The organism is Bacteroidia bacterium (assembly GCA_016218155.1).
Lineage (GTDB): Bacteria > Bacteroidota > Bacteroidia > Bacteroidales > GWA2-32-17 > GWA2-32-17.
On the sequence record JACREQ010000034.1, the window covers coordinates 57672 to 115342 of the forward strand.

Annotated in this window: 44 protein-coding genes and 1 tRNA gene (2 of these 45 cut by a window edge); 22 read left to right on the top strand and 23 right to left on the bottom strand. The window is 32.2% G+C overall.

Annotated elements, in window-relative coordinates:
* From HY951_06020 to HY951_06035, 4 genes are all read right to left on the bottom strand, one after another.
* Positions 1 to 283: the 5' end (the start) of a hypothetical protein gene (locus tag HY951_06020; GenBank protein MBI5539596.1), read on the bottom strand. The gene continues 323 nt to the left of window position 1, outside the view; the window shows 283 of its 606 coding nt (coding positions 1-283); it begins with the start codon at positions 281 to 283; its stop codon lies beyond the left edge, outside the window.
* A complete protein-coding gene (locus HY951_06025) occupies positions 280 to 1143 on the bottom strand; it encodes a ParB/RepB/Spo0J family partition protein (GenBank protein ID MBI5539597.1) in 864 nt (287 codons plus the stop codon). The genes HY951_06020 and HY951_06025 overlap by 4 nt, the downstream gene beginning before the upstream one ends.
* Before the next feature lie 2 nt (positions 1144 to 1145).
* Complete coding sequence (locus tag HY951_06030; GenBank protein MBI5539598.1) at positions 1146 to 1946, bottom strand: ParA family protein; 801 nt, start codon at positions 1944 to 1946, stop codon at positions 1146 to 1148.
* A gap of 628 nt (positions 1947 to 2574) precedes the next feature.
* The gene (locus tag HY951_06035; GenBank protein ID MBI5539599.1) at positions 2575 to 4275 is read right to left on the bottom strand and encodes a M2 family metallopeptidase; all 1701 of its coding nucleotides are present in this window, start codon (positions 4273 to 4275) and stop codon (positions 2575 to 2577) included.
* A 98-nt stretch (positions 4276 to 4373) separates the two neighbouring features.
* Between HY951_06035 and HY951_06040 the strand changes: the two genes are divergently transcribed.
* The 3 genes from HY951_06040 to HY951_06050 all read left to right on the top strand — a co-directional run bounded on the left by HY951_06040 (position 4374) and on the right by HY951_06050 (position 7371).
* Complete coding sequence (locus HY951_06040; GenBank protein MBI5539600.1) at positions 4374 to 4727, top strand: nitrous oxide-stimulated promoter family protein; 354 nt, start codon at positions 4374 to 4376, stop codon at positions 4725 to 4727.
* Between the two features lie 93 nt (positions 4728 to 4820).
* A complete protein-coding gene (locus tag HY951_06045) occupies positions 4821 to 6074 on the top strand; it encodes a cystathionine gamma-synthase family protein (GenBank protein ID MBI5539601.1) in 1254 nt (417 codons plus the stop codon).
* 67 nt (positions 6075 to 6141) lie between these two features.
* Entirely contained in the window at positions 6142 to 7371 is a 1230-nt protein-coding gene (locus HY951_06050) for an ABC transporter permease (protein ID MBI5539602.1), read from the top strand.
* A gap of 5 nt (positions 7372 to 7376) precedes the next feature.
* Here HY951_06050 and HY951_06055 read toward each other — a convergent pair whose 3' ends face one another.
* Positions 7377 to 7607, bottom strand: a complete 231-nt coding sequence (locus HY951_06055; protein MBI5539603.1) for a hypothetical protein — start codon at positions 7605 to 7607, stop codon at positions 7377 to 7379.
* 207 nt (positions 7608 to 7814) lie between these two features.
* On the opposite strand from HY951_06055, the gene HY951_06060 reads away from it, so the two are divergent.
* Together HY951_06060 and HY951_06065 are read left to right on the top strand one after the other, a co-directional pair.
* Complete coding sequence (locus tag HY951_06060; GenBank protein ID MBI5539604.1) at positions 7815 to 8942, top strand: hypothetical protein; 1128 nt, start codon at positions 7815 to 7817, stop codon at positions 8940 to 8942.
* Position 8943: 1 nt separating this feature from the next.
* Positions 8944 to 9318 (top strand): DUF1987 domain-containing protein, encoded by a 375-nt coding sequence (locus HY951_06065; GenBank protein ID MBI5539605.1) that lies wholly within the window; start codon positions 8944 to 8946, stop codon positions 9316 to 9318.
* A 260-nt stretch (positions 9319 to 9578) separates the two neighbouring features.
* Here the strand turns inward: HY951_06065 and HY951_06070 are convergent, their stop codons facing one another.
* The 8 genes from HY951_06070 to HY951_06105 all read right to left on the bottom strand — a co-directional run bounded on the left by HY951_06070 (position 9579) and on the right by HY951_06105 (position 22936).
* Positions 9579 to 10490, bottom strand: coding sequence for a T9SS type A sorting domain-containing protein (locus HY951_06070; protein ID MBI5539606.1), 912 nt, complete (start codon positions 10488 to 10490; stop codon positions 9579 to 9581).
* Between the two features lie 21 nt (positions 10491 to 10511).
* Positions 10512 to 12521, bottom strand: coding sequence for a tetratricopeptide repeat protein (locus HY951_06075; protein MBI5539607.1), 2010 nt, complete (start codon positions 12519 to 12521; stop codon positions 10512 to 10514).
* A 16-nt stretch (positions 12522 to 12537) separates the two neighbouring features.
* The gene (locus HY951_06080; GenBank protein ID MBI5539608.1) at positions 12538 to 16242 is read right to left on the bottom strand and encodes a SpoIIE family protein phosphatase; all 3705 of its coding nucleotides are present in this window, start codon (positions 16240 to 16242) and stop codon (positions 12538 to 12540) included.
* A 154-nt stretch (positions 16243 to 16396) separates the two neighbouring features.
* On the bottom strand, positions 16397 to 18520 hold the full coding sequence (locus HY951_06085; protein ID MBI5539609.1) for a T9SS type A sorting domain-containing protein: 2124 nt from the start codon (positions 18518 to 18520) through the stop codon (positions 16397 to 16399).
* Between the two features lie 262 nt (positions 18521 to 18782).
* Complete coding sequence (locus tag HY951_06090) at positions 18783 to 19364, bottom strand: hypothetical protein (GenBank protein MBI5539610.1); 582 nt, start codon at positions 19362 to 19364, stop codon at positions 18783 to 18785.
* A gap of 176 nt (positions 19365 to 19540) precedes the next feature.
* A complete protein-coding gene (locus tag HY951_06095) occupies positions 19541 to 20284 on the bottom strand; it encodes a succinate dehydrogenase/fumarate reductase iron-sulfur subunit (GenBank protein MBI5539611.1) in 744 nt (247 codons plus the stop codon).
* Positions 20285 to 20314: 30 nt separating this feature from the next.
* Positions 20315 to 22252, bottom strand: coding sequence for a fumarate reductase/succinate dehydrogenase flavoprotein subunit (locus HY951_06100; protein MBI5539612.1), 1938 nt, complete (start codon positions 22250 to 22252; stop codon positions 20315 to 20317).
* 18 nt (positions 22253 to 22270) lie between these two features.
* Positions 22271 to 22936, bottom strand: a complete 666-nt coding sequence (locus HY951_06105) for a succinate dehydrogenase cytochrome b subunit (GenBank protein MBI5539613.1) — start codon at positions 22934 to 22936, stop codon at positions 22271 to 22273.
* 153 nt (positions 22937 to 23089) lie between these two features.
* Here HY951_06105 and HY951_06110 point away from each other — a divergent pair, with 153 nt between their 5' ends.
* The 4 genes from HY951_06110 (at position 23090) to HY951_06125 (ending at position 29315) form a co-directional block, all read left to right on the top strand.
* Entirely contained in the window at positions 23090 to 24370 is a 1281-nt protein-coding gene (locus HY951_06110; GenBank protein ID MBI5539614.1) for an aminopeptidase P N-terminal domain-containing protein, read from the top strand.
* 69 nt (positions 24371 to 24439) lie between these two features.
* Positions 24440 to 26677 carry an inorganic phosphate transporter gene (locus tag HY951_06115; protein MBI5539615.1) on the top strand — a complete coding sequence of 746 codons (2238 nt, stop codon included), beginning with the start codon at positions 24440 to 24442 and terminating at the stop codon, positions 26675 to 26677.
* Positions 26678 to 26775: 98 nt separating this feature from the next.
* On the top strand, positions 26776 to 28245 hold the full coding sequence (locus HY951_06120) for a cysteine--tRNA ligase (protein ID MBI5539616.1): 1470 nt from the start codon (positions 26776 to 26778) through the stop codon (positions 28243 to 28245).
* The gene (locus HY951_06125) at positions 28227 to 29315 is read left to right on the top strand and encodes a glutaminyl-peptide cyclotransferase (protein MBI5539617.1); all 1089 of its coding nucleotides are present in this window, start codon (positions 28227 to 28229) and stop codon (positions 29313 to 29315) included. The genes HY951_06120 and HY951_06125 overlap by 19 nt, the downstream gene beginning before the upstream one ends.
* 86 nt (positions 29316 to 29401) lie before the next feature.
* Here HY951_06125 and HY951_06130 read toward each other — a convergent pair whose 3' ends face one another.
* Both HY951_06130 and HY951_06135 read right to left on the bottom strand, forming a co-directional pair.
* Positions 29402 to 30007, bottom strand: coding sequence for a hypothetical protein (locus HY951_06130; GenBank protein ID MBI5539618.1), 606 nt, complete (start codon positions 30005 to 30007; stop codon positions 29402 to 29404).
* A gap of 33 nt (positions 30008 to 30040) precedes the next feature.
* Positions 30041 to 30433, bottom strand: coding sequence for a hypothetical protein (locus HY951_06135; protein MBI5539619.1), 393 nt, complete (start codon positions 30431 to 30433; stop codon positions 30041 to 30043).
* Between the two features lie 216 nt (positions 30434 to 30649).
* Between HY951_06135 and HY951_06140 the strand changes: the two genes are divergently transcribed.
* The 8 genes from HY951_06140 to HY951_06175 all read left to right on the top strand — a co-directional run bounded on the left by HY951_06140 (position 30650) and on the right by HY951_06175 (position 46333).
* Positions 30650 to 31654, top strand: a complete 1005-nt coding sequence (locus HY951_06140) for a hypothetical protein (protein MBI5539620.1) — start codon at positions 30650 to 30652, stop codon at positions 31652 to 31654.
* 359 nt (positions 31655 to 32013) lie between these two features.
* Positions 32014 to 38943 (top strand): gliding motility-associated C-terminal domain-containing protein, encoded by a 6930-nt coding sequence (locus tag HY951_06145; protein MBI5539621.1) that lies wholly within the window; start codon positions 32014 to 32016, stop codon positions 38941 to 38943.
* Positions 38944 to 38968: 25 nt separating this feature from the next.
* Positions 38969 to 39922 (top strand): type IX secretion system membrane protein PorP/SprF, encoded by a 954-nt coding sequence (locus HY951_06150; GenBank protein MBI5539622.1) that lies wholly within the window; start codon positions 38969 to 38971, stop codon positions 39920 to 39922.
* An 11-nt stretch (positions 39923 to 39933) separates the two neighbouring features.
* Positions 39934 to 41913, top strand: a complete 1980-nt coding sequence (locus HY951_06155; protein ID MBI5539623.1) for an OmpA family protein — start codon at positions 39934 to 39936, stop codon at positions 41911 to 41913.
* Positions 41914 to 42025: 112 nt separating this feature from the next.
* The gene (locus HY951_06160) at positions 42026 to 42445 is read left to right on the top strand and encodes a hypothetical protein (protein ID MBI5539624.1); all 420 of its coding nucleotides are present in this window, start codon (positions 42026 to 42028) and stop codon (positions 42443 to 42445) included.
* Between the two features lie 128 nt (positions 42446 to 42573).
* The gene (locus HY951_06165) at positions 42574 to 42990 is read left to right on the top strand and encodes an RDD family protein (protein MBI5539625.1); all 417 of its coding nucleotides are present in this window, start codon (positions 42574 to 42576) and stop codon (positions 42988 to 42990) included.
* 102 nt (positions 42991 to 43092) lie between these two features.
* Positions 43093 to 43656, top strand: coding sequence for a hypothetical protein (locus tag HY951_06170; GenBank protein MBI5539626.1), 564 nt, complete (start codon positions 43093 to 43095; stop codon positions 43654 to 43656).
* A gap of 247 nt (positions 43657 to 43903) precedes the next feature.
* The gene (locus HY951_06175) at positions 43904 to 46333 is read left to right on the top strand and encodes a right-handed parallel beta-helix repeat-containing protein (GenBank protein ID MBI5539627.1); all 2430 of its coding nucleotides are present in this window, start codon (positions 43904 to 43906) and stop codon (positions 46331 to 46333) included.
* A gap of 257 nt (positions 46334 to 46590) precedes the next feature.
* Here the strand turns inward: HY951_06175 and HY951_06180 are convergent.
* The 3 genes from HY951_06180 to mtnA form a co-directional block, all read right to left on the bottom strand.
* Positions 46591 to 46664 (bottom strand) — tRNA-Ile (locus tag HY951_06180).
* A gap of 74 nt (positions 46665 to 46738) precedes the next feature.
* A complete protein-coding gene (locus HY951_06185; GenBank protein ID MBI5539628.1) occupies positions 46739 to 47371 on the bottom strand; it encodes a class II aldolase/adducin family protein in 633 nt (210 codons plus the stop codon).
* Positions 47372 to 47375: 4 nt separating this feature from the next.
* Entirely contained in the window at positions 47376 to 48479 is a 1104-nt protein-coding gene (gene mtnA / locus HY951_06190; GenBank protein MBI5539629.1) for an S-methyl-5-thioribose-1-phosphate isomerase, read from the bottom strand.
* Between the two features lie 153 nt (positions 48480 to 48632).
* Between mtnA and HY951_06195 the strand changes: the two genes are divergently transcribed.
* Positions 48633 to 49265 carry an HAD family phosphatase gene (locus HY951_06195; GenBank protein ID MBI5539630.1) on the top strand — a complete coding sequence of 211 codons (633 nt, stop codon included), beginning with the start codon at positions 48633 to 48635 and terminating at the stop codon, positions 49263 to 49265.
* A gap of 42 nt (positions 49266 to 49307) precedes the next feature.
* Here the strand turns inward: HY951_06195 and HY951_06200 are convergent, their stop codons facing one another.
* Positions 49308 to 50096: a hypothetical protein gene (locus tag HY951_06200; protein MBI5539631.1), complete on the bottom strand. Its 789-nt coding sequence runs from the start codon at positions 50094 to 50096 to the stop codon at positions 49308 to 49310.
* A 175-nt stretch (positions 50097 to 50271) separates the two neighbouring features.
* On the opposite strand from HY951_06200, the gene HY951_06205 reads away from it, so the two are divergent.
* The 4 genes from HY951_06205 to ruvC all read left to right on the top strand — a co-directional run bounded on the left by HY951_06205 (position 50272) and on the right by ruvC (position 54797).
* The gene (locus HY951_06205) at positions 50272 to 51342 is read left to right on the top strand and encodes a hypothetical protein (GenBank protein MBI5539632.1); all 1071 of its coding nucleotides are present in this window, start codon (positions 50272 to 50274) and stop codon (positions 51340 to 51342) included.
* 111 nt (positions 51343 to 51453) lie between these two features.
* A complete protein-coding gene (locus HY951_06210) occupies positions 51454 to 53313 on the top strand; it encodes a tetratricopeptide repeat protein (protein MBI5539633.1) in 1860 nt (619 codons plus the stop codon).
* 4 nt (positions 53314 to 53317) lie between these two features.
* Positions 53318 to 54205 carry a DMT family transporter gene (locus HY951_06215; GenBank protein ID MBI5539634.1) on the top strand — a complete coding sequence of 296 codons (888 nt, stop codon included), beginning with the start codon at positions 53318 to 53320 and terminating at the stop codon, positions 54203 to 54205.
* Between the two features lie 37 nt (positions 54206 to 54242).
* Positions 54243 to 54797: a crossover junction endodeoxyribonuclease RuvC gene (gene ruvC, locus HY951_06220; GenBank protein ID MBI5539635.1), complete on the top strand. Its 555-nt coding sequence runs from the start codon at positions 54243 to 54245 to the stop codon at positions 54795 to 54797.
* Between the two features lie 33 nt (positions 54798 to 54830).
* Here the strand turns inward: ruvC and HY951_06225 are convergent, their stop codons facing one another.
* The 4 genes from HY951_06225 to HY951_06240 form a co-directional block, all read right to left on the bottom strand.
* A complete protein-coding gene (locus HY951_06225; protein ID MBI5539636.1) occupies positions 54831 to 55223 on the bottom strand; it encodes an HIT family protein in 393 nt (130 codons plus the stop codon).
* A gap of 1 nt (position 55224) precedes the next feature.
* On the bottom strand, positions 55225 to 55698 hold the full coding sequence (greA, locus tag HY951_06230; protein MBI5539637.1) for a transcription elongation factor GreA: 474 nt from the start codon (positions 55696 to 55698) through the stop codon (positions 55225 to 55227).
* Positions 55699 to 55774: 76 nt separating this feature from the next.
* Entirely contained in the window at positions 55775 to 56884 is a 1110-nt protein-coding gene (locus tag HY951_06235; GenBank protein MBI5539638.1) for a PorV/PorQ family protein, read from the bottom strand.
* A gap of 36 nt (positions 56885 to 56920) precedes the next feature.
* Positions 56921 to 57671: the 3' portion of a T9SS C-terminal target domain-containing protein gene (locus tag HY951_06240; protein MBI5539639.1), read on the bottom strand. 3431 nt of this gene lie beyond the right edge of the window; 751 of the gene's 4182 nt are visible here — the last part of the coding sequence; its start codon lies off the right edge, out of view; its stop codon occupies positions 56921 to 56923.

Here is a 57671-nt window from a genome sequence, read left to right on the forward strand (position 1 = left end):
CTCTGTTTGCCATATACCCAAGATAACCAAGACCGGCATAAATTATCGGAATTTTCCAGTATTTTTTGTTATAGGCCTGTCCCAAACCAGGAACTGCAGTTGATAACAATGTAGCTAATCGTGGACTGTGTTTTTTTACCGATGAGTCGGAATTATTAGTTAAGGTTTGAGATTTAGACAGTTGTGGCGTTAAAATCAAAATGATAATTAAAACAAAAAACATTCCTTTAGCAGGAATGTTATTGAATGAAAAAAAAGAAAAAGAGTTATTTGTTAACTTCATTCTTTTGTAAGGTGATTTATTAATTTCTGAAATTCTTTTTCGTTCTGGAATGATAATATAATTTTTCCGTTACCATCAGCAGTTTTTCTCATGTCAACTTTACATTTAAGTTGTTTGCTGACTTTTTCGCGAAGTTGTTTAAGTTCGGCTGTTAATTTAGTGCGTGGTGTTACATTTTTTTCGTTAACTGCTGATAATTCACGAACAACATCTTCTACCTTGCGAACAGAAAAGTCGTATCTTAATATCTGATGAAAAATCATTATCTGGGTTTCGTTATCTTCAACGTTAATAAGAGCACGGGCATGTCCCATACTAATTTTGCGCTGGCGTAAACCCAACTGAATTTCGGGAGGAAGTTTAAGTAATCTTAAATAATTTGTTATTGTTGAACGTTGTTTTCCTACGCGTTCACTTAATTTTTCCTGAGTCAGCTTACATTCGTCAATTAAACGGTTATAGCTAACAGCGACTTCAATTGCATCAAGGTCTTCACGCTGAATGTTTTCAACCAATGCCATTTCAAGCATTCCGTTATCATCTGCTTCACGAACAAATGCCGGAATTTCTTCTAAGCCTGCAATCTTTGAAGCTCTTAATCTGCGTTCGCCGGAAATAAGCTGGTATTTATTATCAGCAATTTTTCTGACTGTAACGGGTTGAATAATTCCTAATTCTTTAATTGATTCGGCAAGTTCTATTAATAATTCCTCATCAAAATGAGTTCTTGGCTGAAAAGGATTTGCTTCAATTTTTGATATCTGGATTTTATTAATACCATCAAAATCTTTTCTTTGTGTGTTTGCATCCTGAATTAAGGCTTCTAGTCCACGCCCCAATACACTTTTTTTAACGTTCATGTTTATTCTAGAATTTTTTCTGAGTTCTTAATTTTTGTTAGTTCGTTTTTTTGAAGGAGTTCGCGAGCAAGGTTTAAATAGCTTACTGCTCCTGATGAGTTTGCATCATACAACAAGACAGGTTTACCATAACTTGGAGATTCTCCTAGTTTTACGTTTCTTGGTATTATAGAATCAAATACCATAGTTTGGAAGTGTTTTTTTACTTCGTCGTAAACCTGATTTGATAAGTTTAATCTTGAGTCATACATTGTTGGCAAAAATCCTTCGATTTCTAATTCGGGATTTAAACGACTTCTTATAATATTAATTGTATTTAACAGTTTTCCAAGCCCTTCCAATGCATAATATTCGCATTGTACAGGTATTATTACTGAATCGGCAGCTGTTAAAGCATTTACCGTAATTAAACCTAAAGATGGAGAGCAATCTATAAAAATAAAGTCGTAATCATTTTTTACTTTTTCAAGTACCATTTTCATCATTTTCTCACGATTAGGAAGGTTAAGCATTTCAATTTCTGCTCCAACCAAATCAATATGTGATGGTAAAAGATGTAGTCCTTTTATTTCGGTTTCTAAAATAATATTTTTAGGATGAATGTCGTCTATAATACATTCGTAGATGCTTGTTTTAATGTTCTTTACATCGAATCCGGTACCAGATGTGGCATTTGCCTGAGGATCGGCATCAACTATAAGAACCTTACATTCTAAAACTGCCAGACTTGCTGCGAGATTGATAGCTGTTGTGGTTTTTCCCACGCCGCCTTTTTGGTTAGCCAGTGAAATAATTTTTCCCATTTATATTTTAGATATTTATATGAAATTTTAAGGCTACAAAAATAATCGGAAATTGCCAACTGTGCTTGTCTTTTCTCTCTTTGTTTATCAACAAAATTAAAGGCTTTGTTAATAAGTTTTTGTGTAACTAATAGAAATATAGCAATATATCTGTTTTTTGCAGTTTTGAACAGGGATGGTCTAATGAAAATTTAACATTTTGCCATTTCTGGAGAATCGATAAATCAGACGGAGGTGAATTGGTATGAATTCGTTTTAAGGTTATCTCGGTGAAAAGAGTGATTCATTTCACTATGTCCGCCGCAGCGGACATTCACTATTGTCAGTTAAAATAATGAAACATCTACAAAGTTTTAATGTCTTATTATAATTGATTGTTTTTACAATAATGTATCATCTACGATGATATGCCTGTAGGCATGTGTTGAGCTTTTCGAAGTGGCATTAAATATTGTAAAACAAGAGTATCCAACAATTTGAAAGAACCTTGTAGGGGTTCCATAAATACTAGTCCAGAAGTACACATATTAACCGGACAACAGTGGCGGGCGTTCTGAATGATAATAGTATTCATTAAAAAACCCAAACAAATTTGTTTGGGTTTTTTAAAAAAGAGTTTAAAATAATATTAATCTACAAATTGTTTTGCATAATATTTTGCAGTTAGTTTTTCGCCGGTTGCTTTTTCAATCATGTCATTCCAGTAGTATTTACGACCCGGTTTAAAAACCTTCTCTATAAAATAATTGCCAATTTCTTTATTGTTTACATAAGATGGGTTTTTGAAATCATTTCCTTTTATAATGTTAGTAACAACATAATTGTTTAATTGTGAAGCTAACAATTCGCCTAATAAATAATTGTGATAATAACAAGGTGAAGTTGCAATATGTGTTTTTGTTGCCCAATCCGGTTCATTTCTGCCTTCAGGACGTTTCATCATTTGATATTTTTCAACTAAATCCCACCATAATTTATTTAAATCCTGGTCTGGGTTTTCGTACATTTTCTTTTCAAAATTATACATAACCTGAGCCCAGCGACTAAAAACAAGCTGTTCTAAACGAAGCATTTTAAAACTCTCGTCGGCAATTTTTTGTTTTTCATCATCGTTAATTTTTAGCATAGATTGCATCCATGTTGCGTTAGAGGCTAGACGTCCCATAATCATTGCAATTGCTTCTGTTGTAAAAGTATGTGCTGGTTCGCGTAAAAAGAATGGTAAGCTTGGGTCAATATATTTATCATATGAGGCATGTCCATATTCATGAAGCATTGTGCCCATCCACTTTTGATTTGATTTTACATTACAAAGTACACGAACATCACCTTCGTTATCAATATCTGTACAATATGCATGTTGCATTTTTCCTTCTTTTTCAAAAAGATCAGATTTTTCAATAATACTGCTAATATCCATATTTATTCCACCAAAATAGTCTTTTGTTATAGCAACAATATCTTTGTCTTTATAATAGCTATCTAAATCAACATTGTAAATTTTGGGAGCTTCCTGAAAAAAGCGATTTTGATAATGCCAGGGTCTTAATTCCTCTTTTTTAATTTTTAGTCTGTTTGCTAAATAAGTATCAATTTCATCTTTAAGAGTTGCAAATGATTTGCTTGTAAGATTATCAAGTTCAAGAAAAAGTTGCTCAACTTCCTTAGGATTCTGATCATCGAGAGTTAATTTCATTTCGTGATAATTGTTAAACCCTAAAGATTTTGCTACTTCGTTACGAAGTTTTACCAATTGAATAATATCACCGGCAACTACAGGTCCTAGTTTTTTTACAGAAACCCAGGCGGTTTCAAGTTTCTTATTGTCAGTGCTTACTGAAAGAATATCTTCAATTTCGTTATCGGTAACTTTTTTACCATTAATTTCTGCACGGAAAGTCGAGAATTTCTTCTCAATCTGATTTGAAAGCTCAACCATTTGTTTCATTAATGAGCTGTCAATTTGTTTTGTAAGCATTCCGTTATAAATCATTTCTAGTTCACGTTTTTTAATAGAATCTGTAATTAAACCTGATTCTTTAATTTTTTTGAATGATGCAAACATTGAACTGTCTGCCATTATTTGATTAGCAGCAATTTCGGCATCCATAGATCTTTTGTAATCTTCATCTTTTCCAGAAATGGATGCATCCCAGTATGCAATGGTCATTTCTTTATACAAGGGAATAATTTTTCCCTCAAATACTTTTACAAGTGAGTCGTATTCTTTATTCATAACTTCGGTGTTGTTTTGTTGTACCTGATTATTGCAACTTGTTGCAAACAGGCAGATTAATGCAAAAAAATAAATGCCGGAATGTTTTTTCATAAAAATAATTCATTAAGGTTTACACTTTTCACAAAGTTGATAAAAGGTTTTGAATTGAAAAGCGAAATAGAATATTTTCTTTATAATTTTACAACATAATGGCAAGCGATATTGGCAGGTTAAAACGCGAGAGGGAAACCATTGAGGTGATGATTAAAATGTATTGCAAACATCATCATGGTTTGCACAATGGTTTATGCGAAGAGTGTAGACCGTTGTTAACTTATGCATTGCAAAAAATTGACAGGTGTGTATTCGGACAACAAAAACCTGTTTGCAATATGTGTACTATTCATTGCTATGCAAAAGAAATGAGAAACAGGATAAAAGAAATTATGAGGTACTCTGGTCCGAGAATGATGTTGCATCATCCTTATCTTGGAGTTATGCACTTAATTGATAAAAGAAAATATACAAATACAAAACCTGATCTGAGTAAAAAATCGAGTTAGTATATGATTTTTCAACAGTTTTTTTTTTCAAATTAAACTTTACCTTTATCGCATTATACAAAGCATTAAAGCTTGTAGTTAACTAAATATTTTATGGAAAAGAAATTACGTCCCGAGAGTTTAATGATGTCTTATGGTTACAAACCTTGTTTGTCAGAGGGTGCAATAAAAAGTCCGATTTTTCAGACTTCAACATTTGTATTTAAAAATGCTGAAGAAGGAAAAGCATTTTTTGAAGTTGCTTATGGAATACGTGAAGCAAATCCTGGTGAGGAAATGGGATTAATATACAGCAGATTAAATAATCCCGATTTAGAAATTCTGGAGAACCGTTTAACGCTTTGGGATGAGGCTGATGAATGTGCAGTTTTTGAAAGTGGGATGTCTGCAATAACAACCGTTTTATTGGAATTTTTAAAACCAGGTGATTTGTTATTATATAGTTCGCCACTTTATGGCGGTACCGATCATTTTATTAAAAAAATTCTTCCCGCATACGGTATTCATACTGTAGGTTTTATGGTAGGACAAACAAAAGAAGATTTAATAAAATTAGTAGAATCAACAGGAAAAGCAGATAAGCTAAAACTTATTTTTATTGAAACACCTGCTAATCCTACAAATGATTTAATAGATATTCAGGGAAGTAAAGAAATTGCAAAACATTTTTCGACTGAAGAAAACGAAGTTTTGTTGGCAGTTGACAATACTTATATGGGACCACTATGGCAACACCCATTAAAACATGGAGCCGATTTAGTTCTTTATTCTTGTACTAAATATATTGGTGGTCATAGTGATGTTATTGCCGGCGCTTGTTTAGGTTCGTTTGGATTAATAAAAAGAGTAAAAGGATTACGTACATTTTTAGGAAATATGGCAGGTCCATGGACTGGCTGGTTATTACTTAGAAGTCTTGAAACTCTTAAAGCAAGAATGGATATTCAGGCAGCAAACGCAGTAAAGGTTGCAGAGTTTTTAAATAATCATCCAAAAGTTGAAAAGGTGTATTATTTAGGAAATATAAAAGAATCAGATGGGTTACAATATGAAATTCTTAAACGTCAGTGCTTATCAAATGGGGCAATGATTTCATTTGATATTAAAGGTGGCGAAAAAGAAGCTTTCAAATTTCTGAATTCACTTAAACTTATGAAACTTGCTGTAAGCCTTGGTAGTACCGAGAGTTTAGCAGAGCATCCAGCAACAATGACTCATGCCGATGTAGATGAACAAAGCAAAAAAGAACTTTCAATAACAGAAAAACTTGTTCGTTTATCAATTGGTGTTGAGAATTATAACGATATTATCTGGGATATAGATCAGGCATTAGCTGTAGCTTTATAAAATATTGTACAAATACTTGAATCATTATTTACCTTTGTAATGCTAAATGGCAAAATTAAAGGCAAATATTTTATTTCGCGAAAACTTTCGAATTGCTATTGACAGTATTAAGTCAAATAGATTACGAACTGTTCTTACTATTTTAATTATAGCCTTTGGAATTATGGCTTTAGTTGGAATTTTAACAGCCATAGAATCAATTAAAAGTTCACTTAATTCAAATTTTACAAGTCTTGGTGCTAATACTTTTCGCATAACCAGTTGGAAAATGATGGGTCACCAACCAGGAGAAGACAGGGTTGAATACAAAGATATTGATTATAGGGAGGCTATAAGTTTTAAGAAAAGGTTCAGTTTTCCTGCAACGGTTTCTATTTCTACAAGAGCCTCTAGCGTTGCGACCGCAAAATATCTTTCAAAAAAAACAAATCCTAATATTGCGGTTTTTGGAATAGATGAAAATTATTTTTCTGTATCGGGTTATGAGATTGAAAAAGGAAGAAATTTTTCGCCAACTGAAGTTCAACAGGGAACTTTTTCAATTGTTATTGGACAGGAAATAGTTAATAATCTTTTTGGAAAAAAGGTTGATCCAGTTGGTCAGTTTATGATGCTTGGTGGAAGCAGGTATAAAGTTGTAGGTACAATAAAATCAAAAGGTTCAAGTATGGGAGGGGCAGGCGATAAAATTTGTTTTATTCCTCTAATGAATTCGCGGCAAAATTTTTCTTCCGAGGGGCAAAATTTTACAATTAATATTATTCCTCTTAAATCTTCACTTCTTGATATTTCTATAAGTGAGGCCGAAGGTATTTTCAGAATGGTGCGAAGACTTAAGCTTAACGAACCAAATAATTTTGAGATCTCAAAAAGCGACAGCCTTGCCAATATGTTAATGGAAAACATTAGCTACGTTACAATTGCGGCTACTTTAATAGGAATAATAACATTGCTTGGAGCTTCAATTGGTTTAATGAATATTATGTTGGTTTCAGTAACTGAACGAACAAAGGAAATAGGAACAAGAAAAGCACTTGGAGCAAATTCATCAGTTATAAAACAGCAGTTTCTTTTCGAAGCAATTTTTATTGGGCAGCTTGGTGGCGTATTTGGAATTATTTTTGGAATTATTGCAGGAAACTTAATTTCGCTTTTAACTGATGGTCCGTTTGTTGTCCCATGGATATGGATACTTTTTGGAGTAGTACTGTGCTTTATAGTGGGATTAGTCTCAGGATTAATTCCTGCAATAAAAGCTTCGCGTTTAGATCCAATAAACGCTTTACGACACGAATAAAAAAATTATTTTTTAGGAGGAGTCTGATTATTATCCTGTTCAATTAAAATTTCGGCACCCGGAACAGGCTCACTTTTATTTGGCGAGGCTTCGGTTTTTACAGATGGCGCAGGTGCAGGTTCTGCCATTTTTTTATTTGAAGGTGCTGGCATGGAAGCTGATCTGTTTACTGAACAAGAACTTACAGCAATAATAATAGCTGAAAGAAGAATAAAAAGTATAGTTATTTTTTTCATAAATCAAAATTATGCCTTTATATCGAGAATAGCAATGCGGATTTTAATATTTTAAAATAAATTTATTTTTTACTAATAATCTAAACGGTTAAATATATAAATATTAAATTGTAACGAATTAAATAATTCTATTACATTTGCACAATTTTTAATAGTTTTTTGCAAAATTGTATTAAAGTAGTATTTTTATTGGTTGAAAAATTAAATATGCAGAGCGGTAACAAAGATTTTCTGAATTTTGTTTTGACTTTATTTAAAGCCATGCAGAGGGATAATCTTGGTTATGTGTACAGAGGAAGATTTACTCAGGAGATTACTGATAATATTTTAGCTCTAACTGAAAACAAGCTCGAAAAGGAAGAGCATTCTTCAAAAATTAAAAAACGCGTTTACAGCATTTTGGTGGAATGTTTGCAAAACATTACCAGACATCAGGATGATGCAAAAAACGATTTGCCTGACAGTAATGGATTATTTGTAATTCAGAAACAGGAAGATAAATATTTTATTACCACAGGTAATATGGTAATGAATGATAATATTGATTATATCAAAAACCTTATAGAAACCATTAATAGTCTAGAAAAAGACGAATTAAAAAACTATTATAAAATGGTTTTGGAAGACGGCTCTTTATCATCTAAAGGTGGAGCAGGATTAGGTTTAATTGATATGGCAAGAAAGTCGGGCAATAAGTTACTTTATCAATTCAGACCTGTTAAAGAGGATTCTTCTTTTTTCTATTTGCATACAATTCCTTCATTAGAGGATCTTGAAGGTGGATTTGAAAATAAAGAAGAGAGCCTTAATAATATTATCAATATTCATAATACACTTAATACCGAGAATATACTTTTAGTTTCTAACGGACCGTTTAATCAGGAAAGTTTAATGGTTTTGTTAGGTTCTTTAGAAGGGCAGATGACAGGTACTATAAGCCATAAAAAGAAAGTATTCTATATTGTTGTGGAAATGCTTCAGAATATTGTTAAACATGGTTTTGCACCTGAATCAAAAATTGTTGGGGTTCCGGGTATTTTTATTCTGGGCGAACATAAAGGTTTCTACACAATTACTACAGGAAATTTTGTAGACAAAGGCAAATCAGACGAACTTAAAGAAAAACTTGAGAAGGTAAATTCCTTAACACAGGACGAACTCGATCATTATTTTAATAAATGTCTTTTTGATTTTGAAATAGATACTTCTAAAAAGGCAGGTTTAGGAATTATTGATTTAAGAATTAAGAGTGGAAACCCATTATCCTTTAGTTTTTCAGAAGTATCGGATGAATGTTGTTTCTTTTCATTACAAACCGTAATAACTACGGAATAATATGTTAGAAGCATTAATTATTGAACCAAAGGAAGATACTCCAAAGGTCGTTCTTGATGCGACAAATAAAGTATTCCAAATCTCTTCACGTTCACTTCCCGAAAATGCTATAGGTTTTTATGAGCCTGTTTTAAAATGGTTAAATGATTATTCTGAGTCGCCTTTAGATATTACAGTATTTGATTTTACACTTGAATATTTTAATACAGCATCTGCAAAACAAATTGCAAAAATATTACTTGTTCTTGAAAAAATTGCAAAAAAACAAAATGTAGCAATAAACTGGCATTATAAAAAAGAAGATTCAGATATGCTTTCTTCCGGAACCAGATTTTCTAAGTTAATTGATTTGAATTTTAGTTTTATTGAGTATTAGGAATTCATTTTATTTCGCTTTAATAAAAGTGTTTTATTTATGTTATCATGAGTTCGATATGATTTGTCATTCTGAACGTTCGCAGCGGTAGATAAAGAATTATCAAAAAATGACAAACAATTAAGTTGTTATTTCGCTATTTAAATAAATGTAAATAAGAAGAAGTTACATTATTTTAAGTTTATTAGTGAAGACCACTAAATCTTTCATTGTTAATGTTACCTGTACTCAGTGTTAGGCATAGTGTTATTGCTGTATGCTTAATATTTTACTATTGGAAAATTTACAATTCCATTAGTTGTGGTTATTCTTAACAAATAATATCCTGCTTTTATAGCTCCAGTTTCAATGATATTTGTATTGTTATTCAGTTCTTTTTGCAAAATGCATTCTCCGGTTATGTTAAAAATCTGGATATTATAAATACTTTCAGCAAAGTCAATTTGCAAATTATCATTAAATGGATTTGGATGGATGTTTATGCGGTTTTTATTAATAATTTCATTTACGTTAGTAGCTGTATCTTTAATACATCGGATAGAAACCCCATATGTTTTTACATTATAACTTTTATTAGATGCAGCACTTGAATTTGTTAATATCAGCCACCATGCTTGTGTAATATTGTATTCTGTACTACTCCAAAAGCGACCCTGACTTCCTATTAGTCCAAAAACACCATCAATATAACGCGTACCAGCCGGTAATGCAGTAAACCCCGATGCATTTGTTGCACCAGTATTTGGACTTGTCCAATGAACTGTTCCGGTTTCCTTCAATAATCCACCACTAAAAGAATCACCTCCAAGGAAACTTAGTAAGGATCCCCAATCCTCATCAGTAGGCACATACCAGCCATCTGGACAAATACCATGAATATCGTTAACAGTATACCAGTTATAAAGCCTGCCATAAGAAATAGAATTTGTAGGAACATTGTTATAATCGCAATAAGCACCTGTAGAAAGATTTGCCCATGAGCTATTTATAGTTACATTTGGAATGATTGTACCATCACGATATTTAGTAACCTTAAGATTTTCTTGCATCCAAATTCTATTATTTATAACAACTGTATTGTAAACGTTTCCGTCGATATCTGAAATCGTTTGTGCATTGTTTTTAAATGTAAAAAATGCAAGTCCAATTAAAAGTAGAAAGATCTTTTTCATAGCCAAATATTTAATGGAACCTTAAAACCTCAATCCAATTACGAGTACATCATCTGTTTGTTTTTGTTTTCCTTTCCATGCCTCAAATTTAGAATCAACAATTTCAAGTTGTTCTTTAAGCGGAAGTTTACAAATATTTTCGAGCATTGCAATAAATTGTGTCGACATAAATTTTTGGTTTGCTAATTCTCCAAACTGATCCTGATATCCGTCAGAGTATAAGTAAACTGTTGAGTCGCTATCTATGTGAATATTGTTATTTGTAAAACTGTGATTTTCTTTGTTTCCAAATGTTCCACCTATTGAATAAATATCGCCTTGATAAATAGTAATAACATTGTTTTTTGCAACCGCAATATTTTGATTTGCACCTGCAAATTCAATAGAGTGGCTCTTCATGTCGTACGAACATATTGCTATATCCATACCATCATCATGGTGGACATCTCGTTGATGTAAAGATGCAAGTATTTTCTCGTTAAGCTTTTCGAGTATAGAAGCAGGAGAGGGATCCGAAATTTCTTCTATTATACCGTTTAATAATGTATAGCCAATCATGCTCATAAACGCCCCTGCCACGCCATGTCCGGTACAATCGGCTAATGCAATATATACTTTAGCTTTTCTGTAATTTATCCAGTAAAAATCGCCGCTAACAATATCCCTTGGTTTAAAGAAAATAAAAGATTCTTTAAAATAATTTTTAAATACATTTGCATGTGGCAGTATTGTTTCCTGAATTGTACTTGCATAAATAATACTGTCTGTAATTTGCTGGTTTTTAGCAAACATTTCGTTGTTTATTATTGCAAGTTGTTCCAAATTGGTACTAATTTCTTCTTTTTGTTGTTCTATCTCGGAATTCTGTTCTTTTAGTAATTTGTTACTTCGTTGTTTTACTTTGTATAAGTAAAAAAATAAGAAAACAACAATCATTATAGGAATAAAACCAATAATCAGAAGTGTAATAGTAATCTTTCTCTTTTCGTCTTTTTGTTTTAAAAGTTCAATCTCTTTTTCTTTGGTTCGCAAATCGAATCTTATCTGCATTCGTAAATTCTGTTCATTTGTTTCCTGATTAAAAAGAGTGTCGTTAATTTCAATATATCTTCCAAGATAATAGTAAGCATCGTTATAAAACTGCAGATTTTCATTTGTAACTGCAAGGTTTTTATAGCAATCACGTCTGTCTTTTTTAAACTCAAGTGAATCGGCAATACTTAATGCTTTTAAATAGTAATTTCGTGCTCTTACATATTCTTTCTGCTCTCGTAACAAATCACCTAAATGCGAATAACAAAGAGAAACATATGCAAGTACATTTAGTTCTTCTGCGATTTTTAATGCTCTGTTGTAGATTATAAATGCCTGATAATAATTTTGTCGTTTTGTACTTACCGAACCAATTCCAAGTAGGCTATAAAATATTCCTTCTTTGTTTTTAGTTTCTTCCTCAAGTAACAGGCTGCGCTTGTAATATTTATATGAAATCTGTAAACTGTCAAGCGACTCATATATCAATCCCAGTCTGTAAAGGTTATTTAGAATCTGATTTTTTGTGTTGCTGTTTTCGGCTATTTTTAAAGATTGTTCGAAATAGTTTATAGCCTGGGCTGGCAAATTTTGAGAAATGTAAACATTACCAATATAATTTAGTGATGCTGAAAGGCGGTAATTATCTTTTATTAATTCTGATTTTTCAAGAGCTTTAACATGGCTTTCCAATGCGTATGTAAACTCTCCTAAATCGTTTTTTATTGATCCTATAAGATTTTGGGCATCAATATAAAGAGTGGGAATATTTGTTTTTTCGGCTAATTTAAGTGCCTTTAAAGCTAACTCATAAGCTACTTTTGGTGTATTGCCTTTTGAACTTGTACCTGCTTTTATATAATACTCAGCCTTAACAGAATCCGAGGCGTTTTCGGGTAAGCTAATTATTAAAGAATCGATACTTTCTTCAGCAAATGCTTTTTGCAGAGATGTGTTTAGCAGAATGAAAAAAATAAATAATAATCTAAATTTTATCATTGTCTGAATTAAAGCATTAAATATCCGAAAATTTTAATCCAATAACAAGTACATCGTCAATTTGTTTATTATTTCCTTTCCATGCAGCAAATTTATTTTCAACTGCTGTTATTTGTTCGTCAATATTTTGCTTGTTTATTGAGATAAGAAACTCCTCAAAAGGTTCAGTCATCAGCTTCGTGTTATTCGGACCTCCAAATTGATCCTGGAAACCGTCGGAATACAAAAAGAGTTGTGTTGAATTATTAACAGATATTTCTGTTTCGTTAAAAACTACATTTTCTCTTGTAGAAAATGAACCTCCTATTGAAAATAAGTCGCAATTTATTTTTTGAACTTCAGTATCATCACAAACTATTGCCATATGGCTTGTAGTTGCCAAAACAATTTTTTTCGAAGACTTGCTATACGAACAGAATGCGATGTCCATACCATCATCCTGGCTGTAATTTGAGCCTTTATCCTGATGCAACGCAGAAATAATTCCCTGATTAAGCATATTCAGAATATGCGAAGGCTGATAAATTTTCTTTTCTCTTACTATTTCATTTAACAAAGTGTTTCCAATAATTGACATAAATGCTCCGGGGACTCCATGTCCTGTGCAATCTACAACAGCTACAAATTGCATGTCGCCTTCTGAATGTGCCCAGAAAAAATCTCCGCTTACAACATCTCGTGGTTTAAAAAATACAAATGAATTAGGGAAGATTTCCTTAAATTCAGAAATAGAAGGTAAAAATGCTTCCTGAATTTTTCTGGCATACTCAATACTATTTGTAATTAATTGATTTTTATTTTCTAATTCAAACAGGTTATTTTCCAGTTCCTCACTCTGAAGTTTGATTTTTTCTTCAGCCTTTTTCATTTTTGTTATATCTGAATCTATTACTACAAGATTCTTTATTTCTCCTTCTTCATTTAATATCGGAGTTAAAGTTGATTGCATCCAGATAGTTTTTCCCGACTTTAACTTTGCTTCAGATTCGTATAAAATAGTTTTCTTTTCGGAAATACATTTTGATACAATTCTTTTAATATTAGAGTTATATGAAGAATCTAACAAGCTTTTTCCTTTTATTGCTTCAAATTCTTCGTAATCTATATTATATTTTTTTCTTAAGCTATCGTTAATCCATAAAAAATTAGTGTCTTTATCCATTATAATAACTGTATTGTCAGTTTCACTGGCAACAATGGATAGTTTTTCTAGTTCTTTGTTAATCTCATTTAGTTGTAAATTTTTAATTTCAATTTCAGAACTTTGTCTTTTAATTTCGGCAGTTCTGCTATTTACAATTTCCTCAAGTTTTAAGTTGCTTGATTTTAGTCGCTTCCCATATAAAATAGCAGTTACAATAATAAGAAGAAAAGCAATAACAACATAAATTAAATATGCCCACCATGACCTGTACCAAGGTGGAAGTATTGTAAAGTGGAAAAGAACTTCAGAGCTTTCAACACCGTGCATGTTTTTTCCTTTAATATGAAATACATAGTTTCCTTCGGGTAAAAAGTTATAAGTAATGTATTTTTCTTTGGTCCAATCAGCCCATGTAGAATCCAATCCTTCCAGATAGTACTTAAAAGCATTGTTTTCGCTGCCCTGATAAAATAATGAAGCAAAGTTTATAGTTAACGAGTTTTTTGTAAATGGAATTTCTGTTTTATTTATACTGTCATTTGTTATATAAATGGTGGAATCTTTACCTATTAATATTTCGCTGATTATTGTTACAAATGGGATATTTTCTTCTACATTATTTTGTAATTTGTATGAAAATAGTCCTTTGTTTGTTGAATACCATAATAGATTATGTTCTTTGTCGGGATAAAGAAAAAACGTAACATTTGCTCTTCCAAGCGATGATGAGATTAAGCTTAATTTTGGGCTTTCAGAGTTGTTTCGTATAATTTTGATAAGCCCTTGCTGAGCAGTAAGTGCATACCATACAGTATCATTAAAACGTGTAGCTAAATAATATGAAATAGAGTCTTTTGTTTCTGAGAACTTAATCGGAAATAATGGGTCAGGATAAAAATAGTCTTGTTTTCCAACTGGCGATTTGCTTGAAGAATACCTGTAATAACCTTGGCCGGGAAGTAAAACACATAGATGATCACTTTCTTTAAGAATTACCAACGAGGCATTAGATGGAAGACCTTTTGCTGAGTCGTAAGTTGTTATTGTAGGGTGTTTGTAATCGTTATTGTTAAAGTTGAGTTTTAGAAGATCATTGTTGTTACCATTTATCCAAAGTGAACCGTCTTTTTCTTCATACATGTAACGAACTTCATGTTCAATTCCCTTAATTTGTTCATGAAATTTTAATTCGTTTTTATTTTTCTTAAATATAGCGAGACCTTCAGAGTTGTTTACAAAAATAATTGACGGATCTGTTTTAGAGTGTAAAATGGCGTATGAAAATTCCATTTTTCTTATAGGCTTTATAGTTTCGTTATCAATCTCGAAAAATCCGTAACGTGTTGCTGCATACAACTTACCATCAATAGTATCCAGTTGCATAAAGCTATTATACTCTTGTGTTAACCTTTTGAATTTATAAAAAGAATTTCCGTTTTTTGTAAAATCTGTGTTATGTGTTAATACATAAAGTCCTTCTAATGTACCAACATAAAATTTCCCTTTAAAATTTATTGCACCTACTACTATTCCCTGATATCCGGTTTCTTCGCCAAAAAAGTTCATTGGGCTATTCATTTCAATATTGGCAATACCATTATTTAATGCCAGCCAGATATTTTTTTCACGGTCAAAAAACACATAATTAACATTGTTTACAGGAAGTCCGTTTTGCTTATTAAAAACTCTTTTTATCTGTCCTTTTTTATTAATAATTACAATACCGGCAACAGTAGATCCTAACGCTATATTATCGTTATCTAAAATAGTTCCGTGATAAATTCCATTTGTTTCAAAAAAATTGTCGGCTTCAGTTTTAAATGGTTTGTATATTGAATCAAGAGGCAAATCTTTACGGTTAATATTATTAATGTTAACAAGGTAAAGACCGTTTAATTTAGTTGCAAGAATAGCATTGTTTTCGTCAAAAGGTTCAAACATATAAACCGGTTTATCAGAAAAAAACTCGCCGTGAGGTAATTTGTATATGTTGTTATTCTTAAATTCCATTAAACCAACATCGGTTTGTCTAATAAATATTCTGTTTTTATATTTAAATGAAAACCTAAAATCTGTTTGTGGTTTAATTACTTTTATCAATGAGTCTTTTTGGTAAATTAAGATAGCTCTAAAACCAAAAAAAATTGTTTTGTCGCCCGATTGCTGAATACTAAGTACAGACAAGAAGTTCTTATATTCTTCAGGAAGTTTTTTTGAATATGAAGTCCATTGTAGTTTTCCGGATTTATTTTGATCTATATATCCGAATTCATTATCACCACCAGCATATACCCTTTTACCGTCACCCTGAGAAAAGCACCTGACCGGAAAAGCCCCTACTGTGTTCCAGCTTTGTCCGTTATACAAAAGAATTCCATCATTATTGGCAAAATATAACATGCCTTGTTTATCCTGAAATACCGACCAGTTTTGAGCATGTCCATTATAATCTTCTGCAGAAAAATACTTAACACGTTTAGAGCCAAGTTCGCTAAAATCCTGAGCTGATAATGCAGTTGATATGCAAATAGATATTATGATGAGAGCTGTTTTTAATCCAGCTTTTGGGTAGCTCATAGAGAAATGAAAATTTGATTTTGGGTATGCAAAATTAAATTATTTATCTAAAAATATCTTTTTATTTTAGTTTATTATTTGAGATTTAGCTCTAAAGCATAAAAAAACCTCACATTTTTTATAATGTGAGGTTTTTAATTTTTCTGATTTTTAATTATTGCTTTATCAGTTTTATGCTCTTAGTTGTATTATCATTTGTTATTACAAAAAGATATATTCCTGAAGGTGTTTGTTCATTGTTAAGTCCGGGATTCCAGATAAATTCAAGGTAGCCATTTTTTAGACTGTTATTGTAATCAAAACTTTGAATTTCTTTTCCAAGAATATTATAAATTTTAAACGTTCCGTTAGAATAATCCTGCAGTTTTAGAATGTTAACCTTAATGGTAACAGATTCGCTAAATGGGTTGGGGAAAGAAGTAATTTCTAAGTCAGATGAAATAGTATCAGTTTCAATTTCTGTATATTCAGTTTCGTCAACACAGGAATTACATATTTGATTAGTGTCTTCTAAGCAAAGGAATGCGGAATATTTCGATAACACTCTTTCGTTTATGCTTTTATTTACAATTGTACTAATTAGAGTATTTGTTTGAGGTTGAGATTCAAGGTCTTTAATGTTTAAACCTGCCCAAATCTCTCTGCTCATGCTATCTCCTACAAATGAATTTGTTGAAGTAAAAGTAATAACTTTAGAGAAAATGTTTCCATTATATTCTCCCGAAATAAATGCTGTAAATGGTAGATTCCCATTAAACTTTCCTGTTTGCATTATAGAACTCGTAATATTTGCAGAGGTTGTCATATTATTTAAATAATATCTGCTATGGCAAAATCCTCCACTGGCTGTTGTGTAAAGATCAAATGAATTTATTACTCCACTGGCTTCTATAAGGTTTAAATTTAATATGTCCGATAATGAATAATTCGTATAATAAACTCTGTAAAATGCTCCAACAGTAATCATTGATAAGTTTGAATAGAAATATTCGTTTCCATAATAATATCTTCCATTGATATAATTATAGTTCATATTTAGCGACTGGTAATCACAAATATATATAGGAATATCAGGGTTCATACTGTTAACAATATCATTAACTAAGTTATTTGCAACATTAGCTGTTCCATATTGATTAGAGCATGAGAGTAGAATAATTTTACCATCGTTACCATGATTTGAAATAAAATCGATTCCGTTACTAATAAGATTGGTAAGATTTGAGTAATCTGAAAGTGGCTCATTAATAGTTGCAAAAATATTTTCAATTGATGCAGAATCAGCTCTTATCCATGAATTACTTGCTCTGAATATTGTAAAATTGGAAAAAATCAGATTAAATGAATCTTTAGGTGAAAGCGATTGGTATATTGCTTGTTTCACATTATCAATAATTGTTGCCTTACTTAAACTTGTGTTTGCAGAATGATAATCAATTAAGAATGCGAAATTTGAACCTTGAATTGTATCTATAAGTGATTTAGGATCGATAGCAAGTTGATAATACTTATCTGTTCCATCCGAATATGTGCTTAAAAATGCGCCATCCGATACAGGTGAGTTAAATGCTGTTGAAAAATTACTCGAAAAAAGGAAATTAGGAATTTCTGTATAGTAATATGATCCAAGTATAGGATCATTCTGTGGATAATAGGCAAGATTTGATATTCCAAAAAAGTGTGGATTAGTCCATGTGTTATCTGTCCAGGTAACAACATTAAGTTTTTGTAAAGGCACAAGTGAAGTACTTAAAATACTTAATGGTAATGAGCTTCTAACCTCGTTTTGTGCCCAGCTTGTAGGCATAAGAAAAGTAATTTTGACTTTTCTTGTTGAATTTCCCAACATTGGAAAAACTCTTAATTCATAACTGGTGCTACTTGTTTTTGTTAAAATAGATGGATCCATTCTTCTTTGTACTATACCTTCATAAATAGAAGATGCCGACCATTTATCCAGAATTTTTGCTTTAACAATGTCTTCTCCTATCCATAGCCACGAATCGACTATTGTAGCATTTGCAGGCAAATCAAATTTTAGAACAGATTCTAAAGAATCGGTTGTGTAAAATAGTGGAGTGTTTCGGGCAGAAAAAGTAAGATATAAGCCATACTCCATATACAACCCTTTAGGTTTAATTGATAAAGTTGCTTCTTCAATTGTTCCCTGATAGGTGTACCATGAAGTTCTGGGGTCGCCTACTCTTAAGCTGTTTGTAGCAAAAGAAAATTGAAAGAAAACAAAAAATAAAGCTGTAGTAATTAATATTTTTTTCATAGTTGTATTTTTTTTGTTAGATGAAAAATTTTATGTAATGGTTGCATGTTAATTGTTTTTCTTCAATATGTTTTTTAACGCTAAATTGTAAAATATAAAGTTAACTAATGTTTTTGAATATGTTATATAAAAACAAAAACCCGTTTCAAAATGAAACGGGTTTTTACAAAATGTTATAATAATTTAAAATTAGTCAATTATTGTAGCGCAAAAATTCTCAATTTAATTTTTTGTATGCTAATACAAAATAAGCAGATGTTAGTTATTTATATGTCTCAGCAACATTTACTTTAATAATATTTATTTTTTTGTCATTATATAGCTTTTTATAAGCAATTATTTTTTTTAATAAATTTTTCCCTGGATGTCCAAGCCATGTTCCCCAATAAACAATTATGTTTAAGTCACTATTATTAAACAAAGATGGATTTATAACATTTGAATTGTTATTTCTGTACATTTTTAAATCATTAATGAATGTTATTGTAGAATCTAAGGGAAAAATGTTTTTTGGTGGATATTCTGAAAGTATTTTTAGTTTATGCAATGAACCCTCACAGGAGGAATATTGAGCTATTAAGTTACCATAATTATTAAATACCTTAAATTGTAATGGTCTGAAACCCTTTTGCCAATTAGGCTTATAACTTAATTTCTGAATACTATCAAAAGACTGTTTTGTAAAATAATAACACATTGTAGAATCATTAATGTTTTTCCACAAAAAATCATTAAGTTGTTTTTCATTTTTTAATTCTGGTTTTTTTATGCCAAGAATAAATGAACAACTTACATTTAAAAACAGTAATAATATTAATAATAAAATTAAATATTTATTTTTCATTTGTTTATAATGAGGGAAGAAAACTTTTCTTTATTAATTATTTTACTATAAAGGTAGTGAATTTACATTAAAAATTCAACAATTCTGTGGTTAACTGGAATTTGCAGAAATTTATAGGCATAAAAAAACCCGTTTAAAATGAAACGGGTTTTTAAAAATGTTATAATAATTTTAAATTATTCCAGTATTGTAGCGCAAAGAAACTCGCGGTTTAATCTTGCAATATTTGAAATAGAAATATCTTTTGGGCATTCTGCTTCGCAAGCACCTGTGTTTGTGCAACCACCAAAGCCAAGTTCATCCATTTTAGCCACCATTGCTTTTGCACGAATAGCAGCTTCAGCTTTTCCTTGTGGTAATAAAGCAAGGTGAGAAACTTTTGCAGAAACAAATAACATTGCAGATGAATTTTTACAAGCAGCTACGCAAGCACCACAACCAATACAGGCAGCAGCATCCATAGCTTGTTCTGCTTCTCTGTTAGGAATTAAAATTGCATTTGCATCTGGCGCAGAACCTGTGTTTGCTGAAATAAATCCACCTTCCTGGTTAATTTTATCGAATGCATTTCTGTCAACAATTAAATCTTTTATCACAGGAAATGGTCCGGCACGCCATGGTTCTATTGTAATTGTATCACCATTCTTAAATTTACGCATGTGTAATTGGCATGTTGTTATGTCATCATCTGGTCCGTGAGGGCGACCGTTAACATACAAACTGCACATTCCACAAATTCCTTCACGACAATCGTGATCAAAAGCAACAGGATCGATATTATCACGAACTAATTTCTCGTTTAAAATATCAATCATTTCTAAAAAAGAACAATCTGCAGAAATATTTGAAATAGGATAAGATTCAAATTTTCCTTTTGCTTTTGCTGAGGCTTGACGCCATATTTTTAAAGTTAAATCCATAAAATTTCTTTTTTCGATTTTTAGCAACCGTTATTTGTAATTACGTTGAACTAATTTAACTTCTTTGTACTCAAGAGGCTCTTTGTGTAGTTCTGGTATTCCGTTTTCTTTATGTTCCCATGCTGCTACATATGCAAAGTTTTCGTCGTCACGTTTTGCTTCGCCATCTTCGGTTTGCATTTCTTCGCGGAAATGTCCACCACAAGATTCGCGTCTGTTTAAAGCATCGCGAGCCATTAGTTCACCTAACTCAAGAAAATCAGCAACTCTACCTGCTTTTTCTAATTCAGTATTATATTCTGCAGGATTTCCGGTAAGTTTAAGATTTGACCAGAATTCTTCTCTGATTTTTGGAATAATATCGAGAGCTTTTTTCAAGCTTTCTTCGGTACGTCCCATTCCAACATATTCCCACATTGCCTGACCAAGTTTTTTATGGAAATAATCAGCAGGTTGATTACCTTTTATAGCATATAACTTTTGAATTCTGTCATTAACTTTCTTTTCAGCTTCAACAAATTCAGCATTATCTGTTGACATTCGTTTAGTTCCAATTTCTTTAGAAAGATAATCACCAATAGTGTAAGGAATAATAAAATATCCATCAGCTAATCCCTGCATAAGTGCAGATGCTCCAAGGCGGTTCGCTCCGTGATCGCTAAAATTTGCTTCACCAAGAGCAAATAAACCAGGAACTGTAGTCATTAAATGATAATCAACCCATAAGCCACCCATAGTATAATGAACAGCAGGATAAATCATCATTGGAGTTTCGTATGGATTTTCGTCAACAATTTTTTCGTACATCTGGAATAAGTTTCCATAACGAGCTTCAATTGTTGCTTTTCCTAATCTTTTAATAGCATCCGAGAAATCTAAGAATACAGCTAAACCAGTATTGTTAACTCCAAAACCCGCATCGCAACGCTCTTTTGCAGCTCTTGATGCAACATCGCGAGGTACTAAGTTTCCGAAAGCAGGATAACGACGCTCTAAATAATAATCGCGATCTTCTTCAGGAATTTGGCTTCCTTTAATTTCTCCTTTTTGAAGACGTTTTGCATCTTCAATTTTCTTTGGAACCCAAATTCTTCCATCGTTACGTAAACTTTCACTCATCAAAGTTAATTTTGACTGATAGTCGCCGTGAACAGGAATACAAGTTGGGTGAATTTGTGTAAAACAAGGATTTGCGAAGAAAGCACCTTTTTTATAAGCTTGCCATGCAACTGAACCGTTTGATCCCATTGCATTTGTTGATAGGAAATATGTGTTTCCATATCCACCGGTAGCAAGACAAACGGCATGTCCGAAATGTTTTTCAATTTCACCTGTAACTAAGTTACGTGCAATAATTCCACGAGCTTTTCCGTCAACAATAACAATGTCTAATACATCGCGACGGTTGAACATTGTAACGGTTTTATTTTTAATCTGGCGGTTTAATGAATTATATGCGCCAAGTAATAATTGCTGACCGGTTTGTCCACGTGCATAAAAAGTACGTGAAACCTGAGCACCACCAAATGAACGGTTATCTAATAAACCGCCGTAATCACGTGCAAAAGGAACACCTGTAGCAACACTATGGTCGATAATAAGATTACTTACTTCTGCTAATCTGTGAACATTTGATTCGCGGGCACGGTAATCGCCACCTTTAATAGTGTCGTAAAAAAGACGATAAACGCTGTCGCCATCATTCTGATAGTTTTTTGCAGCATTAATTCCACCTTGTGCAGCAATACTATGCGCACGACGAGGACTATCCTGATAACAAAATATCTTAACGTTATAACCTTGTTCGCCAAGTGCAGCTGCAGCAGAAGCACCAGCCAAACCTGTACCAACAACAATAATATCAAGCTTACGCTTGTTTGCCGGATTTACAAGATGACAAGTTGATTTAAACTTTGTCCATTGTTGACTTACGTGTCCTTCAGGACTTCTTGAATTCAATGTTCCCATAGTTTTTAAAGGGATTTATTAAAGTAATGCTTTCATTAAAAAGAATATCGGAATAATTGAAAAACCTACTGCAATAACTATTGCGTAAAGAGTTCCAATAAATTTTAAGCGTGGTAACCAAACAGTATTGTTTAGTCCAAGTGTTTGAAATGAAGACTGGAAAGAATGATTTAAGTGTAATCCTAATAAAATAAATGAAATAATATAAATTACACTAAAATACCAATATTGAGGTTGGAAAATACCTATTACTAAGTCGAATTCAGACATTTGTCCGCTTTCAATTAAATCGGTAAATTTTATTTTATAAAAGTAATTAATAAGGTGAAGCACTAAAAATGCTAATACAGTAGCTCCAGAAATAAACATGTTTTGAGACGACCATGATGTGTCACTATTTGTACTGACAGCATATTTTACCGGACGAGCTGCACGGTTTTTCATAGTTAGTATGGTTGCATAAAGCATATGGAAAATAAATCCTGCTGCAAGTACCCATTGCATTACAAACATTATGGTGTTGGTTCCCATAAAATGAGCAACAGTATTAAATGTACTACCATCTGCATCAACCATAGTAAGCAGGTTTACAAACAGATGCACACATAAAAAAACAACTAAAAACAATCCGGTTAAACTCATTATAACCTTTTTGCCGATTGAAGAAGATAAAAAACCGCTCATATTAAGAATATTTAGAATAAATTCGTGTTTCGAAATTTTGTTATCTACAAAAAAATTAAAAAAATATTTTTATGCGAAAGTAGTAAGTTCTTAAATTGATTATTTTCAAAAATTATTATTTTTTGTAATTTATATGTAATCTAAATTAACGATATGAATAAATTAACCCCAGAACTTTACAAAAAAAATAGGGCAAAACTTTCTAAACTTCTTAAGCCTAATTCAGTAGCAATAATATGTTCTGCAACACATTCCATGCGTACCAGAAGTTTGTATAATGAGTTCCGTCAAAGCTCAAATATGATTTATCTGACGGGTGTTATGCAGGAAGAAACTGTTTTGGTTCTTTATCCAAACCATTCAAAAAAGGAGTTTAGAGAAATATTATTTATTCGATATACTGATAATAAAACATTAATATGGGAAGGGCATAAGCATTCAAAAGAAGATGCTACGATGATTTCAGGTGTAGGTAATGTCAAGTGGTGTAGCGAATTGCCGATATTTTTGAAAAAGGTAATTGAAAGCGCTTCATACATTTATTTAGAAATGGGTGATGAATGCTCGGTAAATGATGCTCCAATTTCTGCTTCATTCAGATTTGCCGAAGAAATAAAATCAAAATATCCTTCACAACGATTTGAAAAACTTGTTCCACTAATTAACCAGTTAAGGTTAGTAAAAGAAACGACAGAAATCGAAATAATTAAGGAAGCAATAGAGATAACAGGTAAAACTTTTTGTGAAATATTACCTCTAATAAAGCCCGGATTATATGAGTACGATGTTGAAGCAGAAATTACGATGAGGTTTATAAAATCCGAAAAATGTCCTCATGCCTATTTACCAATTATTGCAAGTGGAAATAGTTCAACAATTCTTCATTATAATTTTAATAATGCCGAATTAATAAGTGGTGATTTGCTTCTTTTGGATTTTGGTGCAGAAAAATCAGGGTATGCATCTGATCTTTCAAGAACAATTCCTATTTCAGGTAAGTTTACAAAACGGCAGACTGAAGTTTATAAATCTGTTTTATCAATAATGAAAGAAGCAAAAAAGCTAATGGTTATTGGAAATACTATAGATAAACTAAATGAATCTGTTGGTTTAATGATGGAGGAAGAACTAATAAAACTAAAGTTGTTAAGAAAAAGTGATATCTGTAAGCAGAATAAGGAAAATTCTTTGTATAAGAAATATTACATGCATGGAACTTCTCATTTTATTGGATTAGATGTGCATGATTGCGGGAACAGAGAGGTCCCGTTTGCAAAGGGCATGGTGCTTAGTTGCGAGCCGGGAATTTATATAAAGGAAGAAGGTTTTGGAATTAGATTAGAAAATGATATTCTGATCGATAAAACTCCAATTGATTTGATGGAAAAAATTCCAATAGAGTTAGAAGAAATTGAAGAGTTGATGAGAAAATAACAATATAAATAATGAATTCCTTTTTATAGTTGATTATAAAGCTTTATCTTCGCTAATTATTGTTGTATTATGGAGTGGTATTATTTAGTAATACTTTTTATTCTTGGATTATTTGCTGTTGCAGATTTAATAGTTGGTGTTTCAAACGATGCAGTTAACTTTTTAGGTCCTGCAGTTGGATCACGTGCAGGTTCGTTCAGAGTAATATTGTTTGTTGCGGCAATCGGAATTATTGTTGGAGCTGTATTTTCAGGTGGTATGATGGAGGTTGCAAGAAAAGGTATTTTTCACCCCGAACAGTTTATGTTTTCCGAAATATTATTTATTTTTCTAGCTGTTATGATGGCAGATGTAATTCTGCTGGATTTTTTTAACACATTTGGTTTGCCAACCTCAACAACTGTTTCTCTTGTTTTTGGATTATTAGGAAGTTCGGTCGCTATTTCATTAATAAAAATTGTTGATATTGGAGGAAACATAAGTGGAATAGGCAATTATATTAATACCGAGAAAGTACTGGCTATTATTTCGGGAATATTGATTTCGGTTATTGTGGCATTTGTTGCGGGTATTATTATACAATATATAACTCGTTTAATTTTCTCGTTTGATTTTCATAAAAAAAGCAATATAACTTCAGGATTATTTGGCGGATTTGCATTAACTGCAATATTATTGTTTATTGTTTTGAAAGGATTTGGTGATACCTCATTTATTACGAAAGCAGATAAGATATGGGTGTTAAATAATACCTGGCTAATTGCTCTCGCTTCTTTTTTAATCTTATCTGCTATATTACAGATTCTTCATTTATTATTTAAATTAAATGTTTTTAAACTTGTAGTATTTGTTGGAACATTTGGTTTGGCTTTAAGTTTTGCAGGTAACGATCTGGTTAACTTTATTGGAGCTCCATTAGCAGGATTAAAATCATTTGAGCTTTGGCAAGCTTCTGGTTCTGCTGCTAATACATACAATATGGGGGCGCTAAAAGGCGATGTCCCTGTGGATGTATTTTTGTTGTTAATAGCAGGATTAATAATGGTAGCAACAATTTTTATTTCAAGAAAAACAAGAACTGTTGTTAAAACTACTGTTGAATTAAGTCGTCAGGAGGAGGGCGATGAACGTTGGGGATCGTCATATTTAGCAAGAACATTGGTGCAAGGATTTTTTACTTTTCAAAATGGGGTAGAAAAAATATTGCCGAAAAAGTTTTTAAATTTTATTGCATTAAGATTTGAAAACACAAAACAATCAAACGAGGAAAATCCTGCAGTTTCATTCGATTTAATAAGAGCTTCGGTTAATCTGGTTGTTGCAAGTATACTAATTGCTTTTGCAACTTCATTAAGATTACCTTTGTCAACAACCTATGTAACTTTTATGGTAGCAATGGGTACTTCTTTAGCCGATGGAGCTTGGGGAAGAGAATCTGCTGTTTATAGGGTGACTGGTGTTATAACTGTTATTAGTGGTTGGTTTTTTACTGCATTTATAGCATTCATTGTTGCCGGAATAATTGCAGTTGTAATTTATTTAGGCGGAATGTATGGTGTTGTTTTAATGCTATTACTTATAGGCATATTGTTATATAAATCAAAAATTAAACATAAAGAACGTGTAAAACAAAGTGCCGAAATTGCGGAAGCAAAGGAATATACTCCTGAGTCATCAATAGAACTTTCAGAAATTACTAATCAGCAGTCAATGGATGTGATTAAGAAAATTTCATTAATTTATTCTGAATCAATAGATGCTCTTGAAGATGAAAACCGGAAATCGCTTAAAATTCTTTCTAAAGATGTTAATTTATTAAATAAGCATACAAAAAAGTTAAAGGGACGGTCATTAAACATTTATAAAAACTTAAATAAAGATTTGCAGATTTCAGGTTCTTATATAATTCAAATATATGATTACATCCGAGAAATAGAATATTGTCTGAATTATATAACAACTCCGTCGTTTATTCATGTTAACAACATACACAATCCAATTCCTTCACAGCAAATAAAAGATCTTAGAAAATTAAAATTACAGGTTAACGAATTGTTTGAATTTGTGATTGAACAACTAACAAAAGAAAATATTTCTTTTAATGAGGTTCAGATAAAAATAAATAATGTAGTTTTATTTATTGAGAATAATAGAGTTGGTTATCTTAGAGATCAGAAAGAAAGCGATATAAATACAAGATCAACAATGTTATATTTAGGCATTATGCATGAAACAAAAAACATGTTAATTCATATAGAAAACTTTTCTAAAGCCTATGAAAACTTTTTGTTGTCATTACCAAAGTAACCTAATTCATTATTTTTTTTAATTTAACTTTCTCAATTCAAATTTTTTGATTTGGTTTTTGTAATTTCGTGGCTTGTAATTTAGAAATTAAATTTAAAATGAGTCAAAATATACACATTTACAACACAATAAATAGAAAGAAAGAAGAATTTATTGCTCTTAATCCTCCATTTGTGGGTATTTATGTTTGCGGTCCAACAGTATATGGAGACCCTCATCTTGGTCATGCACGACCTGCAATAACTTTTGATATACTTTTCAGATATCTTGTTTTCCTTGGAAATAAAGTACGTTATGTAAGAAACATTACTGATGTTGGACATTTAGAGAATGATGCTGATGAAGGCGATGATAAGATTGCAAAAAAAGCTAGGCTTGAGCAGTTGGAGCCAATGGAAGTTGTACAGTACTATACAGACAGGTACCACACTTTTATGGATATGCTTAATGTGAAAAAACCAAGCATAGAACCACGTGCATCCGGTCATATTATAGAGCAGTTGCAGCTAATTGATGAAATTGAGAAAAACGGATTCGCTTACGAAAGAGATGGTTCTGTTTATTTTGATGTTGAAGCATATGCAAAAAAATATCATTACGGAAAACTTTCTGGTCGTGTTTTAGATGATCTATATTCAAATACGCGTGATCTGGATGGACAGGGAGAAAAGAAAAACTCATTTGATTTTGCTCTTTGGAAGAAGGCATTACCCGAGCATATTATGCGCTGGCCTTCACGTTTTGGTGATGGTTTTCCTGGTTGGCATCTTGAATGTTCTGCTATGAGTACAAAATATCTTGGCGAAGAATTCGATATTCACGGTGGCGGGATGGATTTACTTTTTCCGCATCATGAGTGTGAGATTGCACAATCTGTTGCTGCATCTGGAAAAGAAACTGTTCGTTACTGGATGCATAACAATATGATCACAATTAATGGTCAGAAAATGGGTAAGTCGCTTGGTAATTTTATTACACTTGAGGAATTATTCACAGGAAAACACGCCGTGCTTACAAAGGCATATAGTCCAATGACTGTTCGATTTTTTATTTTACAGGCACATTATCGTAGTACTCTTGATTTTTCTAACGAAGCATTGACAGCTGCCGAGAAAGGATTTGAGCGTATGATGGAGGCCTATAATAATATTGAAAAAATTACTATATCTGAAGCTTCAACGATTAATGTTCAGGAAATTCGTAACAAATGTCAGGATGCATTAAACGATGATCTTAACACTCCAATTGTTATAGCAAATTTATTTGAATTGGTTAAAGGCATTAACTCAGCTTTGGCAGGTACAGAAAAATTTGACAAAGCCAATATTGAAGCAGCTAAAAAACTCTTCGACGAATTTATTTTCGATATTCTTGGTTTGGTTGCAGAGTCTTCTTCGGCGGGTAACGAAATACTTGGGAACGTTGTTGACTTATTATTGAATGAAAGAATTCAGGCAAAAAAACGTAAAGATTTTGAAGCAAGTGACAGAATAAGAAATGAACTTACAGCATTAGGCATAGAAATAAAAGACACTAAAGAAGGCTTTGAATGGAAACTAAAAAATTAAATTATTTAATAATTATTGGTGTTATTTGTTTTGCTTTATTTCAATGGTCTTGTAATGGAGATAATACAGATTTAACAAATAATAATGATACTTCTGTAGTTTCTAATAATAAAACAGAATTGATTATTAGCAGTCCAAAAAATCTTGCAGTGTTTACAATTGGTGAGAAAATTTCTACAGCTTTCGAAATTCCCGGTGGGTTAAAACCTGATTCTGTTTCTGTTTATTTGAATGGGAAAAAACAAAACGATCCGGTTTCATTAGTAACAGATTCGGCAAAAGCAGGAAATAACAGAGTAATTATTAATGCTTGGGTTAAAGGGGTGGAGTACACAAATGGTGTTTCGGTAATTTTAAGATCAAACATTGTTCCGCAACAATATACCTATAAAATTTTAAAACGTTATCCTCACGATCAGAAATACTATACTCAAGGGTTAATATTTGAAGATGGATTTATGTATGAAGGTACCGGACAGTATGGTGAATCAATGCTTTTAAAGTATAAATTGGCAAATAATGAACTTATTCAGAGCTATAATCTTCCGCAGGATGTTTTTGGAGAAGGTATTGTAATTTTTAAAAATCATATTTATCAGTTAACATGGCAATCTCATGTTGCTTATGAGTACGAAAAAGAAACATTTAAACTTATTAATAAATTTGATTTTGGTACTGAAGGCTGGGGAATAACAAATTTCAATGAGAATTTAATTATGAGTGACGGGTCATATAATTTATATGTTTTATCGCCCGAATCTTTTAGCGAAATTAAACGAATAGAAGTCTACGATAATATAGGTCCTGTGAGTATGTTAAACGAACTTGAATTGATTAATGGCGAGATTTATGCAAATGTATATCAAACCGATAATATTGTAATTGTTAATCCAAATACAGGTTGTGTTACCGGAAAAATAGATTTGTCGGGATTGTTAGATAAAACAAAAATTAAAGATCGTGATGTTGATGTACTTAATGGCATTGCTTGGGATGTGAAGGGAAAACGATTATTCCTTACAGGAAAATACTGGCCTGAGATGTATGAAGTGCAAATTGTTAAAAAATAGTTTGTTATTTTCATTGGAATTACAACACTTTCACGACCACAGTGAGTAAACCCCGATGAGCTAAATTGAGCTAAAGGTTAAAAGAACTACCACAATGAAAAATTAACTCCAAGTTGAGCTGTATATCCTCTTAATTCTTCAAGATGTTTTGAAGGATAAACGTAACCACCGGTTAAATTTACAAATAAATTCTGTGATGTATAAAGGTGAATTCCAAGTGTTGGTGTAATTGTAACAATATTCCCTAATTGACTCTGGTACATATCTCCAAACTCTAAACCAAAATATGGTATAAGATAATTTCTGGTTGGGTTACGTTCAAGCGATAAGTCAAGACCAATTGCCCAATAAAAGATATCTTTAATGTCCTTTTTAGAACTTTTCATAAAATTTACTTTTGTATATATTCTTCCATGGCTCGGTCCTCTGTTTTCGTTTTTATGTATCCATGCTGCAATTAAATATTCAACCGACATTCCTGTAAAATACCCTAAACTATCCTGCATTTCAGGAACATAAACATGAAAAACAGCTCCCGGCATAAAATATGTTTCCCATTCGTCCTTGTTAATTTTTACTTCAGGAACTTTGTGTACCTGTGTTTCGGTTGAATTATCGTTATTAGTTACCTGTGCATTACCAACACTAATTAATGTTAGTAACAATATTCCAATATAAAATAATTTTTTCATTTTAGATTTATTTTAAAGTAATTTATTTAATTTTTATATTGCAACTTTAGCTGCTTTTTTCTTAACTGTGTTACTAATAATAAATAATCCTCCTGTTACTATAAATGGAAGATTAAGCAAAAGTATAACAGAAAGACTAATCCAAACTGAATGATTCATTGCATAGTTATTTGAGTATATAAATGGAGAAAATCCTGCACCTATTAAAATAAAAATTATTCCACCAATAAATTCTTTTTTCCATGCAAGGAATAATATTCCAGTTAACACTAATGCCGGAATAGAGTGCATTATAAAACCCAATAGCTGTTGACCCAAAGTGAGCCTGTTGTCGAATGAATCAAGAGCAAACAATTCAAGAAAAAGTATCGCCAGAATGCATAATATTCTAGGTAACCAATGTATGATTTTAATTTTTGTTGTCATTTTTTTAACTTTTTATTATGAAGCAAAGGTAAACTAGCAATAGGTTGAGTAAAAATTGAAAATCAATACCTCTTTGTAGAAATTTGCAAGAAGTATGGTAATAAATATAATTATGTTGCATTAATAAGATACATTTGCATAATTTGCAAATAAAACCGAAAAAGTTGTATTTATTGCAAATATTAGTGGGTAGATTTATTTAAAACATAAAAAATAATGCAGAAAACCAATGTCTTGCAAAAGCAATCACAATTTCTGAGAAAGGTTGAAGATCTTATTCCAGCATCAAGTTCGCTTGTTAATGAATTATCTGATATACTCGAAACAAGCACAGATAGTGCTTATCGCAGAATAAGGTGTGAAACTTTATTAAGTATTGATGAAATAATAAAATTATGCGATCATTTTAATATAACATTTGATACTTTTAGCAAAACCGAGAATACATCAGTCACTTTTACTTATTCTAAGTTAGAACCAAGGGTTTCATGTTTTAAAGAATATCTCGAAAAGCTTTTACAGGACATGAAAACAATTGAAAATTCAAGCCAGAAACAAATAATTTATGCTTGTGAGGATATTCCGGTTTTTCATCATTATAACCATCCTATACTTGCATCATTTAAAATGTTTTATTGGATGTTAACTATACTGAATGTTCCTGAGCTAGAATTTGAGAAATTTGATACAGAAAATATTAATAATGAGTTAGCTGAATTTAGCAAGAAAATAGCTACAGCATATTTTAAAATTCCCTCCATTGAAATATGGACAGAAACTACAATTCACAGTACAATTAAACAAATCGAGTATTTTTGGGAAGCAGGAAAATTTAAACATAAGAATGATGCATTACAGATATGTGAAGAATTAAGAAATGAAATTACCATTATTCAGAGGCAAGCCGAAAAGGGGACAAAATTAGACACTACAGAAAATAAGGAACAAAATTTTCAGCTCTACTTTAGCGACATGGAAATTACTAACAATTGTGTTTACGTTAATATTGGTAGTTTAAAAAGTGTTTACCTTGGACATTTTACATTTAGTACAATGTCAACTTTTAATGATTCGTATTGCGAAGAAACATTGCAATGGATGAATGCAATAATAAAAAAGTCTGTTTTAATTAGTGGTATATCAGAAAAGCAGAGGTATCAGGTTTTTAAAAAATATTTTAAATATATAGATGAGCTTGAGTTTAAAATAAAAAATTCATAAAATCCTTCAATAATTATTTTAGTATTTTAAAATTGCAATGAATTGGCTAAGCAACCTAAGATCTGCTTTATAACTGTGATTAATTAAAGTTGAATAATTTTCTGAATTTTTTCAGGGGTTTATTTAGTTTAATAGAAAGTGTGCTTTAGACATTTAATTTAATCCGTTAGTCAAATTAATTTAAAGTTTAATCCCCAAAGTTTGACTTTAGCTCTTTCTTATATTAAATTTGTCTAAATAAGAATAAGGAAAATATTTAATAAAAAAGTAAACACAAAAACCTTATTTTCAGAACACTATATTTTTTTGTCGAATCAAATCATTTAGAATCATTCTAAATAAAGTAAAAAAAATACACTATGGAAAATATAATTTACTCACTAAATCAGAAATTTAATCAGCGTAAGATCTCTAATTATTACAGACTTAGCCTGATTTCTTTTCTTTTAATAACAGCGGGCTTATTAATAAATATTAAAACACAAGCCCAGATAGCTCCAACATTAATACCAGTTGGTGGCTTTCAAATAGATGGTGGATTACAATCTAATACACCTATATCTGGAGTTGGAGATTGGACATTGGGAACAGGAGGGAGTTTTGTACTTAATAGTAACGGAACACCTGTTGACCCAACCAGAACACAACTTGTATATGATGATTTTAACACAAGTTCTGATATGACTTTTCAGGGAGGAAAATTTAATGATGATCCAAATACCTGGACGTGGTCATATTCAAGTGCATCAAGCAAAAACGATATTAATAATGCATTATATCATTTGGCTGCGGATGCATCAAATAATACATGGTTAATTGTTGCAGGTGATAGATTGTCAACAAATGGTACCAGTTATATAGATTTTGAATTTTTACAAAATACTTTAACAAGAACTGCAAATTTTGGATTTAATTCAGCTGGTACAAATAGTGGAAGAACTGTTAACGATATTGTACTTTCAATGGAGTATAGTAATGGAGGTAGTAATGCTACTGTTCATATGTATTTTTGGAAACCAGTTGGAACAGGATACAAATATGTTGAACAAGTAATACCTGCAAATGTTGCATTTGCTATAACAAATATTAATTCGGAACCGGTTCCTTTTGGTGCTTTTGGGAATAATTCATATAGTCCCTTCCAGTTTGTTGAAGCAGCAATTAACCTTACTGCTTTTTTTGGTTATGTTGAACCTTGTTTAGGGATAAGTGTTAAAAGTATAATGGTAAAAACCAAAGCTTCTGATTCAGAAACTGCAGCTTTGGGAGATTTTGTTGGACCTATTCCTGTAAGATTAGATTTAGGTACTGCAACTATTAGTTATGATTCTCCTCTTTGTGGAGCAGGAATGTCATTTGTTAACCAAATAGGTGTTTCTGGTGGGACATATAGTTCTAGTCCAGTAGGATTAAGTATTAATTCTTTAACAGGTGAAATAAATCTTGGATCAAGTAACCCGGGAACTTATACAGTTACATATTCATTTGTTACTAACAATTGTCCAAAGTCGGTTACTACCAATATAACAATTAACCCAATACCTTCTTCTCCTGTTTCTGCATCTGTTGACAGAAATATTGTGTGTGCTGAAGATAACGGTAATATAATACTTTCTGCAAATGGTGGTTCGGGGTCAACACTTAATTGGTATACCGGAGGTTGTAATGGTACATTAATAGGTTCTGGCAATAATTTTTCAATACCTTCTCCTGTACAAACTACTACATATTATGCCAGCTGGGAAAATTCTTGCGGAAATTCAGGTTGTGTTCAGGTAACAGTAACTGTTTCTCCGCAACTCACTGTTTCTGCTACCGGAAGTGTGCAGGTAAGTTGTTATAACGGCAATGATGGAGTTATAACCGTATCTGTTATTGGTGGAACAGGAAGTTATACATATTCCATAAATGGTGGACCAGTTCAGAGCTCAAATGTTTTTACAGGTTTATTGGCTGGAAGTTATATTATTAATGCATATGATACATATGGATGTAGTGCGGCTACTAAATCTATTACAATTTTAAATCCGCCATTATTAACTGTTTCGGCTATAGGATCGTCTCAGGTTTCATGTCATAATGCAAGTGATGGGTCTTTAACTATTACTGCTGCAGGTGGAACGGGTGCATATTCATATTCTTTAAATGGTGGGCTTTCTCAGACATCAAATATTTTTTCAGGACTTACCGCCGGCACTTATAGCTACATTGTTACTGATGCAAACGGATGCGCTGCTTCATCAGCTACTCCATTGGTAATATCAAACCCTGCATTGTTAACAGTTACAGCTACTGGCTCTTCACAGGTATCATGTAATAATTCAAGCGACGCTTCTATTACAATTACTGCTACAGGCGGAACAGGCACATATTCTTATTCATTAAACGGAGGAACCTCACAGGCTTCAAATATTTTTTCAGGACTCACTGCTGGTTCTTATAGCTATATTGTTACTGATGCAAACGGATGTGTTGCTTCGTCAGTTTCTTCAATAATAATATCAAATCCTGGATTATTGACAGCGTCAGCTATATCATCTTCTCATGTTTCGTGTAATAATGCCAGTGATGGTTCAATAACAATTACTGCTTCAGGCGGAACAGGCGCATATTCTTATTCGTTAAACGGAGGAGTTTTTCAAGCTTCAAATATTTTTTCGGGACTTTCAGCAGGGTCATATAGTTATGTTGTTACTGATGCAAATGGTTGCATATTCACTTTGGTGAATTCAATTATTATTGAAAATCCGGTATTGTTGACAGCAACAGCTATAGGTTCTTCTCAGGTTTCTTGTAATAATTCTGCCGATGGATATATTACTGTAATTGCTTCAGGTGGAACAGGCATTTATTCTTATTCATTAAACGGAGGACTTGCCCAAACTTCCAATGTTTTTAATGGTCTTACAAGTGGTACATATATTATTACAGTTATGGATCAGTTTAAGTGTTCAGCGGTTACTTCGGCAATAACTATTTCGAATCCCGAATTGCTAAAAGTATTTGCAACAGGATCATCTCAGGTGTCGTGTAATAATGTTAGTGACGGATCAATTACAGCATCAGCAACCGGAGGTACAGGGGCATATTCTTATTCAATAAACGGTGGAATTGTACAAAGCTCAAATATTTTTTCTGGTCTTTCTGCCGGTTCCTATAGTGTAGTTGTTTTTGATGCAAACGGTTGTTCTGCTTTAGCAGGTGTACCAATTGTTATAACAAATCCCCCGTTGCTTTCTGCTTCTGCAATTGGTTCTTCACAGGTATCATGTAATAATGCAAGTGATGGAATTTTAACAATAACTGCCAATGGCGGAACCGGAGCTTATTCTTATTCAATTAATGGCGGACAGGCACAAATAAGCAATGTGTTTTCCGGACTATCTTCAGGAACTTACAATTATAAAGTATATGATGCAAATGGTTGTTCTGTATCATCGGCTGTTCCTGTTATAATATCAAATCCTCCGCTTCTTTCTGCTACAGCAGTTGGATCTTCTCAGGTTTCTTGTTTTAACGCAAGCGATGGTACAATTACCGTTTCGGCTTTTGGTGGTACCGGATCGTACTCTTATACTTTGAATGGTGGATCTGCTCAAAGTTCAAATATTTTTTCTGGTCTATCTGCAGGTTCTTATAGTGTAATGGTTTATGATGTAAACGGCTGCCCGTCGTTAGCATGTGCACCAATTGTTATTCTAAATCCAGCTCAACTTACTGTTTCAGCTACAGGTTCTTCTCAGGTTTCTTGTTATAATTCAAGCGATGGTTCAATAACTGCATCGGCAGTAGGTGGAACAGGAGCCTATTCATATTCATTAAACGGAGGAAATGCTCAGACCTCTAATTCTTACTCAGGGCTTTCATCAGGTACTTATAATATTGTTGTTTCAGATATTAATGGTTGTTCTGCTACTGTAGAATCTCCAATAATAATATTAAATCCTGCGTTGCTTTCTGTATCTGCTGTTGGTTCATATCAGGTATCATGTCATAATTACAATGATGGTTTATTAACTGTTTCTGCAAATGGTGGTACAGGCTTATATTCATATTCTATAAATGGTGGGAATGTTCAGGGGTCTAATGTTTTTACAGCACTACCTGCAGGCTCTTATAATTTTATTGTAGTAGACATTAATGGTTGTTCTGCCTCAGGTAGTGCTCCGGTTGTAATAGCAAATCCAGATTTACTTACTGCTTCAGCAGTTGGTTCTGCTCAGGTATCTTGTTACAATTATAGCGATGCAGAGATAACAGTTTCTGCAGATGGTGGTACAGGTGTTTATTCATATACCTTAAATAATGGAACTCCTCAAAGTTCAAATTCGTTTTCGGGATTGCCAAATGGCTCATATTCAATAATTGTATCTGATGTTAATGGTTGTTCAGTTTCTTTAAACAATGCAGTTTTTATTGATAATCCAAAACCTGTAACTGTATCTGCTGTAGGCTCTGCTCAAGTTTCTTGTTTTGATTCAAATGATGGGGTAATTACTGTTAGTGCTAATGGAGGTACCGGTTCATATACTTATTGGTTAAATAATGGTACTTCCCAAAGTTCTAATGTGTTTTCGGGACTATTGAGTGGCTTATATGTGATTAGTGTTACCGATCAGAATGGTTGTATGGCGGGTGTTGATGGAATTGCAATAGTTAATCCAACTCTATTAACTGCAAATGCTGAAGGTTCTTCACAGGTTTCATGTTATAATTCAAGTGATGGAGTAATAAATGTAAACGTAACAGGTGGAACCGGATCCTATTCCTATTCACTTAACGGTGGAACTCCTCAAAGTTCTAATGTGTTTTCAGGTTTATCAAGTGGTTCTTTTTTGATTAATGTTACAGATGAGAATGGTTGCTTAACTGGAACTCATGTTATTAATATTAATAATCCTCCACAATTATCTTTAAGCACTGAAGGGTCATCTCAGGTATCCTGTTACAACTCCAGCGATGGACTTGTTATTGCAATAGCAACCGGAGGAACAGGTGCTTATTCATATTCACTTAATGGTGGAGTTGCACAGAGTTCAAATGAGTTTTATGGTTTATCGGGTGGTTCTTATGTAGTTAATGTTACAGACCAGAATGGTTGTTTGGCAATAGCACCTTCGATACAAATTGCAAATCCAAATGCACTTACATTAACTGCTCATGGTAGTCCTCAGGTTACATGTTACAATTCTAGTGATGGAGTAATTTCGGTAAACGCAAGTGGTGGAACGGGTGCATATTCTTATTCGCTTAATGGAGGATCTTCTCAAAGTTCAAATATTTTCTCGGGTTTGTTTAGCGGGTCATATGTTATTAATGTTACTGACCAGAATGGATGTTTAGCTGGAACTTCGTCAATTCAGATTGCAAATCCTGCTTTAATTTCTGCAAGTGCTTATGGCTCTTCTCAGGTTACTTGTAACAATTCCAATGATGGTTATATTACAGTAATTGCAATGGGTGGAACCGGTGCATATTCTTATTCTCTTAACGGAGGAAATTCTCAAACTTCAAATGCTTTTACAGGATTATTAAGTGGTAATTATGTGATTAATGTTACCGATGCGAATGGTTGTCAGGCAGGTTCTTCTTATTATCAAATTGCAAATCCTCCATTGTTGTCGGCAAATGCTTTTATTACTGCAAATATTTCCTGTTACAATTTAGCAAATGGTGTTATTACTGTTAACGCCAATGGTGGAACAGGATATTATTCTTACAGTTTAGATGGTGGACCTGTACAAACATCAAATGTTTTTTCAAATCAAGGTCCGGGTTCACATATAATAAGTGTTTATGATCAAAACATATGTATTGCAAATACTCAGGCAATAAGTCTTTCAAATCCGGAGTTACTAACAGCTACTTCAGTAATTTCTGATCAGGTTTCTTGCTATAACTCAAGCGATGGTCAGATAACTGTTTCTGCAATTGGTGGGTCGGGAAGTTACTATTATTCGTTAAATGGTGGACCATTACAAACTTCAAATGTTTTTTCTGGCCTAGCAAGTAGTTCATATGTTGTTAATGTTTATGATCAGAATAATTGTTTTGCAAGTGCACTGCCATTATCAATTGCAAACCCTGCACTTCTTCATGCATCAGCAGTAGTTACCGAGCAGGTATCCTGTTACAATGTTTTAGATGGGGCTATTATTGTAAATGCAAATGGTGGTACAGGATCATATACCTATAGTTTAAATGGAACATTAGCTCAAAGTTCAAATCTTTTTTATGGTTTAGCAAGTGGTAATTATGAAGTTGTTGTGTACGATCAGCATAATTGTATTGCCTCATCAAATCCTGTAACTATAATTAATCCGGAGCCAATAGCTGTAAATGCTAATCAGACAAATATTGGTTGTTTTGGATCATCTGATGGCACCGTTGTAGTAAATGTTGCAGGTGGAGCTTTTCCTTATTCATATTCGTTAGACGGACAGAATTTTCAGAACTCAAATATTTTTGAAAGTTTGTCTGCCGGACCGTTTAGTGTTATAGTTAATGATGCTAAAGGATGTAATAGCAAACCTTTTGAACTTAACATTGTTCAGTTAGCTCCAGTAGAGTTTTCTTATAATGTTATTTCAGGAAATAAATGTAATGGAATAAATGATGCCGTTGTTGAAGTTCAGGTTGCGTCAGGAACTCCGCCATATACCTATGAGTTAAATAATGGAACAGCAGTTAGCAATTCAACATTAACCGGTGTACCTGCAGGGTCAAATACTATTTCGGTATATGATTCAGAAGGTTGTTTAAGTAGTACATTATTCTCAATAGAAGAACAAAGTGCAATAAAAACAGAATTATTATCTGCAACTGATGCAAATTGTATCGGAAGAAAGGATGGATCAATAAATGTCGAAGTTACTGGTGGAACGGGTTCATATTCATATTTATGGTCAAATGGAAGTATTCAGTCTCAACTTTACGGACTTGATGCAGGTGAATATAGTTTAACAGTAACTGATGAAAATGGATGTAAAAGTTTGTTTAGTCAGGCAATTGTTCCTGGAGATGTTTCTGAAGAGATAGTTATCAGAAATGCTTTCTCGCCGAATAGTGATGGTATAAATGATCGCTGGGAAATTGATAATATATTGTTATATCCAGATAATCAATTAACAATTATTAATCGCTGGGGTAATGAGGTGTTAACGGTTAAAGACTATCAAAATGAATGGGATGGAAGTCAGTTAGCTGAAGGAACATACTATTATCTTTTAAAAGTTAATATGTGTGATGAGTACCGCACTTTTAACGGATATGTTACAATTCTCAGATAATTTATAACAAATAAAAATGAAGATCATGAAAACAATTTTATATACATTAGCCATGTTGCTGATAGCCGGATATGGTTACACACAACAAAATGCTCAATACAACCATTATATTTTTAATCAACTTGTATTAAATCCTGCATATGCCGGAACAAAAGGAGTTGTAAATGTTAATGGGATATATTCTTCACAATGGTCAGGATTAGATGGTGCCCCTATAAATCAGTCAATAAGTATTGAAGGTCCGCTATTTTCTAATATGGGAATAGGTTTGCATATAACAAATGACCAGCTTGGAGCACAATCTCAAAAAGGTGTATTTGCTAGTTATGCTTATAAATTAAGATTAAGCCAGATTTTCAGATTGTCTTTTGGGATTTCTATGGGAGCATCTTATTTTACATTAAATGGAGGAATGCTTAATGAGCAATATCAAAACGATCCGGCAATTCCCGCAGGTACTGTAACTACAACCAGATTTGATTCTAAATTTGGTGTTTTTTTATACACAAAAAAGTTTTATTCAGGATTATCGATTTCTGATTTAACTGCTGATGTTAAGAAAAGTGCTGAATTACTTGTAGCAGGTCAGGTAAAACATTATTATCTAACAGCTGGCTATGTTTTTGATTTAGGTAAAGATTTTAAATATAAGCCAAGTTTTCTTATAAAAGAAGATTTTAAAGCACCTACAAATATTGATCTTACATCATTTTTCTTATTCAAAAACAGTTATTGGTTAGGTGCTACATTTAGAACTGGTGCAGACATTTTTAATAATAAAAGTCTCGACAAAAGTTTAAGAACCAGAGATGCTATAGTGTTGATGACAGAAGTAAATATTACAAATAAATTCAGAATAGGTTATGCGTATACTTTTTCATTAACTGCGTTAAAGGATTTTCCGGGACATGAGGTAATGCTGGGTTATTATTTTCCTCAGAAACCGCAATCCAGAATGTTAACTCCAAGATTTTTCTAATAACAAAAGTCATGAAAACAAAAATAAAATCCACCGTATATGTTGTTTTATTTTTCTTGCTGCTTTTTAGCGTTCAAACGTTATTTGCTCAGTCGAAACTGGAAAAGGCAAGAAAATATAAAGACAACTTTCAGTATGCTCAGGCCATTTCATTATATTCTTCAAAATTTAAATCAATTACTCCAAGAAAAGAAACTGATATAAAAGATATAGCACATTGTTATATGATGATGAACGATTTGAATTCTGCTCAGAAATGGCTATCAAAAATTAATTCATTTACAGTGTATTCTCCCGATGAAATGCTAAATTATGCAATCTCATTAAAGTCTTCGGGTGATTATGAGAATGCGATTAACCAGTATAAAAGGTTTGAATCTTTTTTTCCGGAGAGATCTGCAAAAGTAAATGAATGGATAAAATCCTGTGAAATTGCTCAGGAGTGGATAGCAAAGCCACTTGCTTATGAAGTAATTAATGTGCAGAATCTGAATACAGAATATTCTGATTTTGGACTTATTCCTTATAAAAACGGATTAATGTTTTCTTCAGACAGAAAACAAGAAGGTGTTGTTTATAAGCCAGAAGATTACTTTGGGTGGACTGGAAATCCTTACTTAAGATTCTTTAATATTTCTGGAATTAAAGAAGATAATACATCTTCTTTTCCTGATTTATCAGTAGGTATAAATAGTTCATTTCATAATGGACCAGGTGTTTTTGATAGTAAAACAGGCATTATTTATTTTACTTTAACAAAGATGCAAAAGGAAAAATCGCTACCTACAAACAGTGATCCTACTAGTTGGGTTGAAGTTGCAAATCCCGATAAATATATAAACAGGTTAGAGATTTATACAGCAATTCTTAAGGACAATCATTGGGAAAATGTAACGGCATTTGAATATAATAATTCGGATAAATACTCAGTTGGTCATCCTGCACTTTCTGTGGATGGAAATATTTTGTACTTTGCTTCTAATATGCCGGGTGGTTATGGGAACAGCGATATTTATTATTGTCGCAAATTACCCGACGGTCACTGGAGTAGCCCCAAAAATGCAGGAAACATAATAAATAGCGAAGGAAAAGAGGCCTTTCCTGTTATAGCAAGCGATGGTGCGTTATATTTCTCAAGTGATGGATTTGGAGGTGTGGGAGGTCTTGATATTTTCAGATCAACAGGAATAGCCGATAAGTGGACAACTCCAGAAAACATGAAATACCCGTTTAACTCACCAAGAGATGATTTTCAACCGTATTTTACCGAGCCCGATATTGCTGGTTATTTATCTTCAAATCGCGATGGCGGAAAAGGGGAAGATGACATATATTATTTTGGCAAAAAAATTGTAATTGTTGGAACTGTAAAGACCTCGCTTTATGGCAAGTCAATTGCTTTATTACCCGGAGCTGAAATAAAAATTGAAAATATAACAAAGAACAAAACAGATGATAAGATTTCTGATAAAGATGGTTTATTTGTAGAGAAAGCCGATTGCAATAATAGTTATAGAATCACAGCATCAAAGAAAGGTTATTTAAAGCAGGAAAAAGAAATATCAGCAATATGCAGTGTTGTAAATGATACAGTGCATGTGGAGTTTATTCTAGACAAGCTTCTTGAAAATAAATCGTTTGTACTTGAAAATATTTATTATGACTTTGATAAATGGGATATAAGACCAGATGCTGCGGTAGAATTAGACAAGCTGGTTAATATTTTAAAAGAGAATCCAGAAATTGATATAGAATTAGGATCGCATACAGATTGCAGAGGAACAGATCCGTATAATAAATCGCTTTCACAGAAAAGGGCAGAGGCTGCAGTAGGTTATATAATTTCTAAGGGAATAGTCTCAAAAAGAATTTCTGCAAAGGGATACGGGGAGTTTAAACCAAGGATTGATTGTCCCGATGGTAATTGTTCAGATACTGAACATCAGTTAAACAGAAGAACAGAATTTACAGTTACTAAAGTTCATAAATAGAAAGAAAAATTACAAATTATAAAAGAATCCGATAATAATATCGGATTCTTTTATTTATATTATTTTGAATTATTTAATTCCTTATATTTGGTTAAAATTATATTGACCCGATATGAGTAGAATATTTTTCATGTTTATTACAACATTTTTTCTTTTTAATGTTAGTTATGCACAGTCAAATAAGACTGCTGTTACCCGAATAATTAAAAAAATAAAAAATGATGAGCTGGCGGTAGATGTTAGCGTTAAAGTTACAGCAATCGATTCTATTGATTTAACCAAATTTGCACGTTTAGTTGAAAATGTACCTGAAGGATGTACCCTAAAAGTTGAAGATGCCTCTGGTGCAGATGCTAAAATTAAAGAGAATAAAGTTAGTTTGTTATGGGTACGTATTCCTTCAACAGATTTTCATGTTAAGTATTCTTTAACCTGCAGCGACTCCCCGGATTGTAATTTAATTACAGGGCAGTTAGATTATATTGTAACTAGAGGGGTAAAGAAGAGGATAGTTATTGAAAATATCAAATAACACTAAAATTCTATTTTAATGTTATTATAACAAAATATACACTTAATATTTTAATTATAACAATAGTTATGATAACCAATGAAGAAAACACGCCAATTAATGATGTTGTTCAGGGTTATGGCTTTAAAATGGCAAGTCAGGGAAAAAGATTATCAAACTATCTGCTCGATTTAGCTTTTCTTTATGTTTTTAGTTTAACAGTTGGTTTTATACTAGGGATATTTCTTATATTTTATTCACCTTCTCTTTTTGATAGCATTACCGAGGAGAATATGTTTACCGAATATCTTTTGGGCTTTATTATGGGTATGATTTATTATACAACCTTTGAAGCTCTTACAGGAAGGACCATGGCCAAATATATTACAAGAACAAAAGTAGTAGATGAAAACGGAGAAAAGCCAGATTTTAAAACTATATTTTTGCGTTCGCTATGCAGATTTATTCCATTTGAAGCATTTTCGTTTTTAGGCTCAGACAACTCAGGCTGGCACGATAAATTTACCAAAACTAAAGTTGTTGAAATAGAAAAGAAATCTTTATAGTAATTGTATAAAATTTATTAAATGCATTGCTTTAAAAGTATAATATTTATATCTATTGTCTTTGTGTTTTTTAGTTGTTCATATGAGCAAAAAAATAATGCAATGTTGAAATCAGATAGTATTGTAAACAATGTTATAAATATACAAAAGACTATCTTTAAAGATTCAACCCGATATTCCGAAAAGTTTATAAAAGACATTAAAGAGTATAACTCAGAAGACTTAAAGTTTATTGATAGCTTATTAATTATAGGCAACGATACAGCTTTTATTCCAGTTAAATTACCATTGAACAAAAAGATATCCTTTACCGGATGCGGGGAGGATAATGTCTGTTATACATTAGTGGTACAAAGAATAAATTATTCAACTATAAAATATAAAATTGAGAAGAACATTAAACGTGTAAAATGTTATATTGAAAACGGTAATGCCGATTTGGATCACAATTTTAATTATCTTGATAAAGATGATGAATATGATGATGAGATGAAATATTCAACAATAACAAGCGATTCGTGTAATTTAACAATTCGTATGGGCACAAATTATAACAACGTACTTTGTGCAAAACTGGAAAGAAGTTTTTGTAAAAGCGATGCAAAAGATATTTACAATTGCCCGGTGCTTAAAACTCTTTCTGATGTTAGAATTAGTGAAAAATAATATGAGGATTAAAAAGTACTATTAATATATCAGGAATATAGAATTCCTATGAGTTAAAGTTATAATCATGGCCATCCCTTTAATATGCTATATTGATGCGTTATATCAACAACATTTTTTTAATAATAATTTCTTAAAACACCTAGAGATAGGCGTAATATTTTTTCAAATGAAAACCTAAAACAATATGAGATTACAGCGGATTAATATTCTAAAAGTGTTACATTTGAGTTCAAAATATATTTATATGAAAAAGTTAGCATCTTTATTATTTGCATTAGTTGTAAGTGTATGTTCATTATCTGCAACCAATATTCCGGGGGGTAACGTATCTGGTCTATGGACTCTTGCTGGTTCACCTTATATTATACTAGGTAGTATAATGGTGCCAAATGGCTCCACTCTAACAATAGAACCAGGAACAGAGGTGCGCTTCCAAGGTACGTGTAAGTTGCTTGTACTTGGTAGTTTACAAGCTATCGGTACAGTTACAGATACAATTATTTTTACCGCCACTAATATTACAGCAGGTTGGCGTGGAATTCGCTTTGATAACACCTCATCTACAAATGATTCTTCTAAAATAAGCTATTGTAAACTACAATATGCAAAAGCAGCTGCTTCAAGTTCAGGATATGATGCAGATGGCGGTGCTTTATTCTTTGATAATTTTTCAAAAGCGATTGTTTCAAATTGTCGCATTAATAATAACACCGCCAGTATGGGTGGTGGAATATTTTGCATTAATAACAGTAATCCTCTAATAATTAATAATATTATTGCAAATAATACAGGTTTATCAGGTGGTGGAGGTATTTATTATGGTTTTAGCAACCCAATTATTTCTAATAATGTTATTTCTAACAATTCTGGATATTTTGGAGGAGGAATCTATTTCTACGCTGATAATATAGGAGCAACTATAATCTCAAATATTATTTCAAACAACATTGCTCCAAATGGGACTAAAGGTGGTGGTATTTATTGTAGTGGAAATAATACTATTATCAATAATAACCTAATTTTAAATAATGAGGGCGGCGGCGGCGGTGGTATTTATATAACAAATTGTAATCCTACTATTATTAATAATACCATTTCTAACAATTCTGCATCAAATTTTGCTGATGGTGGAGGAGGGATTAATAGTGATGGTGGAAGTCTGCCTATAATCAGTAACAATGCAATCATTAATAACACTGCTTCATTTGGTGGTGGTATATTATTACTGGGAAGTAGCCCGAATATCACCAATAATACTATTGCAAATAATAGTGCTACAAATGGAGGAGCTTTTTATTGTACCATGTCTAGTCCAACAATTATGAATTCAATTATTTGGGGCAATACTGCAATTATAAGTGGGCAGCAAGTTTACCTAATCGACGAAGACAGTGATCCTGATTTTTATAATTGCAATTTACAAGGTGGAGAAGCAGCTTTTGAATTAAATAACAATTTTTACATAGGGACTTATCAAAATAATATAAATTCTGACCCGGTTTTTGTTTCACCTTCAGTTGGAAGCGGAATTGGTTATCATGGACAAACTGCCAATTGGTCTTTGCTTTGCAGTTCGCCATGTATTAACTCAGGAAATTCTAGTGGTACTTATCCTACAATAGATCTAGCAGGCAATCCACGGGTGATAAATGGAATAATAGATATTGGAGCATATGAATATAATCCAGCTACTATACCTATAGCTAATGCTGGCCCTGATGACACTGTTTGTGGAAATACTTATAGTCTTTTAGCAATTCCAAGTGTATGCACTGGCACATGGACAGTTGTGTCCAGTCCTGGAAGTGTTACTTTTGCTGATCCGAATTTACCTACTTCAAATATAGTAGTTGGAATTAGTGGCTTGTATACATTAGCTTGGACTGAGAATAATGGTGGCTTTTTTGATGCCGACACTGTTATGGTTCAATTTAATCAAACACCGACTTCAACTTTTGTAGCCTCTAATATACAATGTTATGGAGATAATTCAACAATTACATATACAGGTAATGCCAACATTATATCTGATTACCATTGGGATTTCAATGGTGCAACAATCTTATATGGTTATGGTGCTGGCCCATATTCTGTTACATGGGCTTACGCAGGAACTAATACAATTAGTCTTTCAGTTTCTCAAGATGGATGCCAATCAAATATAACAACAATAAATGTAGAAAACCCACCTCCTTTATATGTAAGCATGATATCTACTAATGAGTCAAGTAGTGGAGCTAATGATGGATCTATAAATATAAACGCTACAGGTGGTACATGGTCTTATTTGTATCAATGGAATAACTCAGCTACAACTGAAGACCTTACCGGACTTGGTGCGGGGACATATTCTGTAACTATTACTGATTCTAATGGATGTACGTATGCCGCTGCAACTGATATTGTTATTGGGATTAACGAGATCAGCAATATTAATAGCTTTAATATTTATCCTAATCCTGCGCAAACAGTTGTTAATATTAATTTTTCTACTCCGTTAACGGGTGAAATAAAAATAACAGATATTACTGGTAAGGTTACAAAAACTTTTACTATCAATGCTTCCCATATGATGGCACTTGATGTAAGTGATTTACCAACTGGCGAATATATTCTAACAGCAGTTGAAAAGCAAAGTAAATTACAATATAAGAAAATCTGTATTTTAAGATAAAACAACTCATATTTGGAAAGTTTTGTCTTTTCTAGCTCTTCTTGTGTCTAGAAGCAATTTTAATGTTCCCATAATAGAGTGTAATTATGGTATTTATCAGAGATTTTCATGTGCATGTTTTTTGCATGTTTAGTGCATTTAACAATGTACCTTATATGCATTTGCACCAAAACTTGCACCATAAAGCAAACTGCCAATAAACCGTATAAACGCAAAAAAACCCTCACAAACTTGAATGTTTATAAGGGTTTCTGTTGTGGGCCCAGTAGGGCACGATCCTACGACCCCCTGATTATGAGTCAGGTGCTCTAACCAGCTGAGCTATGGGCCCCAAAGTTTTTAGGGACTGCAATATTACAATAATGCTTTTAATTTAGCAATAGTTTTTTCAATCTTATGCTAATTTCATGAAGAAACATTCATTAGTGCGTCAATTTCAGATAATTGCGCAGGGCTTAATTCCTGAATATTTCCATTTATATTTAATAAAATGCTTAATCGGGCAGCAACTTCAGCAACTTCTATTCTGTCAATTGCAGTAATTAGTGAATCGCCTACAGTTAAAATGCCATGATTTTTTAAAATAATTACATTACTTGTCAACGATGATTCGGAAACTATCTTAGCAAGTTCCTCTGTGCCCATAAGAGCATATTTAGCATAAGCAGGTTCTCCAAGTAAAGCACGAGCTTCTCCTAAAAGTTTACAATTTATTTTTTTGTCGGAAGCTGCAAAAACAGAAGAAAATGGGGGATGTGCATGTACTATTGCTTTTACATCTTTTCTCCTTTGATAAATATACAAGTGCATTCTGGTCTCCATACTTAATTTTACTTTTGGAGTTAAGTTTTCACCCTTTAAATTTACTATTCCGAGTTCTTCGGCTTTAATTCTTCCTTTATCGGTCTGACTAGGTGTTATAGCAAATTTATCGTTATCTATCTTACAGCTTATGTTTCCTCCAAGGCTTGTTGTAAGTCCTTTGCGATACAAACGACGCATGAAATATGCAACTTCCTGTTTAATGTTATCTTCCATAAAATTATTTTTCTGAAAACATTTCTAATATTTTTTCTGTTTTTGCTGCTACTATGCCTTTCTCTGTTATTATACCTGTTACCAATCGTGCAGGGGTAATGTCAAATGCATAGTTTGCCGACGGGTAATGAGATGGCATGATATCAACAATTTCAACAATTCTGTTATTTGTTAAACCATCAACTTTTACAATCTCATCTTCATTTCTTTTTTCAATTGGTATATTATGTACACCTTGTTTTAATTCAAAATCGATTGTACTTGATGGTAATGCAACATAAAACGGAACGTTGTTATCTTTAGCTGCCAGAGCTTTCAAATAGGTGCCTACTTTATTGGCTACGTCGCCATTTGCAGCAACTCTGTCGGCGCCAACAATTACCATGTCTACCATGTTTTCCTGCATTAAATATCCCCCGGTATTATCTGCTATTACTGTAAATGGAATGTTTTCATTATGCATTTCCCATGCAGTAAGTTTAGCCCCCTGAAAACGTGGGCGGGTTTCATCAACCCAAACATGAATTTTAATGCCTTTTTCATGTGCAAGGTAAATAGGTGCTGTTGCTGTTCCGTAATCACCACAGGCTAACCAGCCCGCATTGCAATGTGTTAAGATGTTTACTTTTTCACCTTTTTTCTTTGAAGATATTTTCTCGATTATTTCAAGTCCGTATGTTCCTATTTTTCTAAAATTCTCAATTTCATTATTATAGAAAACATTAGATTCTTTTAGTGCAATATGTTGCCATTTTGAAGAATCATTTTCAGCAATTACCTTATTATATATAAGCGATGTTGCAAATTTTAAATTTACAGCTGTTGGTCGTGCAGAAACAATAATTTTATATGCTTCTGCAAGAAATTTATTAGGGTTTGAATGCTTAGCTGATTCAATACTTGCAAGCCAGATGGAATATGCTCCGGCAGCTCCAATAAGTGGGGCTCCGCGTAAACGCATGTCTTTAATAGCATTAACAAGCTCCAGATAAGATGTTATTTCGCAAATTTCGAATCCAAAAGGAATTTTAAGCTGATTAATAATTTTAACAGAGCTGTTTTTTTCATCTACCCACAAAGCCATATATGCTTTTCCGTTAACGTGCATAATATTTTCAAATTTATTTAATTAATGATAATTTTGTTTTTCAATTCAACACAGCATGAATTTATAAAAATACACAAATTCAAAATAATAATTTATGTTAAGTTCTTTCTGACCTTAAAAAAGAATTTATTTACAGAAAAAGATTTAGAAAATATGATTGATTTAGCGGGTGTAAAAAACATAATTTTTGATTATGGTGGAGTAATTATCAATATTGATTTTAAGCTTACTATAAATGCATTTAAAGAGTTGGGTTTTGTAGATGTAGAAGAATGTATATTTCAGTCAAAGGGGTCTGATTTGTTAGTTAAGATGGAGAAAGGACATGTTGCCATTAATGAGTTTATGAATGAAATAAGGCAAATCTCTAAACAGAATTTTACCGATGAACAGATAGAATCTGCATGGAATGCTTTATTACTTAATATGCCGGTAGAAAGGATAAGTCTTATAGAAAAACTTAAGTCAAGATACAGAGTCTTTTTATTAAGCAATACAAACATTATACATTATAATAAATACTTAGTTAGTTTACAAAAAGAGTTTGGTTATAATAATTTTAATAGTTTGTTTGAGAAAGCATGGTTTTCGCATGATTTAGGATTGGTTAAACCAGATAAAGAAATATATGATTTTGTTTTAAAAGATGCTTCACTGTTGCCGGATGAGACTGTTTTTATTGATGATTCTGAAATAAATATTATAGGAGCAAAAGCTACCGGACTAAGAACTTATTATTTAAGGGATGAGGATATTCTTGATGTATTTGCCGATTTATGGAAATAAAAAAAGGAGCAACTGCTCCTTTTTTTATTTGTATTCTTTAGGTTATTTCTTTTTAAACTGATCCATTGAGTTGTCGAAGTTGATAAAATAATCACCTTTCTTTAGGGTTGAAATATCAACTTTGCTACCAACACCTTTAAGGGCTAAATTACCATAGTAATCATATATTTCGTACATTGTTTCTCCTGAGAATGTAATTTCTGTTTCAAACTTTTTTGAAGTTATTGTAACAGGAGGACTCATTGATTTAAAACTGGCTTCAGGACTGTATCTTGGTTTTTTTGTATAATCTACCTGTTTAACTCTGAATTTATTATTTCCTGAATGTGGAGTTGCTTTTAATGAATATGAATTTGAATTTGGAGTTCCTTTTCCTTCAACTTCACCAATTCTTACCCATTTATTCCAACGGTATTGTTCGCCAATATATGTTAGTTTACCGGCTTCTCCTGTAGTTGACCAGGTTAAAGTTCCGTCTTTCCCAACTTCAATTACAGAAACGGTAAATGTGCTTTTGGGCTTAAGAACTTCAGGGTTAAGAACCTTTGGAATACAATTGTCTTTATGTTTAATATTAATAGTAACTTTATCTCCAAGATTAAACTGGTAAATTGATAAATCAATCTCAAATGCACTTGAGTTTATTTCGTCGGTAGAAGTTTTGCCATTAACGGTAACCTCAAACACACAAAAACCTACTCCGGAGGATGCAAATGGATTCATTACATAAAGATTTTTACCCTGAAATATGCCATCAATGACTATTTCACCAGCAAAAGACCATGACCCTAACAGGATAAAAAACAGGAATGTAATTATTTTCTTTTTCATTGGCGAGGTAATTTTTACCATTCAAACAACGAATGTACTTTTAATTTTTAAATTATCAAAACAAACAATAAAATTTATTCACAATCAGCAAATATAATAAACAAAATTAAACTGTTTAATTTATTTGCCAAAAATAAAAGTAATTTTGTACAAAAAGCGTAATTATTGAAATTAAATGAATATTTTAATTAAATATTTATTTCTTCTATTAATTCTATCAACATTTAGCTGTATTAACAGTTCAAATAAAAAACCGAATTCCAATAGTTTCGGGGGTACTCTTAGAATTAATGAGAGATCGGGAATTTTAACCCTTTTCCCGCATAGTGTTCAGGATATTGTGTCAAGTCACATTATTTCACAATTATATGATGGTTTAGTAAAGTTTAATGCTTACGATTTATCGGTAAAACCCGCAATAGCTTATACCTGGGAAATTGATTCAACAGAAACTATATATAGATTTTTTCTTAATACCAATGTTTATTTCAATGATAATGAGTGTTTCTCTGATGGTATTGGAAGAAAAGTAACTGCTGACGATTTTGTATATACATTTACATTACTTGCAACTCAAAATAGTAATAACCAGAATTTCTTCGGAACTATTGATAACATTGTAGGTGCTACCGACCATTATTATTCTGATTCTTTAAAGAACGGTTCAAAAGTGATTTCAGGGATTAAAGCAGAAAATGATTCTGTTTTGGTTATTTGTTTAGAAAAGCCGAACCCACTTTTTCTGTATTTTCTTGCATCGCCTATAACTGCTGTTATTCCTAAGGAAGCATTTGAAAAGTATGGATATAAAAGTTTTGTTGGTGCAGGTCCATTTTATATTAACAACTATCCAAAAGAAAGTGAACCGTTAATATTATTAAGAAATAATTTTTATTATCAAAAAGATAATTCGAATAACTATTTGCCTTATCTTGATACTGTTATCGTTAATTTTAATGGTTCTTCTGAAAGGGAAAAACAGTTACTTTCTGAAGATAAACTTGATTTATTGTATAATGTTGACAACTCAAATGTTACCGAATATCTCGAAAAAAATATTCAACAGTTTAAAGGAGATAAGCCAAAATTTGTACTACAGATGTCAAACTTAAGTAATAATGTTCAACTTCAACATATTATAAAGAGAAATCTTAAGGGATTTATTACTAATAGTCAAAACTATTACGATTTATCTAAGGTGTATTATGAGCCTGAGAAAAAGGATACATTGATTGCAAAAAAATAGTTTTATTTAATTTTAACACATTAAATATACTTTATTAAAATTCTTTTCTGTTTTTTTATGTTGCATATAAAAAGTTGATTTTAGAATTACCTTTGAAAAATTTATTATTGAATGTTCAGGTTATTAACTACAATATTTTTCTTTCTTATAATACAGGCAAGTTATGCGCAAACACCTGATGAACAAAATCAATTAGCACTACAATATTATAAAAATAAGGAATTTGAAAAAGCAGCAACAATTTTTGCTGAGCTGTATAGCAGCCAAAAATCAAAAATATTTTTTACTTACTATTTAAACTGTCTCATTGAGCTAAAAGATTACGAAACAGGTGAAAAAATATTAAGAAAAGAGATTCGTAAAAACAGCACAGACTTAAGCTTTAGAGTAGATCTTGGTTTTTTATATAAAACCCAAAACTTATTAAAAGAAGCAGATGAAGAATATGAGCAGGCATTAAAGCTTCTTCAGCCAGATAACAATCAGATTATAACACTTGCAAATGCATTTTTATATAAACGTGAATATAATTATGCCGAACAAACTTATCTTAAAGGACGAAAAATGCTTAAAGATGTATATGGGTTTAACTTCGAACTGGCTAATTTATATCAGATACAATCTTTATATGATAAAATGATTAATGAGTATCTTGATTTACTTGAAATTCACGAAAGCTATATTCAGACTGTACAAAACAGGCTTCAGTCATCTGTTTATGCCGATAAAGAAAATAATTTAACAGGGTTGTTAAAAATTCAGCTTTTAAAAAGAATACAAAAAAATCCTGATCGTAAAATATTTAGCGAATTGTTAATTTGGTTATATCTGCAAGAGAAAGATTACGAAAATGCATTTATACAATCATCGGCACTTGATAAAAGATTAAAAGAAGATGGTAGCAGATTGATTGAATTAGCAAATCAAGCTGTTGTTAATAAGGATTATGACGTTGCGTTAAAAGCTTACCAATATGTTATCGATAAAGGAAAATATAACAGTTGGTATGTTGATGCCAGAAGCGATTATATGAATACATTATATAATAAAATAATTGAGCAACCTGGAGTCAAAAAATCAGAGGTTGTTGATTTGGAGAAAGTATTAAAAGCAACATTAGATGAATTAGGTAGGTCAAAATCAACTTTCTCATTAATAAAAGCTATTGCGTTTATTCAAACATTTTATTTAAATATTGCCGATGAAGCTAGTAAGGACTTAGAAAAGACTCTTGCTTCAAACATTTTATCGCCAATGCAGATTGCTGAGTGCAAGTTGTTAATTGGTGATATACTTTTATTTAATAATGATATATGGGGTGCAACGGTTTATTATGCTCAGGTTGAGAAAGCAAACGAGAACGAGCCGATAGGTCACGAAGCAAAATACAGAAAAGCGCGTTTGGCATATTTTTCAGGTGATTTTTTATGGGCTCAGGCACAGCTAGATGTATTAAAAGCATCAACTTCTAAATTAATTGCAAATGATGCTTTTACTTTGTCATTATTAATTAATGAGAATGTTACAGAGGACACAACAGGGGAAGCTCTTCAAATGTATTCACGTGCCGGCTTATATGAGTTCAGGCATAACGATAGTGTCGCAGTTATAACATTAGACAGTATTATTTTTAAATACAAGTCTAATGAAATTTTAGATGATGCTTACTTTAAGCTGGGGGAGCTATATTTAAAGAAAGCAGAGTTTAGCAAAGCAGTATTATACTTTGATACTGTTTCTACAAAATTTAACTATGGAACATTATCAGATGATGCTCTTTTTAAAGTGGCAAATATTTATGAAAAGTATTTGCTAGATAACAAAAAGGCAATGGATTATTATCAAAAGATAATGACTGATCATCCGGGAAGTACATTAGTTAACGAATCCAGAAAACGTTACAGATTCTTAAGAGGAGATAAATTACAGGAAGAAGAAACTCCTGTTAACTCTAACGGGATGCCAAATTAATATTATGCAAAACCAGAGAAAAGCATATTTATTTGCCATTTCTGCTGTATTGCTCTGGTCGACTGTTGCAACTGCTTTTAAAACCGCCTTAAAGGGAATGCCCTTTTCAAATCTGCTTTTCGTAAGCACATGTGTAAGTGTTATTTTGCTAGGTGTTGTGCTTGTTTTTAAAGGGCAATTTCTTAAAACTTTTAATGTCAGCCTTAATTCATGGTTGTATTCAGCTGTTTTAGGATTTTTAAATCCGTTTTTATACTACATGGTGTTATTAAAAGCATATAGCGTACTTCCGGCGCAGATTGCTCAACCATTAAATTATACATGGCCGGTTGTTCTGGTTATCTTATCGGCACCTTTTTTAAAACAAAAAATCACTTTAAAGGCATTAATTGCATTATTAATTTGTTTGTGTGGCGTTGTTGTAATTTCCTTTCAGGGAAAATGGAATTTAAATATCTCTAATTCATTTGGTGTTTTACTGGCTGCCGGAAGTTCAATAATATGGTCGAGTTTCTGGTTGCTTAATATGAAAGATAAACGTGAAGAAACAAATAAGCTTTTTTTGAATTTTCTGTTTGGCTTTATTTATATTTTTCTTTACCAGTTGTTTTTTGAGCCTGTTAAAATTCAGAGTATAACATCTTTTAGTGCAGCTGTATATGTTGGTATTTTTGAAATGGGAATTACTTTTATTCTGTGGTTAAATGCTTTACAGTATTCAAAATCACCAGAAAAAATCAGTTCATTGGTTTTTCTTTCTCCTTTTCTTTCAATATTTTTTATTGCATTTTTTCTTCACGAGAGCATTCATTTTTCAACTATTGCCGGATTATTGCTAATTGTTTTAGGAATATTTTTATCGAAAGCAAAACTTAAAAAGCAACAGAAATAACGTTTGTTTAATTACTCTATAGTATCTTTATTGCGTAATGAGCATAGATAAAATAATACTAGGTATTGATCCCGGAACAACAATAATGGGTTATGGAATAATTGAGGTTAAGCAAAAAAAGCCGGTAATAATAGCTATTGGAGTTATAGAATTGCATAAACTAGATGATCATTTTGTAAAACTTAAGCATATTTTTGAAAGAGTATCGGGTTTAATAAATGAATACAAACCTGATGAACTTGCTATCGAGGCTCCATTTTTTGGAAAGAATGTTCAGTCGATGTTAAAACTCGGACGTGCCCAAGGAACAGCAATTGCAGCAGCAATTTCTCATTCTATACCGGTATTTGAGTATGCTCCCAGAAAAATTAAGCAGTCTATAACTGGCAATGGAAATGCATCAAAAGAGCAGGTTGCTGCCATGCTGCAAAAAATATTGTTAATAAAAGATATGCCAAAGCATTTAGATGCAACAGATGGTCTGGCTGCAGCTCTTTGTCACTTTTTTCAGGCTCCTGTAAGTGAAAATAACAATACAGCCAAAAGCTGGAAAGAGTTTTTGAGTAAAAACCCTAACAGATTAAAGAAATAAAAATTTAAATAAGCGAGGAATCTTAGTACTTGTTTAAAAATTTGATCTGATTTTTTCAGCAATCTCAGTCATTTCCTCTTTAGCAAAACTTAGTTTTGGTCTTGAAAAGTCTATGTCGGAAACATTATTGATTGGAATAAGGTGAATGTGTGCATGGGGAACTTCTAGTCCAATTACAGCAATACCAATTCTTTTGCAAGGTATTGTCTTTTCAATAGCTTTAGCAACCTTCTTTGCAAATAAAGTTAGTTCTGACAAAGTATTGTCTTCAATATTAAAAATGTAGTCAATTTCTTTTTTGGGAATAACTAAAGTATGACCTTTTGCTAATGGCGATACATCAAGAAAAGCTAGAAATTCTTCAGTTTCTGCAATTTTAAAACAAGGAATTTCGCCTGCTACTATTTTAGAAAAAATGCTGGACATTTTACCTTGTAATTTCTATTACTTCAAAAGATAATTTTCCGCTTGGAACCTGTACTTCAACTGAATCGCCAACTTTTTTACCTAATAACCCTTTAGCAATAGGTGTGTTAATAGAAATTTTTCCTTCTTTTAAGTTAGCTTCACTTTCAGAAACTAAAGTGTATTGCTGAATAGCGTTTGTTATCGTATTTTTAATCTTTACCTTAGAAAGAATCTGAACTTTAGATTTATCTATTTTTGAATCATCAAGAACTCGACTGGTTGAAATTAATTCTTCAAGTTTCTGAATTTTCATTTCAAGCATACCTTGTGCTTCTTTTGCTGCATCATATTCAGCATTTTCTGACAAATCACCTTTGTCACGTGCTTCAGCAATTGCATTTGAAATAGCTGGACGTTCAACAGTTTTTAACTGTTCAAGTTCAGTTTTTAGCTTTTGAAAACCCTCTGGGGTTAGGTACGAAATGTTACTCATACATCATCTGATTTTAAAACAAAAAGAATCCCGAATAGTTCGGGACTCTTTGAATGCAAAGATAATAAAAATATTATTACAATGTAACTTTTGCGCCTATAGAATGAACACCATTAAATGGATTAGTGTCACGGTATGAATAATCTATAGAGAAAGTTGAGCCTTTTTCTTTATTTAAAGGAATTTGAACAGAAACACCAACTGTTGGACCGGTAAATGCAGTTGTACGTGTATCATATTTATTAATACCTTTTTCGTAAACATATCCACCTCTAATCATTACAATTTCTTTAAAAGAATATTCTAATCCTCCGTGAAACTGATCTTTTGTAAATGAATTTGAAGTAAAGTTACCTGAAATGCTTACTCGGTGATCACTTCTGATTTTGTCAGCAACTGTATCTACTTTCTGAGCTAAATAGAAATCGTACATTGCACCAATCATAATTAATGCAGGTAACTCAAAATCAGCAGAACGTTGTTCTACTGTCATTACGATATCTTTTGGTGGAACTGCACCTCTGAATGAAAGTCCGTCGCCTTTAAAACGCATTGTTGGGCCAACGTTTTTAATAGAGATACCAAAATGTAAGTTGTCGCGGTTTTTCTTACCTAACTTATTTTTACCAATTCCGGTTAAATATTGGATACCGGCATCAAAACATACTCCTGATGCAGATAAATCGGCAGTTTTTTCATTAATAATTTTTACAACTAAACCGCCATAAATACTATTAGAAAATTCTTTAGCGTATGCTAATGAAATGTTAGTGTAGTTGGGACGATAAGTTCCAATACCACCTTCTGGCAATTCAACTGTAGTTATTTCGATATCGCCAAAACTCATATTCATTAAGGATAAGCTTAAAACACCGCTTTCTCCAACTTTTTGTGATAACCCAAAAGAGTTAATATTTATCCCTGTTCCTGCCAACCAGTTAGTACGGCAAAAAATCAGCTCTGTTCTTTTGGTGAATGCAGTTCCTGCAACATTAATTTGTAATGCTTCAAGTCCTCTGATTCCGCCTGAGTTTGCACCGCCCCAACCTGAGCTTCTAGCCCATGGGTTAATTAGTAACTCGCTTGCTCCGGCCTGACCTGCACGTTGCTCATTTCCCGCGAAACAGAATGTAGTTGCAGTTAAGAGTGCAGCTACTGCCAGAATTGAAATTGATCTTTTTTTCATGATTCTCCAATATTTTGTTCTAAATCATTTTTACTATTAAAAATTGTTTAAGTCAATTGGGCGTAATGCACCAAACCATTTAACAATTTTTTCGCCTAATCCGGGAGCATCTATATGCATAATATAAACACCGCTTGCAATTGTAATACCATATTCATTTTTTAAATCCCAATCCTGATATGATAATGGACTGTCTTTCTTAAATCTTCTGATTAAAGTACCACTTACATTGTAAATACTAATTGTACAAACTTGTGGAAGATTTGTTAACTTAACTTTATAGTCAAGCTGGGAAGTTTCATATGAACTGTAACCGTAGTATGGGTTAGGAACAACTCTTATTAGTTCTAAAGAGTTCTTTGCAGTTTCTTCATCGTTAACTGAAGGAACTAAATCTTTAAGACTAAATTGATAATAAGGCAAATCCTTGTTCTCAACTAAAGCAGGATCTCTTTTAAAATTACCTGTTGCTTTAATGTATGGATTAGCAATATTTATATTAAATTCTACGTCGCATTTAATAAAATAATAAGGATCAGTTGGATTTGTCTGCATTTGTGAATTACCTGAAAGTACAGGAATTGATACCCACATTGCATTCCACCAAAGATTACGTTTTGTATTACCGGCGTTACCTGTAATTGTTATAAATTTCTTATATAAATTCAACCCGCCATCGTAACGAGGCATAGTATCTGAACCAGCTTCGTTATGACCGAAAACATATATAAAATGTTTTCCGCCAAGATAGAAGTCGCCTGCTAAACCACCGGTTTGCATATATAAT

Excerpts from the sequence above, each read along its gene's own strand:
- HY951_06210 (MBI5539633.1), top strand. The coding sequence starts at position 51,454 with ATGTTCAGGTTATTAACTACAATATTTTTCTTTCTTATAATACAGGCA.
- HY951_06130 (MBI5539618.1), bottom strand. The coding sequence starts at position 30,007 with ATGAAAAAATTATTTTATATTGGAATATTGTTACTAACATTAATTAGT.
- HY951_06200 (MBI5539631.1), bottom strand. The coding sequence starts at position 50,096 with ATGAAAAAGAAAATAATTACATTCCTGTTTTTTATCCTGTTAGGGTCA.
- HY951_06055 (MBI5539603.1), bottom strand. The coding sequence starts at position 7,607 with ATGAAAAAAATAACTATACTTTTTATTCTTCTTTCAGCTATTATTATT.
- HY951_06165 (MBI5539625.1), top strand. The coding sequence starts at position 42,574 with ATGGCAAGTCAGGGAAAAAGATTATCAAACTATCTGCTCGATTTAGCT.
- HY951_06090 (MBI5539610.1), bottom strand. The coding sequence starts at position 19,364 with ATGAAAAATAAATATTTAATTTTATTATTAATATTATTACTGTTTTTA.
- HY951_06225 (MBI5539636.1), bottom strand. The coding sequence starts at position 55,223 with ATGTCCAGCATTTTTTCTAAAATAGTAGCAGGCGAAATTCCTTGTTTT.
- HY951_06080 (MBI5539608.1), bottom strand. The coding sequence starts at position 16,242 with ATGAGCTACCCAAAAGCTGGATTAAAAACAGCTCTCATCATAATATCT.
- HY951_06060 (MBI5539604.1), top strand. The coding sequence starts at position 7,815 with ATGCAGAGCGGTAACAAAGATTTTCTGAATTTTGTTTTGACTTTATTT.
- HY951_06030 (MBI5539598.1), bottom strand. The coding sequence starts at position 1,946 with ATGGGAAAAATTATTTCACTGGCTAACCAAAAAGGCGGCGTGGGAAAA.
- HY951_06075 (MBI5539607.1), bottom strand. The coding sequence starts at position 12,521 with ATGATAAAATTTAGATTATTATTTATTTTTTTCATTCTGCTAAACACA.
- HY951_06025 (MBI5539597.1), bottom strand. The coding sequence starts at position 1,143 with ATGAACGTTAAAAAAAGTGTATTGGGGCGTGGACTAGAAGCCTTAATT.
- HY951_06065 (MBI5539605.1), top strand. The coding sequence starts at position 8,944 with ATGTTAGAAGCATTAATTATTGAACCAAAGGAAGATACTCCAAAGGTC.
- HY951_06125 (MBI5539617.1), top strand. The coding sequence starts at position 28,227 with ATGGAAACTAAAAAATTAAATTATTTAATAATTATTGGTGTTATTTGT.
- HY951_06185 (MBI5539628.1), bottom strand. The coding sequence starts at position 47,371 with ATGGAAGATAACATTAAACAGGAAGTTGCATATTTCATGCGTCGTTTG.
- HY951_06160 (MBI5539624.1), top strand. The coding sequence starts at position 42,026 with ATGAGTAGAATATTTTTCATGTTTATTACAACATTTTTTCTTTTTAAT.
- HY951_06235 (MBI5539638.1), bottom strand. The coding sequence starts at position 56,884 with ATGAAAAAAAGATCAATTTCAATTCTGGCAGTAGCTGCACTCTTAACT.
- ruvC (MBI5539635.1), top strand. The coding sequence starts at position 54,243 with ATGAGCATAGATAAAATAATACTAGGTATTGATCCCGGAACAACAATA.
- HY951_06120 (MBI5539616.1), top strand. The coding sequence starts at position 26,776 with ATGAGTCAAAATATACACATTTACAACACAATAAATAGAAAGAAAGAA.
- HY951_06205 (MBI5539632.1), top strand. The coding sequence starts at position 50,272 with ATGAATATTTTAATTAAATATTTATTTCTTCTATTAATTCTATCAACA.
- HY951_06145 (MBI5539621.1), top strand. The coding sequence starts at position 32,014 with ATGGAAAATATAATTTACTCACTAAATCAGAAATTTAATCAGCGTAAG.
- HY951_06035 (MBI5539599.1), bottom strand. The coding sequence starts at position 4,275 with ATGAAAAAACATTCCGGCATTTATTTTTTTGCATTAATCTGCCTGTTT.
- HY951_06040 (MBI5539600.1), top strand. The coding sequence starts at position 4,374 with ATGGCAAGCGATATTGGCAGGTTAAAACGCGAGAGGGAAACCATTGAG.
- HY951_06215 (MBI5539634.1), top strand. The coding sequence starts at position 53,318 with ATGCAAAACCAGAGAAAAGCATATTTATTTGCCATTTCTGCTGTATTG.
- HY951_06175 (MBI5539627.1), top strand. The coding sequence starts at position 43,904 with ATGAAAAAGTTAGCATCTTTATTATTTGCATTAGTTGTAAGTGTATGT.
- HY951_06100 (MBI5539612.1), bottom strand. The coding sequence starts at position 22,252 with ATGGGAACATTGAATTCAAGAAGTCCTGAAGGACACGTAAGTCAACAA.
- HY951_06105 (MBI5539613.1), bottom strand. The coding sequence starts at position 22,936 with ATGAGCGGTTTTTTATCTTCTTCAATCGGCAAAAAGGTTATAATGAGT.
- HY951_06070 (MBI5539606.1), bottom strand. The coding sequence starts at position 10,490 with ATGAAAAAGATCTTTCTACTTTTAATTGGACTTGCATTTTTTACATTT.
- HY951_06110 (MBI5539614.1), top strand. The coding sequence starts at position 23,090 with ATGAATAAATTAACCCCAGAACTTTACAAAAAAAATAGGGCAAAACTT.
- mtnA (MBI5539629.1), bottom strand. The coding sequence starts at position 48,479 with ATGCACGTTAACGGAAAAGCATATATGGCTTTGTGGGTAGATGAAAAA.
- HY951_06195 (MBI5539630.1), top strand. The coding sequence starts at position 48,633 with ATGATTGATTTAGCGGGTGTAAAAAACATAATTTTTGATTATGGTGGA.
- HY951_06085 (MBI5539609.1), bottom strand. The coding sequence starts at position 18,520 with ATGAAAAAAATATTAATTACTACAGCTTTATTTTTTGTTTTCTTTCAA.
- HY951_06155 (MBI5539623.1), top strand. The coding sequence starts at position 39,934 with ATGAAAACAAAAATAAAATCCACCGTATATGTTGTTTTATTTTTCTTG.
- HY951_06045 (MBI5539601.1), top strand. The coding sequence starts at position 4,821 with ATGGAAAAGAAATTACGTCCCGAGAGTTTAATGATGTCTTATGGTTAC.
- HY951_06140 (MBI5539620.1), top strand. The coding sequence starts at position 30,650 with ATGCAGAAAACCAATGTCTTGCAAAAGCAATCACAATTTCTGAGAAAG.
- HY951_06150 (MBI5539622.1), top strand. The coding sequence starts at position 38,969 with ATGAAAACAATTTTATATACATTAGCCATGTTGCTGATAGCCGGATAT.
- HY951_06115 (MBI5539615.1), top strand. The coding sequence starts at position 24,440 with ATGGAGTGGTATTATTTAGTAATACTTTTTATTCTTGGATTATTTGCT.
- HY951_06095 (MBI5539611.1), bottom strand. The coding sequence starts at position 20,284 with ATGGATTTAACTTTAAAAATATGGCGTCAAGCCTCAGCAAAAGCAAAA.
- HY951_06135 (MBI5539619.1), bottom strand. The coding sequence starts at position 30,433 with ATGACAACAAAAATTAAAATCATACATTGGTTACCTAGAATATTATGC.
- greA (MBI5539637.1), bottom strand. The coding sequence starts at position 55,698 with ATGAGTAACATTTCGTACCTAACCCCAGAGGGTTTTCAAAAGCTAAAA.
- HY951_06170 (MBI5539626.1), top strand. The coding sequence starts at position 43,093 with ATGTTGAAATCAGATAGTATTGTAAACAATGTTATAAATATACAAAAG.